The organism is Kitasatospora sp. NPDC058190 (assembly GCF_042883685.1).
Taxonomy (GTDB): domain Bacteria; phylum Actinomycetota; class Actinomycetes; order Streptomycetales; family Streptomycetaceae; genus Kitasatospora.
Map to the genome: position 1 here is coordinate 1 of NZ_JBHVVI010000020.1, position 48869 is coordinate 48869.

Below are 48869 nucleotides of genomic sequence, written 5' to 3' on the forward strand. Positions count from 1 at the left end.
ACGTCCGCCGGGCCCCGCCCTCTTCGTCCGCCCGCTTACTCCATCCCGGCCAGGACCAGCGGGAGGCGGCGGGCACCGTCGGCGACCAGCTTCACCGGCACACCCCAGTCCTGCTGGTGCACGTGGCAGGCCGGGAACTCGATCGCCGGGTCGTCGTCGCAGGAGGCCGCCATCGCCGAGACGTGCAGCACGCCCTCGGTGACCTGGTCGGAGAGCACCAGCTCGCGGGAGAGGGCGGAGTCCGCGCCGACGCCGGAGACCAGCAGCTCGGGCGGGGTCGAGCTGACCAGCAGCCGGGTGGACGGGCCGTAGCGCTCGTCCAGCTTCTGGCCGCTCGGCGCCTCGAAGACCACGTCCAGTCGGAAGGCGCCGGGCGCGACCTCGGTGGCCGCGCGCTGGGTGCGGTGCGCCACCGACTCGACCTGGACGGCCTCCTCGGGCAGCCGCAGCCGGGTCAGCCGGTGCCGGGCCGACTCGACCACCACGATGTCGCCGTCCACCAGCACCGCGCCGGAGGGCTCGCGCAGATCGGTGGCCAGGGTGCTGACCTCGCCGCTCGCCGGGTCGAAGCGGCGCAGCGCGTGGTTGTAGGTGTCGGCGACGGCCACCGAGCCGTCCGGCAGCACGGTCACGCCCAGCGGGTGCTGGAACAGGGCCTGGTCGGCGGCGCCGTCACGGTGGCCGAAGTCGAACAGGCCGGTGCCGACGGCGGTGTGGACCGTCATCGTTCCACGTGAAACGAAGCGCAGCGCGGAGGTCTCGGAGTCGGCGACCCAGAGCTTCTCGCCGTCCGCGGAGACGGCGAGGCCGGAGGGCTGGGCGAACCAGGCCTCGGCGGTCGGGCCGTCCACCAGGCCCTCGTTGGTGGTGCCGGCCGCGACGCCGACCGTGCCGTCCGCCGGGTCGTACGCCCACAGCTGGTGCACGCCGGCCATCGCGATCCACACCTTGCCGTCGAACCAGGCGACGTCCCAGGGCGAGGAGAGGTCCACCTCGCGGGCCGGGCCCTCGGTCGCCGAGCCCTGCCACCACTGGCGGCCGGTGCCGGCCAGGGTGGTGACGCTGCCGTCGGCGAGGCGCACGCCGCGCAGCGCGTGGTTCACGGTGTCGGCCACGACCACGTCGTAGCCGGCGCCCTCCGGCAGCAGCGCGAGGCCCTGCGGCTCGCTGAACCGGGGGCTGGCGCCGTCCACCAGGCCGCGCTGCCCGTCGCCGATCCGGCGCACCACGGTCTCGCCGTCCTCGGCCAGCTCGACCAGGCTGTGGTGGCCGGAGTCGGCGACCAGGAAGTGGCCGTTCGGCAGCCGGACCGCCTTACCGGGGAACTTGAGGTCCCCGGCGGTGGGCTCGGGCGCCACGTACGGGCCGTCGCCCCGGCGCAGCGTGCCCTTGGCGGCGTGCTCGGCCTCCAGCTCCTCGACCAGGCGGGCGATCGCGTGGGCGTGGCCCTCACCGGCGTGCTGGGCCACCACGTAGCCCTCGGGGTCGATCACGACGAGCGTCGGCCAGGCGCGGACGGCGTACTGCTTCCAGGTCGCGAGCGCCGGGTCGTCCAGCACCGGGTGGTGCACCTCGTACCGGGCGACGGCGTCGACGACGGCCTGGTGGTCGGCCTCGTGGACGAACTTGGGCGAGTGCACGCCGACGATCACCACGGTGTCGCGGTGCTTCTCCTCCAGCTCGCGGAGCTCGTCGAGGACGTGCAGACAGTTGATGCAGCAGAAGGTCCAGAAGTCCAGGACGGTGATCTTGCCCCGGAAGTCGGCGAGGGTGAGCTCCTTGCCGCCGGTGTTCAGCCAACCGCCTGCCCCGACCAGCTCGGGGGCGCGTACGCGTGCACGAGATGCCATGGCTGTATCCAACCCCATCGATGGTGGTGGGCATTCCGGGTGGGGCCGGGGCTCGGCGGTCACGGCTGCGAAAGGTCGGCCTGCCAGCGGGTTTCGCCGTCCTGGGTGTGCGGGGTGGGGCGCAGGCCCAGGGTGTGGGCGACGTGGGCGGAGGCGTGGTGGTCGGGGTGGATGTGGGCGACGGCCGTGGTGGTGCCGAGGGTGGTGAGGTGGGTGAGGAGGGCGCGGGCGGCTTCGGTGGCGAGACCGCGCCGTTGCCAGGGGGTGCCGACCACCCAGGCGAGTTCGGTGGCCCCGGGGCGGACGGTGGCCTGGACGTAGCCGGTCAGCGCGTCGTCGGCGCGCAGTCGCAGGACCCAGGTGCCCCAGGTCTCGGCCGGGTCGGGGGAGCCGGCGGCGAGCCGGGCGCAGCGGGCGCGCAGCTCCTCGGGGGTGGCCGGGCGGCCGCCGGTGAAGGTGTGCAGGGCCGGGTCGGCGAGGGCGGCGGCCAGTTCGTCGGCGTGCTCGGGGACGAGCGGCAGCAGGTCGAGGCGGTCGCTGCGCAGCGGGGTGCTGAGGTCGGGTCGCATGGCGGTATTGAACCGCTGGCACCCGGTCGCGGAGGAGCGCTGAGTCACCGGGGGTGCGGCGCTCCGCCCAGGACGTGCTCGCGCCCCCAGTGCCCCAGCGGCGCGAGCGCCGCGTTGAGGTGTCGCCCCGCCTCGGTCAGCGCGTACTCGACCCGGGGCGGCACCTCCTCGTACGCCTCCCGGTGCACGATGCCGTCCGCCTCCAGCTCGCGCAGGTGGGCGGCCAGCACCTTCTCGGTGATCCCCGGCACCAGGCGGCGCAGCTCGCCGAAGCGGCAGCACGGGCGCTCGCCCAGGGCCCACAGGATCAGCACCTTCCACTTGCCGCCGATCACGTCCATCGCGGCGTCGATCCCGCAGACGTACGCCCCCGGCCTCGGCACGGTCGCCATGCCCACCCCTTCCGGCCTCGATCCTCACCTCAGGGTAACCACCCACTTCGAAGTGCGTACTTGATCGTTTCCGGGGCCGGCGCGGAGGCTGATCGGCATGGCACAGAACACAGTTGAGGCATCCCGCCGGACCCCGCCCGCCCCGCCCGCCCCGCTCTCCCTGCTCGGCCTCGGCGCGATGGGCACCGCGCTGGCCGAGGCCTGGCTCGCCGCCGGGCACCCGCTGACCGTCTGGAACCGCACCGCCGCCCGCGCCGCCGCGCTCGCCGTACGCGGCGCCGCCGTCGCCGACAGCGCCGCCGAGGCCGTCGCGGCGAACCGGCTGGTCGTCGTCTGCCTGCTCGACGACGCCTCCGTGGACGACGCGCTGGCCGGCGTCGACCTGGCCGGCAAGGACCTGGTCAACCTGGTCACCAGCACCCCCGAGCAGGCCCGCGCCCGCGCCGCCTGGGCCGAGCGGCGCGGCGCCCGCCACCTGGACGGCGGGATCATGGCCGTCCCGCCGATGATCGGCGTCCCGGCGACCGGGCCGTACGTCTTCTACAGCGGCTCCGCCGGGCTGTTCGAGGAGCACCGGGCGACCCTCGCCGCCCCGGCCGACACCCGGTACGTGGGCGAGGACGCCGGGTACGCGGCGCTGCACGACGTGGCACTGCTCAGCGCCATGTACGGGATGTTCGCCGGGGTCGCGCACGCCTTCGCGCTGATCCGCGGCGAGGCCGTCGCGCCGGGCGAGCTCGCGCCGCTGCTCCGCGACTACCTCACCGCGATGTCCCGGACCGTCGCCACGACCGCGGAGCAGCTGGAGAGCGGCGACTACACCAAGGGCGTGGTGTCCAGCCTGGCGATGCAGGTCGCCGGCAAGGGCACGCTGCTGCGCACCGCCGAGGAGCAGGGGGTGAGTCCCGAACTGCTGGAGCCCTACTTCCGGCTGATGGAGCGTCGGTTGGAGCTCGGCGGCGGCGAGGAGGACCTGACCGGGGTCGTCGACCTGCTGCGACGGTGAGGGGCGGCCGGTAACGTACCGGCATGGCTGACCTTGAAGAACGCGCCAACGTCGTCGCGTCCGGATCTCGGCGGACCGGTCCGGGGGCGGGCGTCCGACGGCGCCGCGCCGCCGACCTCGCCGACTGCGTCCGGGTGCTGGCCGACGTCCACACCGTCGACGGTTACCCCGCCGACTGGCCCGAGCGGCCCGCCGCCTGGCTCACCCCGGACGGCCTGCTGGCCGCCTGGGTCGCCGAGGCGGCGGGCCGGATCACCGGGCACGTCGGACTCTCCCGCAGCGCCCCGGGCGATGCCGCCCCCGGGCTGTGGAGCCTGCGGACCGGCGGGCGGCCGGAACTGACCGCCGTGATCGGCCGCCTGTACGTCGCCCCGACGGCGCGCGGCCACGGCACCGGCGCGCACCTGCTGGCACGCGCCGTGGTGCACGCGCGGGCGCTCGGGCTGCACCCCGTGCTCGACGTGCTCGCCACCGACACCGCCGCCGTGGCCCTCTACCGCCGCCTCGGCTGGACCCTGCTCGGCAGCGGGGAGCAGCGGTGGGCCTCCGGCCGTACGGTCCTCGTCCACTGCTTCGCCGCGCCGAGGGGGTGATCCCCCGTCGAGCCGTTTCAAGTCCCGTCGAGCCCGCCGCGGGGCTAGCCGGCCGAGCGCTCGGCGGCCGGGCGGCGGCGCAGGCCCGGGGTGGTGAGGGCCGGCGGCTGCCAGGCGCCGTCGGCCTGGTAGAGGTCCGTGCCGGGCGGGACGATGGTGTCGATCCGGTCCAGGACGGCGTCGTCCAGGACCAGGTCGGCGCCCTTGAGGGCGGAGTCGAGCTGCTCCATGGTGCGCGGGCCGAGGATCACCGAGGTGACCGCGGGGTGCGCCAGCGGGAAGGCCACGGCCAGCTCGGGCAGGGTGCGGCCGAGCTCCCCGGCGAGCTCGGTGAAGGCCTCCACCGCGTCCAGCTTGGCGGCGGTGGCGGGCAGCGCCGGGTCGAAGCGGCCCGGGTTGATCGCGGCGCGGCCACGGGTGAGGTCGATCTCCTGCCCCTTGCGGTAGCGGCCGGTGAGGAAGCCGCCGGCCAGCGGGCCCCAGGTCAGGGCGCCCATCCCGAGCTGCTGCACCACCGGCAGCACGTCCCGCTCCACCCCGCGGGCGAGCAGTGAGTACGGCGGCTGCTCGGTGCGGAAGCGCGGCAGGGCGCGGCGCTCGGCCACGTGGTGGGCGTCCACGATCTGCTCGGCGGGGAAGGTCGAGCAGCCGAAGGCGCGGATCTTGCCGGCCCGGACCAGGTCGCCGAGGACGGAGAGGGTCTCCTCGATGTCCGTGGTGTGGTCCGGCCGGTGGATCTGGTATAGGTCGATCCAGTCGGTGCGCAGCCGGCGCAGGCTCTCCTCGACCTCGCGGACGATCCAGCGCCGCGAGTTGCCGCCCCGGTTGCGGCCCTCGCCCATCGGGAAGTGCGCCTTGGTGGCGAGCACGATGTCGTCGCGGTCGCCGCGGGCGGCCAGTGTCCGGCCGACGATCTCCTCGGACTCGCCGGCCGAGTAGATGTCGGCGGTGTCGACGAAGTTGATGCCCCGGTCGAGCGCGGCGTTGATGATCCGGGCGCAGTCGTCGTGGTCCGGGTTGCCGATCGCGCCGAACATCATCGTGCCGAGGCAGTAGGCGCTCACCTCGATGCCGGTGCCGCCGAGAACGCGGTAGCGCATGGTCGTGCTCCCCCTGATGGTGGGTCGGTGATGCGGTGGTGGCTCAGAGGCTAGGAGTTGGAGTGCGCTCCAAGGCAAGGGGTGTCCGGGGATCCCTCCGGCGGGGGAGCCGGATCGTCGTCCCGGCGGAGGCCGGGGTGCGGCGGCGCGGGTGACCCTGGGGCCATGGTGAAGCGCGGGTGGGTCAGGAGCGGTTGGGCGGTGGCCGGTTGGGGAGCCGGCTACGGCGGGTTCGGGTTGGGCTGTGCGCTGAGCGGGACCGCGCTGCTCGGCGGCGCCTGGCCGGGGTGGGTGGTCGCCGGGGTGGGCCTGGCGGCGGTCGCGGCCGGGTGCGCGGCGGTACGGCTGCGGTCGGCGCGATGGCTGACCGGGGTGTTGTGGGTGCTGTGCGGGCTGGCCGTGGTGGCGGCCTGGAGCCTGCTGATGGACGTGGTGACGCTGCTGTTCGGGCAGGCCGTGGACAGCGTCCCGGCCGCGGTGCACAAGGCACTGGCGGCGGCCGGGGCGCTGCTGCTGGCCGGGGCCGCCCGGGCCCGGCGGCCGGTCGCCCGGGCGACCGCTCCCCCCGCGGCCCCGTCTTCGGCCCCGGCCGTCGTCCAACTCGCTGCCTGGGCAGGGACGTTGGCCTTCGTTCCGTACGTCGTGATGAAGCTGATCTGGGCACTCGGCGGCAGTTTCGCGGGGATCAGCGGCGACGAGGTGTACGCGAGCTCCGTACACAACGGCGCGTCCGGGATCTGGCTCGCCCTGGAACGTCGGGGGCTGGACGGCACGGTGCTGCTGGCGGCGATCGGGGTGTTCCTGCTCTGGGGGCTGGTGCGGCCGTGGGGGCAGGTGTTCCCGCGTTGGACCCTGCCGCTGCGCGGCCGTCGCGTCCCGCGCTGGCTGCCGCTCACTCCGGCGCTGATCGGCGCGGCCACGCTGGTGCCGTACGGGCTGGCCGGGATCGGCTACCTGGCGCTGTGCGAGACCGGGGTGACCGAGATCCGGCTGGGCGAGTTCGCCACGGCCGGGCAGGCGTTGCAGATCGGCTGGGTCGGGATGTGCGCGTTCGCCGGGTACGGGGTGGCGCTGGCGGTGGCCACCCGCTCGTACTGGCGGCGGACCGGGGCGTGAGCGGCGGAGAGCGAGGGAGGTGTTTGCTGAGGTGGCAACAATGCTTGCCGACACGGGATGGTCGGTCGCAGCCTGGCGACGGAGGTGAGCGCCATGAGCGAGACGAGGACGACGGAGCGCCACGACGTGGTGGTGGTCGGCGCCGGAGCGGCGGGACTGAACGCCGCCCTGGTGCTGGGCCGGGCCCGACGGCGGGTCGTGGTGGTGGACGCGGGCGAGCCGCGCAACGCCCCCGCCGCCCACATGCACGGCTACCTGAGCCGGGACGGCATGTCCCCGGCGGCACTGCTGGCGGTCGGGCGGGAGGAGGTCGCCCGGTACGGGGTGGAGCTGATCGACGCACGGGTCGAGCACATCGAGGCCGAAGAAGCCGGGTTCGTGGTGCACCTCGCGGGCGGGCCGGTGCTGCACGCGCGCCGGGTGGTCGTCGCCACCGGCCTGCGCGACGGGCTGCCGGAGCTGCCGGGCCTGACCGAGCGCTGGGGCCTCGACGTGCTGCACTGCCCGTACTGCCACGGCTGGGAGGTCCGCGACCGCCCGCTCGGCGTGCTCGGCACCGGTCCGGGGGCGGTCAACCAGGCGTTGGTCCTGCGGCAGTGGTCAGCCGATGTGGTGCTGCTCGCGCACACCCTCGAACTGACCGACGCCGACCGCGAGCGGCTCGCCGCCCGGGGCGTCCGGGTGGTCGAGGGCAGGATCGTCCGGCTGGTCGCCGACGACGGGCGGCTGCGCGGCGTGGAACTCGCCGACGGACGGGTGGTGCCGCGCGAGGCGGTGTTCGTCTTTCCGCAGCCGGTGCCCCGGGACGCCCTGCTCTTCGGTCTCGACTGCGAACGGGACGACAACGGCTGGGTCACCACCGACCGGACCGGGCGCACCAGCCTGCCCGGCGTCTGGGCGGTCGGCAACGTCGCCGACCCGCGCGCCCAGGTGGTCACCGCCGCCGGGGCGGGTGCGGCGGCCTCCTTCGCGCTGGACCACGACCTCACGGCGGAGGAGGTCGGGCAGGCGGTCGACCGCTACCGCGCGTCCGGCGCCGCCGTGCCCGCCTGAGCGGGAAGCTTTCGTCGACCCGCTGACAACCCCACGACCTCACGACCCGGGAGGAGAGGCCATGTCCTCGCACCAGCACCAGCACCAGCACGGCCACCAGCACGGCCACGTTCCCGCCGCCGACCTCGATTGGGACGCCCTCGCGGCCCACCTGGAGCAGGAGGCCGACCTGCGCGCCGCGGCCGTCACCGAGGCCGCGCGCTGGCTGTCCGGCCTGTCCGGGGAGGGCGGGGTACGGAGGGTTCTGGACGTCGGCAGCGGTCCCGGGGTGATCGCCGGGCTGCTCGCCGAGGTCTTCCCGGCGGCCGAGGTGGTCGCCGTCGACCAGTCGGCCGCCCTGCTGGAGCGCGCCCGGGCCCGCTCCGGCGGCCGACTGGGCACCCAACAGGCCGACCTGCCCGCCGAGTTCGACAAGCTCGGCGAGGCCGACCTGATCTGGTCCGGCAACGCGATCCACCACCTGGGCGACCAGCAGGCCGCGCTCGCCGCCCTGGGCGCGCGGCTGCGCCCGGGCGGGCTGCTCGCCGTCGCCGAGAGCGGCCTGCCGCCGCGGTTCCTGCCCCGGGACTTCGGCCTCGGCCGGCCCGGCTTCCAGGCCCGGCTGGACGCGGCCCACGAGGACGGCTTCAGCGCCATGCGCGCCGAACTGCCCGACGCCGCCGAGGAGATCGAGGACTGGCCGGCCATGCTGCGGCGGGCCGGACTCGTCCCCAACGGCACCCGCACCTTCCTGGTCGACCACCCGGCGCCGCTCGCCCGGCCCGTCCGCGAGTACCTGTACGCCCAGCTCGGCCGCCGCCACGACCAGCTCGCCGAGGCGCTCGCCCCGGAGGACCGCGCCACCCTGGAGGCCCTCCTCGCCGAGGACGCGCCCACCGGCATCCTCAACCGCCCGGACGCCTTCTACCTCTCCGCCATGACCGTCCACACCGCGCGCCGGCCCTGAGGCCGGGCCCGCGGGCACCGGGCCGCCCCGTCGCCGCGCTTCCGAGGCCGCGGCGGCGGGGCTCCGGGCTCACCGCCGGGGGCTCCGGGCACCGCCGGTGCGACGGATGCCGCCGGTGCGACGGATACCGTCGGCGCATGACAGCGAACCAGCAGGGCTTCGTCGTGGTGACCACCACCCACGAGAGCGAGGAGCAGGCCCGGTCCCTGGCCGCCGCCGTGGTGCGGGAGCGCCTGGCGGCCTGCGCGCAGGTGTACCCCGTCCGGTCGGTGTACTGGTGGGAGGGCGAGGTGCAGGACGCCGAGGAGTGGCGGATCGACCTCAAGACCCGGGCCGAACTCGCCGACCGGCTGGCCGGGTTCGTCGTCGGGCGGCACTCGTACCGGACGCCCGAGGTGATCGCCGTGCCGGTGGTCTCCGGCAGCCCCGGCTACCTGGCCTGGGTCGCGGAGGAGACGGCCGGGTAGCTCAGGAAGCGCCCCACCGGGAGGACCGGCACCGCAGGGCCCGGGGAAGCCCCCGGGTCCCTGCCTTCGTGTCGCACCGACCCTCGACCGGCTCCGGACCAGCGCCGGACCGGCTCCCGACTAGCCCTCGGCGCCGCCGAAGCGCGCCGTCCAGGCCTCCAGGTCCTCGTCCGTGATCTTGGCGAACAGCACCGGCGGCACCGTGAACGCCGTCCCCGCCGGGATCAGGTCCAGCGCCTGCGCCTCCCGGGCGTCGACCCAGCTGCGGGTGGCCGGCGAGTCCTCGGGCAGGGCGAAGGCGCCGCGCATCGCCGCCGCCGCGGTCGGGATGAACGGCTCGGAGACCACCGCGTACAGGTGGATCAGGTTCATCGCCGTCCGCAGGGTCAGCGCCGCCGCCTGCGGGTCGGTCTTCACCTGCAGCCAGGGCGCCTTCTCGTCCAGGTAGGCGTTGCCCGCGCTCCACAGCGCGCGCAGACCCTGCGCCGCCTTGCGGAAGTTGAGCGCGTCCAGCTGGGCCTCGTACTCGGCCAGCAGGGCGGCGATCTGCTCGCCGAGGCGCTGCTCGGCCTCGCCCGGGGCGTGCCCGCCGGGGACGTCGTCGCCGAAGCGCTTGCGGCTGAAGGAGAGCACCCGGTTGACGAAGTTGCCGAGGGTGTCGGCGAGGTCCTTGTTGACCACCGAGGCGAAGAGGTCCCAGGTGAAGCTGGAGTCGTCCGACTCGGGCGCGTGCGCCATCAGGAAGTAGCGCCAGTAGTCGGCCGGCAGCAGTTCCAGCGCGACGTCGGTGAAGATGCCGCGCTTCTGGCTGGTGGAGAACTTCCCGCCGTAGTACGTCAGCCAGTTGAAGGCCTTGACGTAGTCGACCTTCTTCCACGGGCGGCGCGAGCCGAGGATCGTCGCAGGGAACATCACGGTGTGGAACGGGACGTTGTCCTTGGCCATGAACTCGGTGTAGCGGACGGTCTCGTCGGCCTCGTACCACCAGGACTTCCAGTCCCGCAGCTGTCCGGCCGGGGCCGCGTCCGCCCACTCCTTGGTGGCGCCGATGTACTCGATCGGGGCGTCGAACCAGACGTAGAACACCTTGCCCTCGGCTGCCAGTTCGGGCCACACGTCGGCCGGCACCGGGACTCCCCACTCCAGGTCACGGGTGATCGAGCGGTCCTGCAGGCCCTCGGTCAGCCACTTGCGGGCGATCGAGGAGGCCAGCACCGGCCAGTCGTCGCCGTTGGCGGCGATCCACTGCTCGACCTCCTCGGTCAGCTTCGACTGGAGCAGGAACAGGTGCCGGGTCTCCCGGACCTCCAGGTCGGAGCTGCCGCTGATCGCCGAGCGCGGCTCCAGCAGGTCGGTCGGGTCCAGCACCCGGGTGCAGTTCTCGCACTGGTCGCCGCGCGCCTTGTCGTAGCCGCAGTGCGGGCAGGTGCCGACGATGTAGCGGTCCGGCAGGAAGCGCCCGTCTGCGTTGGAGTACACCTGGCGGATCGAGCGCTCCTCGATGAAGCCGTTGCGCTGCAGCTCGCGGGCGATCTCCTGGGTGATCTCCCGGTTCTGCGGCGAGGAGCTGCGGCCGAAGTGGTCGAAGGAGAGCCCGAAGCCGTCGTACACGGCCTTCTGGGCGTCGTGCGCCCGGGCGCAGAACTCGGCGACCGGCAGCCCGGCCTCCTGGGCGGCCAGCTCGGCGGGTGTGCCGTGCTCGTCGGTGGCGCAGATGTAGAGCACCTCGTGGCCGCGCTGGCGCAGGTAGCGGGAGTAGACGTCCGCCGGGAGCATGGACCCGACCATGTTGCCCAGGTGCTTGATCCCGTTGATGTACGGAAGGGCGCTGGTGATCAGGTGCCGAGCCATCCTCGGATGCTCCGATTTCTCCCGCACGCGCACCCCACCCGGAGTGCTGTGCCAGGCGCAGGGTCCACTGTGGGCTGCCAAGCCTACCGCCGCCGGGCCCCGCGCACGGGCCGCGGCGTACGGGCGTCGGCGTACGGGCGTCGGCGTACGGGCGTCGGCGTACGGGCGTCGGCCTCACGGCCGGGTGAAGTCGGCGTACCGGTCGAACTCCCCGGCCTTCACCCCGCGGACGAACGCCGCCCACTTGCGCGGTGTCGTCCGCACGACCGCCTCGGGCCAGTCCGACTCGCGGATCTCCACCAGCCCGCCGGTGGCTCTGACCTCGACGCAGTCGGTGCTCTCACCGCTGGCCGACGACTTGCGCCACACGCTCAGCCACACGTTCATGAGAAGTCTTTCAGTAAGGCCCGGATGAAGTCCCGGGACTCGGCCGTCCCGAGCGCGATGGCCGCGGTCTTCTCCTTGATCCGGCGGTAGGAGGCCAATTCGGCTTCGGTGTGCACGAACTTCGGCCCGTGGGAGAGGTCGATCTGGACGGTGTCCAGCTCCGGGACCGGCCCGCGGGCGAGATACAGGCTTTCCCCGCACCCGGTGTAGGTGGGGACGCTGAACGGGATCACCCGGATTTCCAGCCCGGGCCGTTCGGAATTCTCCAGCAGGCTCCGCAACTGGTCGCGCAGCACTTCCGGACCGCCGAACTGCATCCGCAGCGCGGACTCGTGCAGGATCGCGCTGTACGGCTTCGGATGGTCGACGAAGATCCGCTGGCGCCGAATCCGGAATGCCATCCGGGCCTCGGCCTCCTGCCGGACGTGCGCGGGGAGCCGCTCGAACACGGCGGCCGCGTACGCCGGGGTCTGCAGCAGACCGGGAACGAAGGTGCTGTTGAGGATGGACAGCGAGGCCGCGTGGTGCTCCATCTCCGCGATGTCGACGATCCCGCTCGGCATCCGGCCCCGAAAGCCGTCCCACCAGTACTTCCGCCGGTCCTGCGTCATCGCGAGCAGGGCGTCCAGGTACGCGCCTTCGGCGCAGCCGCAGGCGCGCGCCCAGATCCGCAGCCGTTCGGCGCTGATGCCCGACTTCCCGTTCTCCATCTGGGAGATCTTGGGCAGGTCGGTGCCGATTGTGGCGGCCAGGCTTTTGGGCGTCACGCCCACGCGTTCGCGCATCTTGCGCAGCTCGATCCCAAGGCGCTGCTGGCGCACGGTCGGCGACAAGCGGGGTGGCATGACTCTCTTCTCCGGATCGCGGCTTCGGTCGATGCTTCCGGTGAAGTGTGCCGTGGCGACCCGGCCCTAGCTAGCGAAATGGGGGATACCCCACGATGGAGTGAACGTCCACCCCCTCGGTAGCAACTCTGGCACCTTGACTCTATGGTCGTCCGTGTCACTCGCTGACTTGTTGTCGCCTAAACAGTCGCCAAGTCGCCTATCAGCCCTGCCAGTCAGCCGTCATTGCACACCAGATGCATGGTAAGGGCGTTCGGCATCACCGACCGGAGACAGCCGTGCCCCTTCCCTCGCCTCTCCGCCTTCCACACCCCCTTCCCCACCGCATTTCCGCAACCCGATGAACGCCCTCCTGGTCGCCGGATTGTCCGCCCTCCTCCTCGCCGTCCTTTTCGTCGGCTGGCTGGTCTGGCTGGTCAACATGCAACCCCGGCTACCCCGCGCCGCGAAACGCGAGTTCGCCCCCCGCCATTCCGCCCGCGGCGAGCGGAAATAGCTCCCGGCCCTGGCCCGGGGACCCGCCCCGCTCCCGCGGGCCCTCCGCTGTCATACGATCACCGACGATGCCGACAGGGGCGTTCGTCGGGGTAGCCGGGGGATCAGATGGAGCCGCTGCACAGCACTGACCCGGAGGCGATCGGCCCGTACCGGTTGATCGCCCGGCTCGGGGCCGGCGGCATGGGGCAGGTCTACCTCGCCCGGTCGGCCGGCGGACGCACCGTGGCGGTCAAGGTGGTCCGGCCCGAACTGGCCCAGGACCGCGAGTTCCGGGTCCGCTTCCGTCGCGAGGTGGCCGCCGCCCGGGCCGTCGACGGCGCCTACACCGCACCCGTCACCGACGCCGACCCGGACGGGCCCACCCCCTGGCTCGCCACCGCCTACGTACTCGGCCCCTCGCTGACCGACGCCGTCCACGAGCACGGGCCGCTGCCGGAACCCTCGGTCCGGGCGCTCGGCGCCCGGCTGGCCGAGGCCCTGGAGGCGATCCACGGCGCCGGGCTGGTCCACCGCGACCTCAAGCCCTCCAACGTGCTGCTCGCCGCCGACGGCCCCCGGGTGATCGACTTCGGCATCGCCCGCGCGATGGACGGCGACAGCATGACCCAGACCGGCACCGTCGTCGGCTCACCCGGCTTCATGTCCCCCGAACAGGCCTCCGGCCGCCCCACCGACGCCCCCGGCGACGTCTTCTCGCTCGCCTCCGTCCTGGTCTTCGCCTCGACCGGCCACGGCCCCTTCGACAGCGCCTCCGGCGTCGCCGCCCAGCTCTACAAGGTGGTGCACGAGGAGCCCGACCTCACCGACGTCCCACCCGCCCTGCGCGCCATCCTGGAGCACTGCCTCCGCAAGGACCCGGCCCTGCGCCCGCCCCCGGCCCACCTGCGCGCCTGGCTCGCCACCGGCGCCGCCGCCACCGAGTGGCTCCCCACCCCGGTCGCCGCCGCCCTGGCCCGCCACGCGGCCGCCGTGATGAATCTGGAGGCCCCGCTCCGCACCCCGGTGCCCCAGCCCGTCCCGCACGTCCCCTACGGCCAGCCGCCCACGTACGTCCCCACCCAGCTGACCACCCCGACCCCGCGCCCGGCCGCCTTGTCCCGCCGCCGCTTCTTCCTGGCCGGCGGTGCCCTCGCCGCCACCGCCGCCGTCGGCGGCACGACGTGGGCCCTCACCCGCCCGGACAAGCCGGGCGGCGGCACCCCGGGCGGCAGCTCCCCGGGCGGGAGTTCCTCGGTCGGCCCGAGCCTCCCGGCGGCGCCGAAGCCGGCCTGGACCCTGGCCACCGAGGGCAAGTACTCGGGACTGCGTCCGCCGCTGGTAGTGGACGACCGGGTCGTTCTCCGGGCCGACGACACCTTCGGCGTGGACGCCAACCTTGGTGTCACGGCCTGGCAGCACACTTCGAGCGCCTGTTACCTGGTGGGCGGGGGCGACCTGTACGAGGCGAGTGCCAAGCTTGAGCGGATCGCGCCGGAGGACGGTTCGGCGACCTATGCCGCGTCCACCGACCTCGGCGGGGGCAGGACGGTCGAGATCAACACCCTCCTCGCCGCGACCGATCAGGCGGTCTTCGCCATGGTGAGGACCGGCAGCGGGGGAGCCGCCACCGACACCCCGGGACTGGTGGCCTTCAAACACGATCTCTCCAGTCGGCTCTGGTACCAGGAGGACCGGGAAGTCGGGGGCGACCCGTATGCCGCGCTCCAGGACCACCTCGGCTTGGTCAGCGGCACCACCCTGCTGCACCTGGACAACAAGTTCGCGGTGGTCGCCCGCAGCACCGTCGACGGCAAGCGCCTGTGGCGGGTGGAGACCGGGAGCAAGGCCTCGTGGCCGATGTGGTCCGACGACCAGCGCGCCTACTGCGCCGTGGACGGCTACCACCTCCAGGCGGTCAACCTGGCCGATGGCAAGCAGGTGTGGCGCCTCGACAGCGAGCACGGGCGGATCGGCAAGCTCCTGGTGGCCGGCGGCACGGTGTACCTGAACGACGGCTCCCAGAGCATCACCGCCTGTGACGCGGCCACCGGAAAGCCCCGTTGGACCTGCGCGACCCCCGGGTACCCCGACTGGAACGCCGACATGGTCCTGGTCAAGAGCACCCTCTACGCCGCCGGGTCGACCGCCACCGGGCAGGCGGGCAAACCGTGCGTCTACGCCATCGACATCTCGACCGGCCGCCTCCGGTGGATCTTCACCGACCCGACCTACCAGCCGGGCACGGCGGACGAACGGATCCTGGAGAGCTGCCAACTGGCCGCCAACGGCACGTTCCTCTTCGTCTGGCTCAAGAAGACCCTGACCGCCCTCCCGGTGGCCTGACCTTCCCTCACCCCCGCGAAAGGCGCTCCGTCAGGCGGGACTTGGCCGCCGGCCACTCGTCGACGAGCATCGAGAAGTAGGCGCTGTCGCGCCAGGTGCCGGTGGGGCGGAGGCGGTGGCGGCGGAAGACGCCCTCGAACTGGGCGCCGAGGCGCTGGATCGCGTTGCGGGAGCGTTCGTTGAGGGCGTCGGTCTTCCAGAAGACGCGGCCCATGCCCAGGTCCTCGAAGGCGTGGGTGAGCAGCAGCAGTTTGGCCTCGGTGTTGACCGCCGTGCGCCAGACCGAGCGGGCGTAGAGGGTGCCGCCGATCTCCACGAACTCGTCCTTGGCGCTGAAGTCGTGGTAGCCGGTGATGCCGACGGCGGTGCCGCTCGCGAGGTCGACGGCGGCGAAGTGCACCGACTCCCCGGCGGCGGCCTCCGCGATGCGGGCGTCGAGGATCCTGCCGAGCTCCTCCTCCGTGGCGGGCGGGAGGTTCATGGTCCAGCGCCAGACCTCGGGCTCGGAGCCGACGGTGGCCCAGAGGTCGGCGAGGTGGCGGCGCTCCAGCGGCTCCAGGCGGATGTGGCGGCCGGTGAGGGTGACGGGCGTGGGCAGCTTCGCGGTCATGATCAGAACGTAGCGCGACTCTGCACTAGAGGCAATGTTGTTATGTACTAGTGCAAAATGGGACTTGCTGGGCAAAGCGAAGGGCCCCGCAGGACGGTGCGTCCCGCGGGGCCCTCGAAGCGCTCAGGCTCAGATGAACGAGTTGATCTCGATCGTCTCGTCCCGGCCCGGGCCGACGCCGATGGCGGAGATCGGCGCGCCGGACATCTCCTCCAGCGCCTTCACGTACGCCTGGGCGTTCTTCGGCAGCTCGGCGAAGGTCTTCGCCTTGCTGATGTCCTCGTTCCAGCCCGGCAGCGTCTCGTAGATCGGCTTGGCGTGGTGGAAGTCCGACTGGTTGTAGGGGAGTTCCTCGACCCGTCGGCCGTCGATCTCGTACGCGACGCAGACCGGGATCTGCTCCCAGCCGGTCAGCACGTCGAGCTTGGTGAGGAAGAAGTCGGTGAGGCCGTTGACCCGGGTCGCGTAGCGCGCGATGACGGCGTCGAACCAGCCGCAGCGGCGGTCACGGCCGGTGGTGACACCGCGCTCGCCGCCGATGCGGCGCAGCGCCTCGCCGTCCTCGTCGAACAGCTCGGTCGGGAACGGGCCGGAGCCGACGCGGGTGGTGTAGGCCTTGAGGATGCCGATGACCCGGTCGATCTTGGTGGGGCCGATGCCGGCGCCGGTGCAGGCGCCGCCCGCGGTCGGGTTCGACGAGGTCACGAAGGGGTACGTGCCGTGGTCGACGTCGAGCAGGGTGCCCTGGCCGCCCTCCAGCAGGACGACCTTGTTCGCCTTGAGCGCCTCGTCCAGGACGAGGGTGGTGTCGGCGAGGAAGGGCTTGATCTTCTCCGCGTAGCCCAGGTACTCCTCGACCACCAGGTCGGCCGGGATGGTGCGGCGGTTGTACAGCTTGACCAGGATCTGGTTCTTGTCGTGCAGCGCCGCCTCGATCTTCTGGCGCAGGATCGACTCGTCGAACAGGTCCTGGACCCGGATGCCGACGCGGTTGATCTTGTCCGCGTAGGTCGGGCCGATGCCGCGGCCGGTGGTGCCGATCCGGCGCTTGCCGAGGAAGCGCTCGGTGACCTTGTCCAGGGTGCGGTGGTACGGCGTGATCAGGTGGGCGTTGCCCGAGACCAGCAGCTTGGAGGTGTCGATGCCGCGCTCGTTCAGGCCGGCCAGCTCGGAGAGCAGCACGGCCGGGTCGATCACGACGCCGTTGCCGATCACCGGGGTGACGTTCGGGCTGAGGATGCCGGAGGGGAGCAGGTGCAGGGCGTACTTCTGGTCGCCGATGACCACCGTGTGACCGGCGTTGTTGCCGCCCTGGTAGCGGACGACGTAGTCGACGGAGCCGCCGAGGAGGTCGGTGGCCTTCCCCTTGCCCTCGTCTCCCCACTGAGCGCCAACGAGCACGAGTGCCGGCACAGGCGTACACCCCTTCCGGTTGGGGCATCCTGCGTAGGCCGCTGTCTGCCCCGAGATAGACGAAGCCCCTGGCGCAATGGCGCAAGGGGCTCTTGCACCGAGAGATTACCTGAGGAAGGACCGGTCGTGTCGTCCCTGTCCACGCCTGCAACCAGCGGCCCCGAGCCGATTCTGCTGCTCCTCGACCCGGTGGCCCGGCGGACCGACGGCGAGTCGGTGCGGATCGCGAAGGACGTGCTCTGCGGGGGTACGGACGTCAAGGTGGTCTATCCGGAGAGCGCGTCCGAACTCGACCGGGTGCTTTCGCACCGGGGTCGGCGGCGACCGGTGGTGATCGGTTCCGATCTCGCCCTGCAGAGGGTGCTGCAGGCCCTGCATCGCCACCGTGAGCTGGGCGCCGATCCGGTGGGCATGGTTCCGGTTGGGCGTGCGGAGGAGCTCGCGACGGCCCGGGCGCTCGGGGTTCCGGGGGAGCCGGTGCGGGCCGCGCGGGCGGTGCTCTCGGGCGCGCCGCGCACCTTCGACCTGCTGGTGGACGACGGTGGCGGGGTGGCGCTTGGCGGGGTGCGGATCACGGGCGGCGCCACCCGCCGCCTGGTGGGCCGCGCGGGTGGCTGGCGTTCGCTATGGGCGAAATTGGCTGCGGCCGAGCAGGCGAACGCGCTCGCCCCGGAGGCCGCCGACCACAGCCCCCGGGTCCGGGTCGAGGCGGACGGCCGGCTGCTCGCGGACGTGCACCGGCCGGTCCGGCTGGTCGAGCTGTCCCTGCCGGGCGGCGGGGACGGCGTGGTGGGCGGCACGGTGGGCGGCACGGGTGTGCTGGAGGTGGTGGTCCGCGCGTCCGGCGCCCTCGTGCGCGTCCGGGCGGCGAGCGTCTCGGTGGTCGGGCGCGGCTTCGGCTACGAGGCGGACGGCCACCCGGTCGGGCCGGTCCGCGCCCGGACCTGGACGGTGCACCCGGGCTCCTGGGGGCTGCTGCTGCCGGCCGCGTGAGGGCTCGCGTGACGGCTCACGCGAAGGCGCGCGTGGCGGCCCGCGCACAGGCTCGCGCACAGGCCCGAGCACAGGCTCGCGCGATGGCCTCCACCGAGTGAGCCCCCGCGTGAACCCCGGCTGAACCCCGGGTGAGCAGGCTCACGTTCACTCCCGCCCCGACAACCACCGCTCCGTGCACGGAACTGCGCGCCGAACTCCCCAACAGGCGCGAACCACAAGGCCAACCGCCACCCGCCGGAATTCCCCCCACCCGAAATCCCCATCCGGTAAGGGGTTTTGTCTACGCGCGTTACTCCGAGACCGCCGGACAAACCCCCAGTCCCGGGTTCCGGAAGCCTGCGCCAACTGCCCTAGACTCGAAGGCGTGCCACGTGGTGACGGAAGACTCAACCACGATCTTCTTCCCGGCGAGAAAGGCCCCCAGGACGCTTGCGGCGTCTTCGGTGTCTGGGCTCCCGGCGAGGAGGTCGCCAAGCTCACGTTCTTCGGCCTTTACGCCCTGCAGCACCGCGGTCAGGAATCCGCGGGCATCGCAGTGAGCAACGGCTCCCAGATTCTCGTCTTCAAGGACATGGGACTCGTCTCCCAGGTCTTCGACGAGGCCTCGCTGGGGTCGTTGCACGGGCATATCGCCGTCGGACACGCCCGCTACTCGACCACCGGTTCCTCGGTCTGGGAGAACGCCCAGCCGACCTTCCGGGCGACCGTGCACGGTTCGCTGGCCCTCGGGCACAACGGAAACCTGGTGAACACCGCCGAACTGGCGGCCATGGTCGCCGAACTGCCCGGCGAGGAGCACGTCTCCCGCTCCGGCCGGACCGCCGCGACCAACGACACCGACCTGGTGACCGCCCTGCTGGCCGGCCACCCGGACCTCTCCATCGAGGAGACGGCCAAGGTCGTGCTGCCCGAGGTCAAGGGCGCCTTCTCGCTCGTCTTCATGGACGAGCACACCCTCTACGCCGCCCGCGACCCGCAGGGCATCCGCCCGCTGGTGCTCGGCCGGCTGGAGCGCGGCTGGGTGGTCGCCTCCGAGACGGCGGCGCTGGACATCTGCGGCGCCTCCTTCATCCGCGAGGTCGAGCCCGGCGAGCTCATCGCCATCGACGAGAACGGCATGCGCAGCTCCCGCTTCGCCGAGGCGAAGCCCAAGGGCTGCGTGTTCGAGTACGTCTACCTGGCCCGCCCCGACACCTCCATCGCCGGCCGCAACGTGCACCTCTCCCGCGTGGAGATGGGCCGCCGCCTGGCGAAGGAGGCCCCCGTCGAGGCCGACCTGGTGATAGCGACCCCCGAGTCCGGCACCCCCGCCGCGATCGGCTACGCCGAGGCCAGCGGCATCCCGTACGGCTCCGGCCTGGTGAAGAACGCCTACGTGGGCCGCACCTTCATCCAGCCCAGCCAGACCATCCGTCAGCTCGGCATCCGGCTCAAGCTGAACCCGCTGCGCGAGGTCATCGCCGGCAAGCGCCTGGTGGTCGTGGACGACTCGATCGTGCGCGGCAACACCCAGCGCGCGCTGGTGCGGATGCTGCGCGAGGCGGGCGCCGCCGAGGTGCACATCCGGATCTCCTCGCCGCCGGTGAAGTGGCCCTGCTTCTTCGGCATCGACTTCGCCACCCGCGCGGAGCTGATCGCCAACGGGATGACGGTGGAGGAGATCGGCCGCACGCTCGGTGCCGACTCGCTCGCCTACATCTCGATCGACGGCATGATCGAGGCCACCAAGCAGCCCAAGGACAAGCTCTGCCGGGCCTGCTTCGACGGCGAGTACCCGATGGAGCTGCCGGACCCGGCGCTGCTCGGCAAGCTCCTGCTGGAGGCCGAGATCAAGGGCGGCCAGCAGCCGCCCGCCGTCCGCGGCAAGCCGACCAGCGGCAGCGACCTGGACGGCGTCCAGTCGCTGCTCGGCGGGGCGGGCGCGGCCGACGCGCTGCGCCGGCCGTAAGCGTTCCACGGTGGGGTCCCGCGAACCGGGGCCCCACCGCTGTTCCCGCCCCGGGGACGCGGTCGGGACGTCGTCCGCGGACGACGTGCCCCTCCGCTGCAACGAACCACCCCCACCAGACCCGAAAGGGCCGCACGCAGTGACCACCAACCAGAACGGCGCCACCTACGCCGCCGCCGGTGTCGACATCGAGGCGGGCGACCGCGCCGTCGAGCTCATGAAGCAGTGGGTGAAGAAGGCCAACCGCCCCGAGGTGGTCGGCGGTCTCGGCGGCTTCGCCGGCCTCTTCGACGTCTCCGCCTTCAAGAACTACGAGCGGCCGCTGCTGGCCTCGGCCACCGACGGCGTGGGGACCAAGGTGGCCATCGCGGCCGCCATGGACAAGCACGACACCATCGGCCACGACCTGGTCGGCATGGTCGTGGACGACATCGTGGTGTGCGGCGCCGAGCCGCTGTTCATGACCGACTACATCTGCGTCGGCAAGGTCGTCCCGGAGCGGGTCGCCTCGATCGTCAAGGGCATCGCCGAGGGCTGCGCGCTCGCAGGCTGCGCCCTGGTGGGCGGCGAGACCGCCGAGCACCCGGGCCTGCTCGGCCCGGACGAGTACGACGTCGCGGGCGCCGGCACCGGCGTGGTCGAGGCCGACGCGCTGCTGGGCGCCGAGCGCGTCCGGGCCGGCGACGTGGTGATCGCGATGGCCGCCTCCGGCCTGCACTCCAACGGCTACTCGCTGGTCCGCCACGTGCTGCTGAACGAGGCCGGCTGGAAGCTGGACCGCAAGGTCGAGGAGTTCGGCCGCACCCTCGGCGAGGAGCTGCTGGAGCCGACCCGGATCTACTCGCTGGACTGCCTGGCGCTGATCCGCGCCACCGAGGTGCACGCCTTCTCGCACGTCACCGGCGGCGGCCTGGCGGCCAACCTGGCCCGGGTCATCCCGGACGGCCTGCACGCCCGCCTGGACCGCGGCACCTGGACCCCGCTGCCGGTCTTCCGGACCGTCGCCGAGGTCGGCAAGGTGGCCACCCTGGAGATCGAGAAGACGCTCAACATGGGCGTCGGCATGGTCGCCGTCGTCCCGCCGCACTCGGTGGACGTGGTGCTGTCGCTGCTGGAGGACCGCGGCGTCGAGGCCTGGCTGCTCGGTGACATCGTCGAGCGCACCGACGAGCACGAGGGCGGCGCGGCCCTCTACAACGCCTACGAGGGCTTCACGGCGGGCTGAGCGGGCTGATCCGCCCGCGACCGTGGGAGGGCCCCTCCGGTGCGCCGGAGGGGCCCTCTTGCCTCCCCGGACGGGGGACGGTACGGACGGTGTTCGGGAACGCCGAAGACCGGCCCGGCGCCCAGGGCGCCCGGACCGGTCCGGTGAAGCTGTGGATTACGAGCGGCGGGAGGCCTGCGACGGCCCGGTGCCCGGCTCGTTGTCGTCCTCGTCGTCGACGGCGTAGCGGGCGGCGTACTCCGCGTACGGGTCGTCGTCCTCTTCCTCGATCGGCTCCGGCTCGATCGAAGGCGTGGACGGCGATACGCCCAGCTCGTTGGACAGACGGTTAGCGTCGAACCCGCCGCTGTTGTACTTCAGCTCGCGGGCGACCTTCGTCTGCTTGGCCTTGGCCCGGCCGCGCCCCATGGGTCGACCCCCTCAACGATGGGGCTCACGGCCCCGAGTCTGACACGTGTTCATGATCAGGACCGGCCTGCCCGAATGGGAGGACCGTCCCTTGGAGCATTAACGGTACCTGTTTCCGCCGCTGGACGGTACGTCGTCGGTGTGACGTGGCGCGCACCGACTGCACCCGAGACCAGGTCTTCCCAGGTCAGGGGAGGTTTTGCGGCGATTTGCGCGCTGTCCGGAGGTGTCTGAGGTCCGTCGTTCCAAGAATGATTATCCCCCCTAGGGGGACCTCGGATCACCCGTTCGGGCGGAGAAGTGAGAATCCGGTTCCACATCGTGATGCGCGGGGGGTCATCGGGTGGAACCCCCCGCGCATCCGATCACCGCGCCGGGTCCGATCAGGCGCGGCGGGCGTGCGGCAGCAGGACCGTGCGCAGCGCGCTGATCTCGCGCATCCGCTTCTCGGCCAGGCGGTCGGCGGCGACCGCCGGCGGGATGCCGTCGGAGGCGGCCCGGGTGAAGATCTCCAGGGTGGTGTCGAAGATCTTGGTGGCCTTGTTCTTGGCCCGCTCGAAGTTGAAGCCGTCGATCTCGTCGGCGACCTGGATCACGCCGCCGGAGTTCACCAGGTAGTCGGGGGCGTACAGGATGCCGCGGTCGGCCAGGTCCTTCTCGACGCCCGGGTGGGCCAGCTGGTTGTTGGCCGCGCCGCAGACGACGGAGGTGCCGAACTCGCCGAGCGCGGCGACCGTGGCGTCGGTCAGCGCACCGCCGAGGGCGCAGGGGGCGTAGACGTCCAGCTTGGCCTGGAGCAGGGCGGTGGTGTCGGCGACCACCTCCACCTCCGGGTGGGCGGCGCGCACGCGGTTGACGGCGGCCTCGAAGGGGTCGGTGACGACGACGGTGGCGCCGTCCGCGACCAGGTGGCCGACCAGGTAGTGGCCGACCTTGCCGACGCCCGCGACGCCGACCCGCTTGCCGCGCAGGGTCGGCTGGCCCCAGCGGGCCTGGGCGGAGGCCCGCATGCCCTGGAAGACGCCGAAGGCGGTCAGGATGGACGAGTCGCCGGCGCCGCCGTGCTCGGGCGAGCGGCCGGTCACGAACTCGGTCTCGCGCGCGATGACGTCCATGTCCTGCACGTAGGTGCCCACGTCGCAGGCGGTGATGTAACGGCCGCGCAGGGACTCCACGAAGCGGCCGTAGGCCCGGAGCATCGCCTCGTTCTTGTCCTTGTTCGGGTCGCCGATGATGACGGCCTTGCCGCCGCCGAGGTCCAGCCCGGCGAGCGCGTTCTTGTAGGACATCCCGCGGGACAGGTTCAGCGCGTCCTCCAGGGCCGCCTCCTCGGAGGCGTACGGGAAGAAGCGGGTGCCGCCGAGGGCCGGGCCCAGCGCGGTGGAGTGGATGGCGATGATCGCCTTGAGTCCGGAGCTGCGGTCGTGGCAGAGGACGACCTGCTCGTGGCCGTCGCCGGGGGCGCCGTCCTGCTCGGTACGGAAGATCCTGCTGAGCACGCCGGGTGCGGGGTGCGTGGCGGGGGTCTGTACGTCGGTCACTGTGGTGACTCCAGTATCGAAGGCCCGCTGCTGTGGTGCGGGCGCCTAGGGCGAAGAGTAGTCGCGCGTGGGCCTTCGATCCGCCCTCTTGTCCGAGCTTGTGCCGGTTGTCCGAGGGGTGAGATGGCGGAGGGTGCGCGGTGCGGGCGCGAACGGTTCCGGGGCGCGCCCTCCCGGGGCCGGGCGGCGCGTGCGACCATGCAGGACGTGACCGTCGTACGCACTTCCGTACAGCCGCCCTACGCCGCCCACCTGCGGGTCTACGAGCCGCTGGCCGCGTACCCGGAGCCCGAGCGGGCGCATTGGCAGGCGTACGCGGCGGAGCACGGACCGGACGCCGTGGCGGCGGCGCAGCCGGTGGCCGGGGCGGTGCTGGAGGAGCAGCGGGCGGCGCTCGCGGAGCTGGCCGCCCGGACGCCCAGGGCGCTGCCGGAGCGGGAGAGCGGGCGGGCGTACCTGCGGGTGGTGGACGGCGTACTGTACGTCTGCCCGTGGGCGACCAGGCTGCGCAGCTGGCAGGCCCTGGAGGAGCTGCTGGCGGGGGCTCCGGTGGCCCTGCTGGACACCGCGGTGCCGCCGGTGGCCCGGGCTGCCGCCGAGGCGGACCGGGAGCGCTGGCGGGCCGAGCACCCGGACGCCCGGCCGTGGATCCTGACCAGCCGGTGGGAGGTGCCGGTGCGCTGGTTCCTGCCGTTCGGGGACGAGGACCGGTGCTTCGTGCCGGGCGGCGTGGGCGTGGAAGGGGTGGAGGGGGAGCGGGGCCGGCCGGCGGCGCTGTTCTACCTGGTGCCGATGGCCCAGGCGCGGCGGCGGGTGGCGCGGGCCTTCCGGGCGCTGCGCGAGGGGGTGCCGGACGGGGAGTTGGTGCGGGGGGCGGAACAGGTCGGGCGGTGGCTGGAGGAGTTCCACCCGCGCTCGCTGGTGGAGTTGGACTACGGGGGGCTGGTGCATCTGCTGGGGCCGGAGCGGCTGTTGGCGGACCGTTCGGCGGGGGAGCTGGAGGAGGGGCTGCGCGCGCTGCGGGCGGGGGAGACCGCGGAGGCCTTGCGCGTGTACGGGGAGCTGACGGTGCGGTGGCGCCGGGTGCAGGCGCTGCGGTACGCGAACTGACGTCCGACCGCCCGTGTATGACTGTGAGGGGTCTTTGGTCCGCGACGCCGATGACCAAGGTCCTGGTTCGGGTCAATAGCTGTCGAACGTGACACTACTCACCGTTGACGCGAACTTACCCCTATGTGCAAAAATGGGACAACCAGCCCAACTTCACGTAAGCGTGCCCACTTTTGGGTGGTTCTGGAGTCGATGCGCGCTTTGCGGGGAAACGAAGGGTCTGGTCCCCTCGTAACCGGACGTCACTGCCGTGTGACTGTCCGTTATGGGGTGGTCCATCGCCATCCGTCGGCCTTGAGCCCGTGAGGGGTCAATTTTGGCGGTTTGGTCGATAGGGCTGGACGGATGGTGTAGTTGTAGACACCAGGACAAGCCGTTCGTCCTATAACCGACTCGGCCCGTCTATGCCATTTCGGGCATCGCGGGCCAAGGTGCAGAATTTGAAGGATAGAACCGCCCTGGTTCGGTTCTCCCGAGGAGGCCGCTCATGACCGCTCGTACCCCTGATGCTGAGCCGCTGCTGACGCCGGCAGAGGTTGCCACCATGTTCCGCGTGGACCCGAAGACGGTCACCCGCTGGGCCAAGGCCGGCAAGCTGACGTCGATTCGCACGCTCGGTGGTCACCGCCGTTACCGTGAGGCGGAGGTGCGCGCTCTGCTGGCCGGGATTCCCGCTCAGCGCACTGAGGCCTGATAGGCCAAAGGCTCTTTAAAGGGGCCGCCAACCGGACTCCGCCGGGTCCGGTTGGCGGCCCCTTTGTCGTGCCCGGGGGTCGGCGTCCGGGCGCCTTCCGGATCCCTTCCGGACCCTCTTCCGGCCTGTCGGAATGTTGAACTCCACATAACGATTTGATGCGCATGGGGCGGGGGGGATTTACAGTGAATAACAGTGCAATTTTACATATTAAATTAGTGGTGTCTTCGGGGGGTCGTTCCAGGGTCGATCTCCGGAGGGGGCGGGTGACGACGGTCACACGGTCAGTCGCTTGTGGTCTGGACCTGGTCCGGGGTGCGAGCGGGACGACAAAAAGCGAGAGGCCCGCACCCGCCGGGTTCCGGGCCTCTCGCACTGCGGCGATCCCGACGGGACTTGAACCCGCGACCTCCACCTTGACAGGGTGGCGAGCTAACCAACTGCTCCACGGGACCAGAGTTTTCTGATCTCGTTCACTCGCTTGCCGCGCTGCGAACAAGACAGATCGTAGCCCATGGTGGGCCTCCAGGTCGAACTGGCTCCTGAAGGCCCACCCGCAGCTCAGAGCGCGGCCCGCGCGGCGTCCATCGCCTTCATGATCCGCTTCTCCGAGACCGGACTCGGCGTGCCCAACGACTGGGCGAAGAAGCTGACCCGCAACTCCTCGATCATCCAGCGGATCGCCCGCACCTCCTCGGACGGCTGCCGCCCGGCCGGTACCGCCGCCAGCAGTTCCCCGTACGCCTGCTGTACCTGCTGGACCTTCAGCAGCTGCTGGGCGTCCCGCTGGGGGTGGTTGGGCAGCGCCTCCAGCCGGCGGTCCACCGCCAGCAGGTAGCGCTTGAGGTCGGGCAGCCGCTGCCAGCCGGTGGCCGTCACGAAGCCCGGGTGCACCAGCGAGGCCAGGTGCAGCCGGATGTCGTTCACCGCGTTCAGCAGCACCGGGCTGCTCACCGACTTCAGCCGGGTCGAGGCCTTGTGGAAGGCGATCAGCGCGGTGGCCGTCTTCAGCGTGGTGTCCGCGGACAGGTCGTACAGGTCCGCGCGCACCTTGTCGTGCAGCTTGCCGAAGGCCGCCTCGTCCCAGGCCGGGCCGCCGGCCAGGGTCATCAGCCGGTCGGTCGCGGCCGACACCACGTCCTCGAACAGCACGGTGATCGACCCGTGCGGGCTGTGCGAGAGCGCCAGCTTCGCCTGGTTGCCCAGCCGCCCCTGGATCGACTTGGCCGGGGAGTTGACGGTCAGCATCAGCAGCCGGCGGGTGCCCTCCCACATGGCCTGCGCCTGCGCCTGCGGGGTGTCGAACAGCTTGACGCCCACCGACGCGCCCTCGTCCACCAGCGCCGGGTAGGCGCGCAGCGAGTGGCCGCGGGAGCGCTGCTCGAAGGTGCGCTGGAGCACCGGCAGCCCGGCCGGCCAGGCGGTCAGCCCGCCCTGCTCGATGCCCTGGCCGGAGGCCGCCGAGGAGAGCGTCTCCTTGAGCTTCGGCTTGAGCTTCAGCCGCAGCTCCTCCAGGTCCTTGGACTCGGCGAGCTTGCGACGGCCGTCCACCACCCGGAAGGTCACCTTGAGGTGCTCCGGCACCCGCTCGTCGTCCCAGGCCTCCGGCGGCACGGTGACCGCCGTCAGCCGCTTCAGGATGTGCTCCAGGGACGGCAGCAACGGCTCCTGGCGGTCCTTCACCTGGCGCAGTGCCGCCTTGGCGAAGTCCGGTGCCGGGACGAAGTTGCGCCGGATCGCCTTCGGCAGCGACTTGATGTACGCGGTGACCAGCTCCTCCCGCAGACCGGGGATCTGCCAGTCGAAGCCCTCCGCGGTGACCTGGTTGAGCACCGGCAGCGGGATGTGGACGGTCACGCCGTCCGCGTCGCTGCCCGGCTCGAACTGGTAGGTCAGCTTGAAGCGCAGCTTGCCCTGCTGCCAGTAGTCCGGGTAGTCGGCCTCGGTGACGCCGTCCGCGGCGTCGTTGATCAGCATCGACTTCTCGAAGTTCAGCAGGTCCGGCTGCTCGTGCCGGGCCTTCTTCCACCAGGAGTCGAAGTGCCGGGTGGAGACGACGTCGTCGGGCAGCCGGGCGTCGTAGAAGTCGAACAGGGTCTGGTCGTCCACCAGGATGTCCCGGCGGCGGGCCCGGTTCTCCAGCTCCTCGACCTCGCCGAGCAGCTTGCGGTTCTCGGCGAAGAACCTGTGGTGGGTCTCCCAGTCGCCCTCGACCAGGGCGTTGCGGATGAACAGCTCCCGGCAGAGCTCCGGGTCGATCCGCCCGTAGTTGACCTTGCGCTGGGCGACGACCGGCATCCCGTAGAGGGTGACCTTCTCGTACGCCAGGACGGCGCCGGCCTTCTTCTCCCAGTGCGGCTCGCTGTAGCTGCGCTTGATCAGGTGGCCGGCCAGCGGCTCGACCCACTCCGGCTCGATCTTGGCGTTGATCCGCGCCCACAGCCGGGAGGTCTCCACCAGCTCGGCCGACATCACCCAGCGCGGCGGCTTCTTGAACAGGCCGGAGCCCGGGAAGACCGCGAAGCGGGCGCCGCGCGCACCGCCGTACTCGCGCTTCTCCACGTCGAACAGGCCGATGTGGGAGAGCAGGCCGGCCAGCAGCGACTGGTGGATCCGGTCCGCGTCCGGCTCCGCGTCGGGGTGGGGCTCCTCGATCGTGACACCCAACTGCTTCGCGACGGTGCGCAGTTGGGTGTAGACGTCCTGCCACTCCCGTATCCGCAGGTAGTTGAGGAACTCGGCCTTGCACATCCGGCGGAAGGCCGAGGAGGAGAGCTCCTTCTGCTGCTCCCGGACGTAGCGCCACATCGCCAGGTAGGAGAGGAAGTCCGAGGTCTCCGAGTTGAACCGGCGGTGCCGGTCGTCGGCGGCCTGGCGCTTCTCGGCGGGGCGCTCGCGCGGGTCCTGGATGGAGAGCGCGGCGGCGATCACCATGACGTCGCGCACGCAGCCGTTGCGGTCCGCCTCCAGCACCATGCGGGCCATCCGCGGGTCCACCGGCAGCTGGGCGAGCTTGCGGCCGAGCTGGGTCAGGCGCTTGCGCGGGTCCTTCTCCTCCGGGTCCAGCGCGCCCAGCTCGTGCAGCAGGTGCACGCCGTCCTTGATGTTGCGGGAGTCCGGCGGGTCCAGGAAGGGGAAGGCGGCGATGTCGCCGAGACCCGCCGCCGTCATCTGCAGGATCACCGAGGCCAGGTTGGTGCGCAGGATCTCGGCGTCGGTGAACTCGGGGCGGGAGAGGAAGTCCTCCTCCGAGTACAGCCGGATGCAGATGCCGTCCGAGGTGCGGCCGCAGCGGCCCTTGCGCTGGTTGGCGCTGGCCTGGCTGATCGCCTCGATCGGCAGCCGCTGCACCTTGGTGCGGTGGCTGTAGCGGGAGATCCGGGCGGTGCCCGGGTCGATCACGTACTTGATGCCGGGGACGGTCAGCGAGGTCTCGGCCACGTTGGTGGCCAGCACGATCCGGCGGCTGCGCGAGCGCTGGAAGACCTTGTGCTGCTCGGCCGAGCTGAGCCGGGCGTACAGCGGCAGGATCTCGGTGTTCTTCAGCTTCAGCTTGGTGAGGGCGTCGGCGGTGTCGCGGATCTCGCGCTCGCCGGAGAGGAAGACCAGGATGTCGCCCGGGCCCTCGTCCTGCAGTTCCTGGGCGGCGTCGCAGATCGCCTGGACCTGGTCCCGGTCGCGGTCGGCCTCGTCGCCGTCCTCGTCCTCCTCCAGGACGGGCCGGTACCGGACCTCGACGGGGTACGTACGGCCGGAGACCTCGACGATCGGGGCGTCGCCGAAGTGCCGGGCGAAGCGCTCCGGGTCGATGGTCGCGGAGGTGATCACGACCTTGAGGTCAGGACGGCGCGGGAGCAGCTGCTTGAGGTAGCCGAGCAGGAAGTCGATGTTGAGGCTGCGCTCGTGGGCCTCGTCGATGATCAGCGTGTCGTACTGGCGCAGATCGCGGTCGGTCTGGATCTCCGCCAGCAGGATGCCGTCCGTCATCAGCTTGACCAGGGTGTCCTGGCCGACCTGGTCGGTGAACCGGACCTTCCAGCCGACCGCCTCGCCGAGCGGGCTGTTCAGCTCCTCCGCGACGCGCTCGGCCACCGTACGGGCGGCGATCCGGCGCGGCTGGGTGTGGCCGACCAGTCCGCGCACGCCGCGGCCCAGCTCCAGGCAGATCTTCGGGATCTGGGTGGTCTTGCCGGAACCGGTCTCACCCGCGACGATCACCACTTGGTGGTCCCGGATCGCCGCCAGGATCTCGTCCTTCTTCTGGCTGACCGGCAGCTCGGCGGGATAGCCGATCTCCGGGACGGCGTTCCGGCGCTGCTCGACCAGCAGCTCGGCACGGTCGATGTCGGCGGCGATCTCGGCGGCGATCTTCTGTCGGGCCTCGGGCTTCCGGACCCGACGGGCCCCCTCCAGCCGACGCCCGAGCCGCACCTCGTCGCGCAGGGTCAGCTCGGGCAGGCGGGCGGCCAGCTCACCGATTCCGGGACCCTCGGCGGGTGCGGGGGCGGACTGGACTGCGGGAGAACTCACTGCGGGCATCCCTCTAGGTTCGCAAGGAGGCACGGCGGAGCGCACCTCGGTTTTCGAGCCCCTCCAGTGTCACAGCCGCCGGCGCGGAATCGCGAACGGCGGGCAACGGTCGGCGGGGGTTCCGGGCTCCGGGGGGGTCGAGGAGGCGCTCATGGGAGCCCAGAAGACCGCACGGGACGAGGAGTTCCGGGCGTTCACCGGCGGTGCGTGGTCGCGGTTGCTGCGGACGGCGTATCTGCTCGCGGGGGACCGGTACGGCGCCGAGGACCTGGTCCAGCAGGCGCTGGAGCGGGCCTGCGTCGCCTGGGGCAGAGTGCGCGCGGCGGACGACCCGAACGTCCACGTGCGCCGGATCCTGGTCAACGAGCACGCCCGGCGGTTCCGGCGCGGACCGACCGGGCACCTGGTCGACGCCCTCCCGAACGGCCCGCGCCGATCGGGCCCGGCCCGGACGACCGGGCCGGGCTGCTCGCCGTGTTCGCCGCTCTGCCGCCGCGCCACCGCCGCTTCCCTCCCCCCGATTGTCGGTGTCGTGCGCCACAGTGGACGCCGGTGGGTGGCATGGCGTCGACGACGGATGGGGCGGTGGCCGATGAGCGGTCCGACGGGGTTGTCCGAGGACCGGCTGGGCCGGCTGCGCGGGGTCCTGTCCCGGCACGTCGAACAGGGCCAGGTGCCCGGCCTGGTGGCCGCCGTGGCCCGCGACGCCGACCTCCACGTCGAGGTGCTCGGCAGCCTGGACACGGTCGGCAGCGCCCCGATGCGGCGGGACACCCTCTTCCGGATCGCCTCGATGACCAAACCGGTCACCGCGGTGGCCGCCCTCACCCTGGTCGAGGAGTGCCGGCTGCGGCTGGACGACCCGGTCGACGACCTGCTGCCCGAGCTGGCCGACCGCCGGGTGCTGCGCCGGCCGGACGGCGAGCTCGACGACACCGAGCCCGCCCTGCGGCCGATCACCCTGCGCGACCTGCTCACCTTCGGGCTCGGCTACGGCTTCGCGATGCTCCCGCCGTCCGCGCCGATCGCCCGGGCGACGGCCGAACGCGGCGTCGACGTCCGGCCGCCCCGGACGGACTACCCCGAGCCCGACGAATTCCTGCGCCGCCTCGGCGAGTTGCCGCTGCTGCACCAGCCCGGGGCGGGCTGGCGCTACCACACCGGCTCGACCGTCCTCGGCATCCTGCTCGCCCGCGCCTGCGGCAAGCCGCTCGGCGAGGTGCTGCGCGAGCGCGTCCTCGACCCCCTCGGCATGCGGGACACCGGCTTCACCGTCCCCGCCGACCAGCTGCACCGGCTCCCGGTCGAGTACGTGCGCGACCGGGCGAGCGGCCGGCTCGTCCCGTACGACGACCCGGCCGACAGCGCGTGGGCCCGGCAGGCGCGCCTCGACGACGGCGGCGGCGACCTGGTCTCGACGCTGGACGACTACCTCGCCTTCGCCCGCATGCTGCTGGCCGGCGGCGAGGGCGCCGGAGGCGTCCGGATCCTCTCCCGGCCGGCCGTCGAGCTGATGACCACCAACCACCTCAGTGCAGTCCAACTCGCCGACTCGGCGCCGCTGTTGGGGCGCGACGAGCTCACCGGCTGGGGCTTCGGCGTCTCCGTCGCCACCAGCCGCACCGGCCTCGCCGCCCCCGGCCGCTACGGCTGGGACGGCGGGCTCGGCACGGTGTGGTTCAACGACCCGGCCGAACGGCTGACCGGCGTCCTGCTCACCCAGCGGATGTTCGAGAACCCCGCCCCACCGGCGGTGGCGCGGGACTTCGAGGTGCTCGCGTACCAGGCCCTGGCGGGGTGAGCGCGGCCTCGTCGGCGTCCGGGAGCCAGTCGCGGGCCGGGTCGTACTCCAGCCACCGGCTGCGGGCCGCCTCCGTCGTGAACGCCTCCAGCAGCTGCTCCAGCCGGGGGTGCGGGTCGGTGCCCGCGTCGGCCCGCCAGAGCAGCGACCAGGCGTAGAGCGGGGTCGGACCGGCCAGCGGGACGGTACGGACGCCCGGGCGGTCGGGGAGCGGGCCGTCGGCGGGGACGAGCGAGAAACAGGTCGGATCGGCCCGGACCTGGTCGACGAAGTGCTCCAGACCCAGATTGGTCGAGCCGACCCGGTCGGTGATGCCGAAACGGGCGGCGAAGCGGGTCAGGAAGTCCAGCCGGTCCACCGCCGCCGGATAGCGCAGCACACTGCCCCGCAGCTCCGCCGGGCTCAGGGTGTCGCGGCCGGCCAGCGGATGGTCGGCGGACAGCAGGGCGTCCACCGGTTCCAGGCGGACCAGTCGGTGCGTCAGCCCGGCGTCGGCGCCGTCCGGCAGGGCGTGCACCCGGCCGAACCCGGCGTCCGACTCCCCGCGCAGCAAAGCCGCCGCCACCGACGGCAGATCCCGCCCCGGCACCGGCTCCACCTCCAGCCCCGGCGCCGCGTCCACCGCCCGCGCCAGCGTCCGCATCGGCGCGTACAGGTGCCCCCACACATCCACCCGCAGCGGCCGCCCGGCTCCCCGCACGGACGCCACCGCCCGCTCCCCCTGCGCCAGCACCCGCCGCGCGGGCTCCAGGAACCGCCGCCCCGCCCCGGTCAGCCCCACCCCCCGGGCGTCCCGCTCCAACAACCGCACCCCGAGCGCCGCCTCCAACCGGGCCACCCGCTTCGACAGCCCCTGCTGACTGATCCCCAACCGCCCGGCCGCCCGCCCGAAGTGCAACTCCTCGGCGGCGACCACGAACGCCCGCACCTGCGCCAGATCCAGATCCACCCGGGCACCTTAGGCGGTGGGCCGGGGGCGCCCGCCGGGGGCGGGTGCCGAGTGGGAAGCGCCGTGGGTGGCGCGTTAGCGGTGTTCGGCGGCCTTCGGCCGCGCGTCGCACCCCCTTGCTCCTTGCCTGACAACCGTCGGTTGTCGTCGCCCGCCGCCGGTTGTTGGACCGGCCGGTGGCGGGCGCGGTGAGCTGGGGGTCCGATCGAGCGGAGGGAGTGCGGGGATGAAGGCGCTGGTGGCGGCGGGCGGGGCGGTGCGGTTCGCGGAGGTGGAGCAGCCGCGGCCGGGGCCCGGGGAGGCGCTGGTGAAGGTGGAGGCCTTCTCGGTGAACCGGGGGGAGACCTTCCAGCTGGAGGCGCCCAGGCCCGGGTGGCGGCCGGGGAAGGACGTCGCCGGGCTGGTCGTCCAGGCCGCCGCCGACGGGTCGGGGCCCGGGGTGTGCCGACGGGTGGTCGGCCATCCGCCGGCAGGGGGGTGGGCCGAGTACGTGTGCGTGCCGACCTCCTCGCTCGCCGAGCTGCCCGACAGCCTGGACGCCGTCCGGGCCGCCGCGCTGCCGCTGGCCGGCCTCACCGCGCTGCGGCTGCTGCGGGCCGCCGGGGCGCTGGCCGGGCGGCGGGTGCTGCTGACCGGGGCCTCCGGCGGGGTCGGACACTACTTCACCGAGCTGGCCGCCGCGGCCGGGGCCGAGCTGACCGTCGTCACCGCCTCCCCGGAACGCGGTCGGCGGCTGGCCGAGCTGGGGGCGGCCGAGGTGTTGCACGAGCTCGGTGCGGCGCGCGGCCCGTACGACCTGGTGCTGGAGTCCACCGGCGGCGCCGCGCTGCCGCTCGCGCTGGCCCGGCTGGCCCGGCGCGGCACCCTGATCTGGTTCGGCCAGGCCTCCCGGACGCCCGCCACGCTCGACTTCTTCGACTTCTTCAAGGGCCCCGAGGCGGCCACCCTGCGGCACTTCCACTACGCCGACTCCGACGTGCCCGACGGCGAGGACCTGGCCACCCTGGTGCGTCTGGCGGAGCAGGGCCGGCTGACCCCGGAGCTCGGCCGGATCGCGCCCTGGGAGCAGACCGCCACCGTGCTCACCGACCTGCGCGAGCGCCGGATCCGCGGCAAGGCCGTACTGACCGTCGCCTGAACCCCCTTCCCTCCGGAAAGGAACTCCCCCCATGTCCTTCGTCGACGACGCCGACCAGCTGCCCGCCTTCGTCGAGGCGAACCGCCCCCGCGCCCACGGCGCCGGCCTCGACCTGTTCGAATACGACCGGGTGACCGCCCCGCTGACCTCCCTCCACGACTGGCCGGCCGCCTTCGCCGCCGCCGGGCGCCGGTACGCCTCCCTGGCCGATCACGCCGCCGCCGAGGGCCGTACCGTCACCGCCGGCACCGCCTACCGCGACGCCGCCCGCTGGTTCCACGTCGCGGGGCTGCTGCCGCACCCCGACCGGGCCGCCGCCGCCCGGCTCGCCGCCGAGGCCGACGCGGCGATGCGGCGGGCGCTGGAACTGCTGGAGCCGACCGCGGAGCGGGTGGAGGGCGAGGGCTTCGCGGGCTGGCTGCGCCGCCCGGCCCTGGCGGGGGAGGCCGCCCCGGCGGGGGAGGCCCCGGTGGTGGTGGTCGTGCCGGGCATGGACTCCGGCAAGGAGGAGTTCCAGGCGGTCGCCGAGGCCCTGCTGGCCCGGGGTGTCGCGGTGCTCGCGATCGACGGGCCCGGCCAGGGCGTCCTGGCCGCCACCAGCGCGCCGGAGCCGGACTACCAGCGGGTGGTCGGCCGCGCCCTGGACGCGATCGCCCACCACGACGGCCTGGACCCCGCCCGCGCCGCCGTGATCGGCCTCAGCCTGGGCGGCTACTACGCCGCGGCGGCCGCCGCCCGTGAGCCGCGGCTGCGCGCCGCGGTGACGGTCAGCGGCCCGTACCGGCTGGACTGGGAGCACCTGGTGCCGTTCGTCACCGAGACCCTCGCCCAGCGCTGCGGCGGCCCCGAGGCGGCCCGCGCCTTCGCGGCCCGGGTCGACCTGACCGCCCTCGCCCCGGTGATCACCCTCCCGCTCCTGGTGGTCGAGGGCGGCGAGGACCGCATCCCGGGCGTCACCAACGCCACCGCCCTCGCCTCGGAGGCCCCGAACGCCGAGCTGCTCCTCGTCCCCCACGGGAACCACCTCCTCGGCACCGCCCTCCCCGACTGGCTCCCCGCCACCGCCGACTGGCTCGCCGCCCGGCTCGTCTGACGGGGCCACGGGAGCAAAGGAGCGAAGCCCCCGTAGCGAATTCGCTACGGGTGCCTCCCGGTTGTGGCCGGCGCCGGGGTCGAACCGGCGACCTTCCGCTTTTCAGTTTTCAGGCCGGACCAGGGCTCCGAGATGCCCCGGTTCGAGCGCTTCTGCCGTCCGTGGAAGGCTGCTGGCGGGAACGCCACCGTGAGCGCTCGCCAACGCCGGAATGCCGCCCAGGAGGGTTGAGCGTCGGCATTGTTACGCCGCTACTCCACGACGTCGAGTGGCGGGAGGGCGTCGACGATCTTCATCGTCTCCATGCTGACCGTGACGATGCGCCTGAGCAGATCGATGATGTAGCGGGGGTCGTCGGACCAGTCGTTGGGGTCGTTGATGATGCCGCTGGCCTTGTCGGCCTTGAGCTGGTAGCGGTCGATGATCCACTCGACTGCCGAACGCGAACCGAGCTGGTAGCGGTAAGCCTCCACCGGGACGTTGATGAGGGTCACGCGCCTGTTGTAGACGATCGTCGACCGGTCGGACTCGCCCTTCACCTTCGGGATCTTCATCTTCTCGACCCGGTACAGCTCACGCGGATCGGTGTCCGAAGGCCCCGAAACCGTCTCCACGATACCCGCGTACGGCTTCGCCTTCTCGTAGCCGAGGTGCAGCTCCGCAAGCTTGCGGCCGGCCTCGGCGAAACCTCGGAAGTCGCTCACCTTCGGAATGCGGGGAAGCGACTTCTTGAGGTCGGCAGCAAACTGCTCGCGGTACTTCGGTGAGTGGAGCAGGCCATAGGTGTAGTAGAAGATGTCGCCCTTGCTGATCCCGGTGTCGCCATAGGTCTTCCGGTAGTCGCGCAAGGCCGTGTCGGTGATGTTCTCGACGCGCTCGTAGCCCGCACCCTCGTTGAGGTGCGCGAAGAGGTCGTCGCGCTGGCCGAGTTCGCTGTAGGTGTAGCGCGGGAAGAATGTCCCGCCGCTACCGGCGCCAGTGACGTGGTAGTTCGGGATGCTGTTGAGCATGAGAACCGAAAACGGCACGGCGGAACCGTTTCCGACGCAATAGAATCCCTCGTTCTCCTGCGCTGCTGTCGGGAAGATCTTCGGCAGTTGATACGTCGTGTTGTTGAGCTGCGGATCGAAGTACAACTTCTGCTTGGCGAAGGGGCGGTAGGTCGACGTCACCACGCGCTCCTTGTCGAACGCGTACTTGTCCCCCTTGAGCAGCCGAGTCTTGTCCGCTCGATTCCAGCTGATCTTCGTCGGGTCGGTGTCGATCCACTGCTCGACGCTTTTGGCGGAGGGGTCCGCAACGCCGTTTCCCTGGCAGGCGGTCGCAAATCCGTCGACCTGCGAGTTGTAGAACTCGATCATTGACTCCATGTTCCGGTACACCTCCCCCTCGGAGAAGTTGTAGACCCAGGAGTCGCGGGACGAGTCGAGGCCATTCGAGTAGATGGCGAACACTGCCTTGTCTCGCAGAATCCTGTCCTTGTCTCCGATCGCCTGGAAGGTCGCATACCGATCGTCGCGCTGGTTGATCCAGTCCCCTTCGGCGTTCGGGACGATTCGCTCCCACGGGACGGTGTCGAGGCTCTGCGAGCCGATGATGCGAAGCTTCTCGTCCCGGCCGAGATAGTCACCGATGTCCCGGTAGTACAAGGAGCATTCGGCGGTCCTGTCGAGATCCCTGCCCCCCTTGACCAGGATCAGGACGGCGACGGTGTTCCGACTGCCCGAGAGAAAGACGTTGCCCGCTTCCTTCTGGCGCTGCTCACCGGCAGTACGCGCGTTGCCTCGCAGGTTGTAGCAGTAGATCGCGTCGAACTCGGCCGTCAGGGACTTGCGGAGACCGTCCGCCACATTGCTGTCGATGTAGCCGCCGTTGGACACGTAGGCGACCACGCCCTCGTCCTCGATGCGGTCAGAGGCCCAGCGAATGGCTCGAATATACGAGTCGTAGAGCCTGCTCTTGTTTCCGGCCGCTGACCGAGCGGCGTAGGTCTCGGCGATCCGCTCGTCCAGTACCTCGTACTTCAGGTTCTGGTTGTTGTCGTTCATGCTGTCCTGCCCCACCGAGTACGGCGGGTTGCCCACGACAACCGTGATGTGCTGCTTCTGCTGCTTCTTCGCCCGCTCGCTGTTTCCCGAGAGTACGTCCATCCCGTCCAACTTCGCCGTTCCCTCGGCGAGCTGGAAGGTGTCCGTGAGGACGATGCCATCGAACGGTCGGTAGTCGCCCCCGGTGACGTCGTGGAACGCCGCCTCGATGTTGACGGCCGCGATGTAGTACGCGAGAAGCACGATCTCGTTGGCGTGGAGCTCGCTGGTGTACTTGCGCAGCAGGTCTTCCGGCTTGATCAGCCCGGACTGGAGGAGCCGAACCGGGAAAGTCCCGGTGCCGGCGAACGGGTCGACGATCTGCACGCCCTCATTCGACAGGGACGTGCCGAAGTGCTTGGCGAGGGCTTCTTCGGTCGAGCGCAGGATGAAGTCGACGACCTCGACCGGCGTGTAGACGATGCCGAGCGCATCAGCGGCCATCGGAAGGGCGGTCTTGAAGAACTTTTCGTACAGCTCGACGATGACGTGCTGGCGGCCCTCGTGGTTGTCGATGTCCGCAACCCGCAGCTTCACCGACTCGTAGAAGCCTTCCAGCGCCTTGGCCTCGGCGTCCATGCCCTGGTCGTCGAGGATGTCGAGGATCCGCTGCATGGCCTTGGAGACCGGGTTGTTTTCGGCGAAGCCGTAGTCTTTGAACAGGGCGTCGAAGACCGGCTTGGTCACCATGTGCTGGGAGAGCATGTCGATGGCGGCGGACTCGGTGACGCCAGGGTTTATGTTCTGCTGGAGTTCACCGAGGAACTCCTCGAAGGCGGCCCGCTTCTCAGGCAGTTCCAGCGCGACCCTGATCCGGGTGATGTGTCGCGCCGCGATCTCGGCGACGTCCTTGGCCCACTGCTCCAGATACCGGCGCTCGCCGACCTTCTCCACGATGCGTGCGTAGATGGCCTCGCGCCAGTCGCTGACGGAGAACAGGGCGTCCTGGAGGTGCTGGGCGCTCCGGGCCTCCTTGCCCTTCACATCCGTGGTGCCGTCACCGTCCTGGCCGCCGATCGACTCGTCCTCCGGGCCGATCCAGCCGATGCCGATCTTGTTGTCCGGCTTCGTCTTGTTCAGGTCGATCTTGTTGACCATCGCGTTGAAGCGGTCGTCGTGGGCGCGCAGGGCCTGCAGCACCTGCCAGACCACCTTGAAGCGGTCGTTGCCGGAGAGGGCCTTCTCCGGCGAGGTGCCTGCCGGGACGGCCACCGGCAGGATGATGTACCCGTAGTTCTTGCCCTCTGCCCGGCGCATCACGCGACCAACGGACTGCACCACGTCCACCACCGAGTTGCGGGGGTGCAGGAACAGCACGGCGTCCAGGCTGGGGACGTCCACGCCCTCGGAGAGGCAGCGGGCGTTGGACAGGATGCGGGCATTGTTGGGGCCCGGGTCCTGCTTGAGCCAGTCCAGCTTCTGGTTGCGCTTGAGGGTGTTGAAGGTGCCGTCGACATGGTCGACCTCGCAGCTCAGCACCTCGTCGTCGGCGCCGTCGTACGCCTCGACGACCTCGTTGAAGCGGTCCTTGATCGTCTTCGAGTCCGCGATGGAGCGGGCGAAGGCCACGGCTCGCTTCATCGGCGACTCACCCTCGGTGAAGCCTGTACCGTCTGCGAAAGTCCCGGCACGCTTGGCCAACGCGTTCCAGCAGCCGATGATCTTGGCGGCGTCGTCGATACCCAGCTCGGAGGAGCCTCCGGCGAGACCGTCCTGGATGGTCCTGGCGACCATGGTCTCGTCCACGGCGAGGATGAGGACCTTGTAATCCGTGAGCAAGCCCTGCTGCACGGCCTGCCCGAATCCAAGGCGATGGAACTCCGGGCCGAACTTCGACTCATCGTCCATCGAAGTCAGGACGGCATCCGCGTTCTTGGCGTCGGCCTTGGTGTCTTCGTTGTAGATGCGCGGCGTGGCCGTCATGTAGAGGCGGCGATCGGCACGGATGTACTCGGCGTCGTGGACCTTGACGAAGTTCGACTCGTTGGCGCCCGCCAGCTGCACGCCCGTCGTGCGGTGGGCCTCATCGCACAGCACCAGGTCGAAGCGGGGCAGGCCGGCGTTCTGCGCCTGGTTGATCGTGGGGATCGACTGGTACGTGGAGAAGACGACGGTGAGACGGGCCTCACCCTTCGCGCCGGCCATCTGCTTGATGAGCGTGGGGGCGTCGGTGGTCGCGGGCAGGGCCAGGTCATGCGGTGCCATGTCCTGGTTGTCACCGTGGAGGCCCTGATTCTGTTTCGCAGCGGCCTGCTGCTTGCCGACCTTCACGTCGGAACAGACGGCAAAGGCCCTCATCGGCGTCTCGGTCTCGGCGCTCCACTCCCGCAGGGTCTGTGACAGCAGGGCGATGGACGGCACCAGGAAGAGGACGGTGGTGTGTTCGCCCTCACCCCGCCCGGCGCGCTCCGCGGCCAGCCGCTCCACGGTCTTCAGACCGGTGAAGGTCTTCCCGGTGCCGCAGGCCATGATCAGCTTGCCGCGCTCGTGCGACGCGAAGCCCTCGAAGACCGCGTCGATGGCCTCCCGCTGGTGCGGGCGCGGGGTCTTCTTGCGGCGAAGGCTCGTCGTAACCCGTTCCCCGGAGACCGCCGGCAGGTGCCACTCGACCGGGCTGGCCGCGATGTCGGCCAGCCCTATCCGGGTCACGGGAATCTGCTGGTCGCCCAGGGCCTCCTCGGCATGCGGGCCCCACTTGTCCGTGGTGGAAATGATCATTCGACGAGTGAAGCCGCCCTTGCCGGAGGCGGTGAAGAACGAGTCGATGTCGGCCTTCTGGACCGTGTGGTCCGGCTCGTAGAACTTGCACTGGATGGCGCAGTACCCGCCGGTCTCACGATCCTGGGCCACCAGGTCGATGCCCACGTCACGCTTGTCGTCCGCCGCCCCCGGCCAGTCCGACCACATCCACACCTGGGTGAACTGCTCGTTCCACTGAGGGTCCGTGCTCAGGTACTCGACCATGAGCTCCTCGAATCGGGTGCCGCGGTCGCGGTTGCCGTCGGAGGTCTCGCGGATCATCTTGAGGACGTCGTGCACCGTCGTGGTCGTGCCCACAGGACTTCGCTTCCCATCGCAGCCAGTGGCGCGCAGGCCGCGCCGAGAACTCCCGTACCAGAACCTTCAGAGCTTACTGGTTCGCACAGGCAGCACACCGAGGCTCCGCAAGATCACCGCATTTGCCGCCTCGGCTCATGCCGGGGTCACGTCCGTGAATCTCGCGCTCGACAGCGGACTCGACCTCTGGCCGAGGCGCAACCAGCCGCGAGGTGGGGTTCCCTCGCGCCCACCGGAGCGCCGACTCCCAGCGGCGCGGGGTCCTCTGGGCACTGGCAACGGAGGACAACATCCGGAAGAACGCGTACGACTCCGAGACGTTCGACATCACGGGAGGCCCAGGAGCGGGAAACCCGGGCCCGAACGGGCGTCACGTCGAGGAACGGCTGGGAGACGGAGGAGGTCACGGACGGCCGCGGCAACATCTGCACCCGCCCCGTTCCCGGCACACCGCTGGAGGTTCAGGTGCAGCGTCACACCGGCTCGATCTCCGGGCGAGTCGACCGGGCTGCCCAGGTGCGCCGCGGTTCGGAGCCGTTGGCGTACCGGTTGGCGTACGGGACATGAAAACGGCCCCGGAGAGTGATCTCTCCGGGGCCGTTTCGCCTTTTCAGGCGGTTGTGGCCAGGGCCGGGGTCGAACCGGCGACCTTCCGCTTTTCAGGCCAAGCCGGGGCGTTGGAGTGTCCTGATTTGAGCGCTTCCGCCGTCCGCAGAAGTGCGGCTTCGGACGTCATCGTGCACGGCGGTTGGCGTCAGCGTTGGCGTCACCCGGAGTCTCGGGATCAGACTGTGCTCGGCAGTCGAGGGTGCGCAGTTGCTGGTTGATCTCGTGCAGGTCGAAGTGGGCCGGGTCGAAGTCGGCTGCTGTCTTGAGACCGAGCCAGCGAAGCAGGCCCTCGTGCTCCGGGTCGGTGGAGTCCAGGAGGGTTCGCTTGAGGTCCTCGTACCCGCCCGGGCCTCCGCAGTCCTCAGGTGGGCAGGCTCCGGCGCCGTCCACGCAGGCGGGATAGTGGTGGTCGGCCTCGGCTGTCATCCGGCGTTCGACGGTGATGCGGTGCTCCCACGAGTCGCCGAAGTCGTAGTCGTAATCGAGGTGTCCACCTTCCTTGACCAGGATGTCCAGGACAGCGGTGGTCTCGTCCGCGAAGTCCAGTTCACCGGAGCGGCGTCCGTACTGGACGCCGTTCGCGCTGAACGCGTGCAGGTGACAGTTCTGCCAGCCCATGGCGGCCTGGATGACCTGGTGCAGCCTGTCGAGGCGGATGCCTGCCGGTACCTGGACGAGACGCCAGACCGAAGGCCGATTCACGTCGGAGAGCTGGACGCGGAGTTCGTAGACCGGGTCACCAGCGCGTAGCTCCCCGCGGAGCCGGGCCATGGCTTGACGGCCGGCCGAGGTGAGAGTGACGGACTTGCCAGTCTGCTGGGCGGCCCCGAGGCCCCTGAGCGCAGCGAGGAGGCGGTCCACGTCGCGGTCGTTGCTCTGACGCAGGAGGCGAAGACGGTCCTCGGGAAGATCGTCGAGGACGAAAAACCCGGACAGTGTCTCCCACACCGCAGTCCGCAGCTTCTGCTCCGGCACCGGGAGGTCGGCGGCGTAGAGGCTCGTCAGTACCGCCCGCAGCCCGGCCGGGTACTCCTCCGCGAACATCGAGCCGAGCCACCCGGAGGGCAGCACCGCCTCGCCGATGCGCGGCAGGGCCTCGAACAGCGCGTCGAGGACGCGCTCGGGGTCCTCCAGTAGGCGCGCGTTCTTCTTGACGGGCACCAGGCGGCCGCTCGCGACCCGCAGCAGCCGGGCCGCCTTGGCCCATTCCACCAGCAGGTTCAGGTGATGCAGCTCCTGGCTGGACTTGGTCTTGAAGGTCCTGTCGCCGATGGCCGGGTCGATGGTGTCGCCGGTCTCCAGGAGAGTGACCAGGGCCCGCGCATCCGCGAGGGTGACCTTGCCCGTCTGGGTGAGCTTGCGTCCCGGGTCGATCCAGCTGACGAGACCTCGGATCTGCTCGACGGTGCGTGGCTGCTCGGGTTCCATCAGCGCTTCCTGTCTGCCTCGGGCTTGGCGGATTTCATCATCAGGGGTCGGGGGTCCCGCTAGGGTCGCAGCGATGAGCGAGTACCAGTACTACGAGTTCCTGGCGATCGACCGGCCGCTGACCAGCGACGAGCAGGAGCAACTGCGGGCGCTGTCCACCCGAGCCCGGATCACCGCGACCAGCTTCACCAACGAATATCAGTGGGGCAACTTCCGCGGTGATCCGAGGCGGATGGTGGAGCGGCACTACGACGCTCACCTCTACCTGACCAACTGGGGCACCCATCAGGTGATCCTGCGCGTGCCCAAGGGGCAGCTCACGCTGCGGGCGCTGGAGCCGTACTGCTTCGACGAGTGCGTCGAGGCATGGACGACCAAGACCCACCTCGTCCTGGACCTGCGCAGCGAGGACGAGGGTGGGGACTGGGAGGAGGGCGCCGAGGACTCGCTCGGTGCCATCGCCGGGGTACGGGCCGAGCTGGGCTCCGGGGATCACCGCGCCCTGTACCTCGCGTGGCTGTCCGCCATCGGCGCCTGGGCGCTGCAGGACGACGACGAGGAGGCTTACCAGGAAGTAGTCGAGCCCCCGGTCCCGGCTGGGCTCGACCGGCTCACCGCACCGCAGCGAGCGCTCGCGGACTTCCTGCGTGTCGACGCCGACCTGCTCGCGGTCGCCGCCCAAGCCAGCCCGCCCGCCCCAGAGCCTCGGAGGAGGCCCGGAAAGAAGGAGCTGGCACCACTGATCGCCGCGCTTCCTGAGAAGGAGAAGGACGGCCTCCTACTGCGTCTCGCGCTGGGGGGTGAGCCTCAGCTGGGAGCCGAACTCTTGCGCCGCCTGCGCGGCGAGCCGCCCGTCGCGACCGTGCCGGGGCAGCGCTCAGCCGCCGAGTTGCTGGACGCTGCGCACACGCTGGCTACCGAGCGCCAGCAGGGTGCCGAGCGGGTTCGATTCGAGGCCCGGGCCAAGAAGCTGACCGCCCTGGCTACCAACGAGGAAGCGATCTGGCGCGAGGTCGAGAACCATGTCGCGCGTAAGCAGACGGCCCGCTACGACGTCGCCGTGGCCCTCCTGGTCGAGCTCCGAGACGCCTGTGACCACGTCGGACGCGGCCTTGAGTTCCGGCAGCGGCTGGCCGCGCTCCGTGAGGAGCACCAGCACCTGCCCGGCCTGCTGCGCAGACTCGACGATCGGGTGCTGCGCGGCTGACGCCACCCGCACGCACGGGACGCTTGAAACGAACCGACGGCCCATACCATCTGCGTGATATACAGTGGTTGGTATGGGCGAGCGCTACTCCATCGAGCTGGAACCGGAGGTGCGTCTCTGGCTTGCGAGTCTCACTCCGCAGCACTATCGGCAGGTCGAGGAGAAGGCTGATCTCCTTGCCGAGTACCCGACCACGCTCGACGAACCGCACTCGCGGAACCTGGGTGATGGGGTGCGGGAACTGCGCCTCGGCCTGAGCGGGAACGCGGTGCGGATCAGCTACTGGCTGGCGCCTGGACGCCGCATCGTTCTGCTCACCGTCTTTCGCAAGACCCGGATGCGCGAGGAGGCGGAGGTCAAACGAGCCAAGGCCGCCAAGCTGGCGTGCGAGACGGGGCACCCGGAAGCTCACGAGATCTACAGTCGCAACACAGCGGAGGAGGAACGGTGAACCACGCACGCTGGCAGCTGGCTCGGGACAAGCGCGCGCTTCGCAGGGAGTTCGAGCCCCCTGCGATCATCGCCGAGCGAGAGCAGATTCGTCTGGCCATGGCACTCGGCCAGCTCGTCTACGACCGGCGTACCCAGCTGGGACTGAGCGAGGACGATCTGGCGGTTCGCCTCGGTAGCACCGCTGACGAGGTAGAACACATCGAGGTTGGTGGAGTCCTCCCGGTCACGTCCGACCTGCTTCTCCGGATTGCCGCGGCTCTGGAGGTGTCCGTGGACGTCCATCTGGCGACCTCGGGCACAGCAGTCAGCTTCGCCGCTCGCGCCGCATAGCCAGGAGGAAGCCGTGGACTACGGGCAGCAGTTGTCGGCCGCTCTACGGGACAGGCGAAGGCAACTGGGGATCTCCCAGACCGAACTCGCCCGGCGGGCCGGCATGACGCAGCCTGGCATCTCCCGCGTAGAACTGGGGGACACGACCCCGACCCTTCCCCTGCTGGCGCGGCTCGCCGAGGCGTTGGAGGCAGACCTCGACATCCGGCTGGCCCCCCTGGACGGAAGGACGACGATGCGCTTCGTGCCCCACCGTCACGCCGACGCGGCGTGACGGCAGGGGCGGTGGAGTTGCGGCAAAGACGCGGAGGTCCTGACCGTCCGCTGTGCCGTTGGCGTCAAACGACACGAAAATGCCCCCGAAGCTATCTGCTTCGAGGGCATCGTGCCTGGTCATACGTTGTGGCCAGGGCCGGGGTCGAACCGGCGACCTTCCGCTTTTCAGGCGGACGCTCGTACCAACTGAGCTACCTGGCCGTACTGCACCGTCTCTTGCGAGACGAGCGATCCCGACGGGACTTGAACCCGCGACCTCCACCTTGACAGGGTGGCGAGCTAACCAACTGCTCCACGGGACCTTGTAGTGGCGAACCACTAAGGTCTTGCGGCACTGCACTTTACTACGGTACTGCGTGCCCCCAACGGGATTCGAACCCGTGCTACCGCCTTGAAAGGGCGGCGTCCTGGGCCACTAGACGATGAGGGCTTGCGGCCTGTCCCGCTGTTTCCAGCGCTCGGGGACGTCGAGAAGCATATGGGATGCGGGGCGGATCGCCAAAACGGGTTTGGGCCGGGTGGGGGGCCGGGCCTGGGCGGGGGTCAGGACCAGCCGAGTTCGTCCAGCTCGTGGTCGTCGAAGCCGAAGTGGTGGGCGACCTCGTGGATGACGGTGGTGCGGACCTCCTCGACCACCTGTTCGCGGGTCTCGCAGTGGCGCAGGGTGGGGCCGCGGTAGATCAGGATGCGGTCGGGCAGGACCCCGGCGTACCACTCGCCGCGCTCGGTCAGCGGGGTGCCCTCGTAGAGGCCGAGGAGTTCGGGGTCGTCGGGGTCGGGTTCGTCCTCGACGAAGACCGCGACGTTGTCCATCATGGCGGCGAGCTGCGGGGGAATCTGGTCCAGGGCGTCGCTGACCAGTGTTTCGAACTCATCCCGGGTCATCTCCACCGGATCATTGTCGGGTCTCGGATGACGGTGTGCCAGACAGCGGACGCCGGTGTTTGATGGGGCCGTGACGACTTCGGAGGACGCCTTGGACGACACCGCGGAGGGCCCGGTACGGACCGGGTCGCCGGCCTCGGCGGCGGTGCGGAGCCGGCCGCCGGTGCTGCGCGGGCAGGGGTCGGCCGTGGCGGTGGTCGCGGTGGGCGGTGCGATCGGGGCGGTGGCCCGGTACGCGGCCGGGCTGGGCTGGGAGACCGGGCCGACGGCGTTCCCGTGGACGACGCTGCTGATCAACGTGGTCGGCTGCGCGGTGATCGGGGTGTTCCTGGTGGCGATCACCGAGGGGCGTCCGGCGCATCCGCTGCTGCGGCCGTTCTTCGGCACCGGGGTGCTGGGCGGGTTCACCACCTTCTCGACCTACTCGGTGGACATCCGCCGGCTGCTGGAGGCGGGGCGGCCGGGGCCCGGGCTGGCGTACCTGGGGCTGACCCTGCTGGGCGCGCTCGGCGCGGTGTGGGCGGCGGCGGTGTTGACCCGGCGTCTGATCCGCCGCCCGGTCCGCGACGGGGGTGCCCGGTGAGCCGGCTGAGCGGGCCGGCGCTGCGGCTGACCGTGCTGGTGGGCGAGAGCGACATGTGGCACCACCGCCCGGTGTACAGCGAGGTCGTGCACCGGGCGCGGGCGACCGGGCTGGCCGGGGCGAGCGTGTTCCGGGGCATCGAGGGGTTCGGCGCCTCGTCGCTGGTGCACACGGCGCGGTTGCTGTCGCTGAGCGAGGACCTGCCGGTGGCGGTGGTGATCGTGGACGAGGAGGAGCGGGTGCGGGCGTTCCTGCCGCAGCTGGAGGAACTGGTGGCCGAGGGGCTGGTGATGCTGGACCACTGCGAGGTCGTCCGGTACGCGGGCCGTGCGGCCGATCGTGGCGCGGGCGGGGGAGCGCGGTGAACTGGCTGCTGGTGGTGGCCGGCGCCGTGGTCGGCGCGCCGCTGCGGTACCTGACCGACCGGGCGGTGCAGTCCCGGCACGACTCGGTGTTCCCGTGGGGCACCTTCACGGTGAACGTGTTCGGCTGCCTGGTGCTCGGCCTGCTGGCCGGGGCGGTGGCGGCCGGCGCGGCCTCCTCGCACGTCCAACTGCTGGTCGGGACGGGCTTCTGCGGGGCGCTGACCACCTACTCGACCTTCTCGTACGAGACGCTGCGACTGGCCGAGTCCGGCGCCGTGCGGTACGCGGTGGCGAACGTGGCCGGCAGCCTGGCGGCCGGCCTGGCCGCGGTCTACGCGGGGGCGGAGCTGGCCTCGGCGCTCTGGGGCTGAGCGGGCCCGGCTGGGAGCCGCCGCGAGCCGCCGGGAGCGGCCGGGAGCGGGCAGCCCGAGAACTGCCGTGCCGCCCGTGTCCCGCCGCGCCCGGCGCGCGTTGGGCACCGAAAGCGGCCGCGCGCCAGTGGGCGGCCCGGGTGGGGCGGTGGAGAGGAAGCTCGGTGGCTTCGGTGCGGGCGGTGCGGGCGGTTCGGGTGCGGGTGGCCGCGCCGGTGCGGGAGACGGCGCTGCGGGAGACGGCGCTGCGGCGGTCACGCGCGGTACGGGCGGCGGCGGTGCTGGCGGTGGCCGGGCTGGGACTGACCGGTTGCATGTCGGTCGGTCCGGCGGCGGAGGAGAAGCACGGCGGGGTCGCCCCGGTCGGGCAGGCCGGTCCGGCGGGCAAGCCGGGGGCGACGGTCGGTCCCCCGGCCTCGCCGGGCGCCGGGCGCCCGGGGGGCGTCTCGGGGCGCCCGGAGCGCCCCGGGGGCTTGCAGGCGGAGAACGCGCCCGCCGGGGTCACGCCCACCGTGGCGGGTGAGGTCGCGCCGGGTGCGAACGGCGTGGTCGCCGGCGTGGTCCCGGTGCCGGGGGCGGGCGCTCCCGAGAGTGCGCCGGGCGGCGGTTCGACGAGCGGTGGGCCGAGCCCCGCGCCCCACCCGGGCGGCACCTCGGCCGGTACCGAAGGCACCACGGGTCCCGGCGGCACGGGCGGGGCGGGCGGCACCGGCGAGGGCCGCTCCGGCGGTGGTTCGGCCGGGACCCCGTCGGCCACCCCGAGCGGCCGTCCGTCCAGCTCTCCCGAGCCGGAGCACACCACGCCCGCCGCGACCGTCCCGCCGGCCCCGCAGCCCTCCTCGGGAAGCTCCGGGTCCTCGGCCCCGAGCCCTCACGCGGGTGGACAGTAGGTGGCTGGCCAGGGCATTTGCCTCCGATCCCGAGGGTCCTCTATGGTGGTAGATCGTTCGTTTGATTCATTTGACTGGCGCCCCATTCCCATCGGCGCCCTTGGCGCGTTCCGGCGATCCGTGGCTGACCGCATAGAGGCGGTTGTGAAACAGAACCCCGGACTTTGGCGCGTGCCACTTCCGGAAGGTTTTGCATGTCTCTCGTTGACGACGCCCGCTTCGCCATGCCCGCGAGCGAGTCCGCCGCCGATGTCACCGACACCACCACTCCCACCACTGACGCCGCCGACGTCGAGCTGAACACCGACGCCGTCGAGGCCGAGGAGATCGTCGAGGCCGCCGAGCCCACCATCACCTTCGGCGACCTGGGCCTGCACGACGACGTCGTGCGCGCCCTCGCCAAGCGCGGCGTCACCACCCCGTTCCCGATCCAGGCCGCGACCATCCCGGACGCCCTGGCCGGTAAGGACGTGCTGGGCCGTGGCCGTACCGGCTCCGGCAAGACCCTCAGCTTCGGCCTGCCGCTGCTGACCCGCCTCGCCGACGGCGAGCGCACCAAGCCCAAGCACCCGCGCGGCCTGATCCTCGTCCCGACCCGTGAGCTGGCCATGCAGGTGGCCGACGCCCTGGAGCCGTTCGGCTCGGTGCTCGGGCTCAAGCTCAAGGTCGTCTGTGGCGGCACGTCGATGTCGAACCAGATCTACGCTCTGGAGCGCGGCGTCGACATCCTGGTCGCCACCCCCGGCCGTCTGCGCGACCTGCTGAACCGCGGCAGCGCCAAGCTGGCCGACGTCCAGACCGTCGTGCTCGACGAGGCCGACCAGATGGCCGACATGGGCTTCCTGCCCGAGGTCACCGAGATCCTCGACCAGGTGCCGGCCGGTGGCCAGCGCCTGCTGTTCTCCGCCACCCTGGAGAACGAGATCGACACCCTGGTCAAGCGCTACCTGAAGAGCCCGGTCACCCACGAGGTCGACCCGTCGGCCGGCGCCGTCACCACCATGACCCACCACATCCTCGTGGTGAAGCCCAAGGACAAGGCGCCGATCACCAACGCGATCGCCGCCCGCAAGGGCCGCACGATCATCTTCGTCCGCACCCAGATGGGTGCCGACCGCGTCGCCGAGCAGCTCATCGAGGCCGGCGTGAAGGCCGACGCGCTGCACGGCGGCATGACCCAGGGCGCCCGTACCCGCGTCCTCGGCGACTTCAAGGACGGTTACGTCAACGTCGTCGTCGCCACCGACGTCGCCGCCCGCGGCATCCACGTCGACGGCATCGACCTGGTTCTCAACGTGGACCCGGCCGGCGACCACAAGGACTACCTGCACCGCTCCGGTCGCACCGCGCGGGCCGGGCGCTCCGGCGCCGTCGTCACCCTGGTGCTGCCGCACCAGCGCCGCGGCGTCTTCCGCCTGATGGAGGATGCGGGCGTCGACGCCTCGCGTCACATCCTCGACCACGCCTTCGACGCCGAGGTCGCCAAGATCACCGGCGCCCGCTCGCTCACCGAGGTGCAGGCCGAGAGCGCCGCGAACATCGCCGGTGCCGCCGAGCGCGAGCTCGCCGACATGGCCCGCCAGCTGGAGCGCGCCCAGCGCCGCGCCACCGAGCTGCGCGAGGAGGCCGACCGCCTGGCCGCCCGTGCGGCGCGCGAGCGGGCCGAGCTGGGCATCGAGGACGAGGCCCCGGCCGCCGAGGAGGCGGGCGAGCAGGCCGCGACCGAGGCTCCGGCCGCCGCCGAGGCCCCCGCTGCCGCGGCCGCGCCGCAGGCGGAGGAGCGCACCCCGTCGTACCGCGAGGCGCGCACCGAGCGTCCGGCCTTCGCGCGTGACCGCGACCGTGACCGGGACCGTGACGACCGCCGTTCGGGCGGC

General features: G+C 71.6%; 41 protein-coding genes and 4 tRNA genes. 25 read left to right on the forward strand and 20 right to left on the reverse strand.

Going from position 1 to position 48869, the window contains the following annotated elements; all coding sequences use genetic code 11:
• Positions 1-35: 35 nt before the first annotated feature.
• The 3 genes from ACFVWU_RS12235 to ACFVWU_RS12245 are packed head-to-tail and all read right to left on the reverse strand — an operon-like array spanning position 36 to position 2811.
• Positions 36-1850 carry an NHL domain-containing thioredoxin family protein gene (locus ACFVWU_RS12235; protein ID WP_387618633.1) on the reverse strand — a complete coding sequence of 605 codons (1815 nt, stop codon included), beginning with the start codon at positions 1848-1850 and terminating at the stop codon, positions 36-38.
• 59 nt (positions 1851-1909) lie between these two features.
• Positions 1910-2419, reverse strand: a complete 510-nt coding sequence (locus ACFVWU_RS12240) for a GNAT family N-acetyltransferase (RefSeq protein WP_387618636.1) — start codon at positions 2417-2419, stop codon at positions 1910-1912.
• Positions 2420-2463: 44 nt separating this feature from the next.
• The gene (locus ACFVWU_RS12245) at positions 2464-2811 is read right to left on the reverse strand and encodes a winged helix-turn-helix transcriptional regulator (protein ID WP_387618639.1); all 348 of its coding nucleotides are present in this window, start codon (positions 2809-2811) and stop codon (positions 2464-2466) included.
• Positions 2812-2908: 97 nt separating this feature from the next.
• Between ACFVWU_RS12245 and ACFVWU_RS12250 the strand changes: the two genes are divergently transcribed.
• Complete coding sequence (locus ACFVWU_RS12250) at positions 2909-3817, forward strand: NAD(P)-binding domain-containing protein (RefSeq protein WP_387618641.1); 909 nt, start codon at positions 2909-2911, stop codon at positions 3815-3817.
• A gap of 23 nt (positions 3818-3840) precedes the next feature.
• On the forward strand, positions 3841-4410 hold the full coding sequence (locus ACFVWU_RS12255; protein WP_387618644.1) for a GNAT family N-acetyltransferase: 570 nt from the start codon (positions 3841-3843) through the stop codon (positions 4408-4410).
• A 44-nt stretch (positions 4411-4454) separates the two neighbouring features.
• Here ACFVWU_RS12255 and ACFVWU_RS12260 read toward each other — a convergent pair whose 3' ends face one another.
• Entirely contained in the window at positions 4455-5510 is a 1056-nt protein-coding gene (locus tag ACFVWU_RS12260; protein WP_387618647.1) for an aldo/keto reductase, read from the reverse strand.
• A 165-nt stretch (positions 5511-5675) separates the two neighbouring features.
• On the opposite strand from ACFVWU_RS12260, the gene ACFVWU_RS12265 reads away from it, so the two are divergent.
• From ACFVWU_RS12265 to cutA, 4 genes are all read left to right on the forward strand, one after another.
• The gene (locus ACFVWU_RS12265; protein ID WP_387618650.1) at positions 5676-6626 is read left to right on the forward strand and encodes a hypothetical protein; all 951 of its coding nucleotides are present in this window, start codon (positions 5676-5678) and stop codon (positions 6624-6626) included.
• Positions 6627-6719: 93 nt separating this feature from the next.
• The gene (locus ACFVWU_RS12270) at positions 6720-7679 is read left to right on the forward strand and encodes an NAD(P)/FAD-dependent oxidoreductase (RefSeq protein WP_387618653.1); all 960 of its coding nucleotides are present in this window, start codon (positions 6720-6722) and stop codon (positions 7677-7679) included.
• A gap of 61 nt (positions 7680-7740) precedes the next feature.
• A complete protein-coding gene (locus tag ACFVWU_RS12275) occupies positions 7741-8625 on the forward strand; it encodes a class I SAM-dependent methyltransferase (protein WP_387618656.1) in 885 nt (294 codons plus the stop codon).
• A gap of 137 nt (positions 8626-8762) precedes the next feature.
• Positions 8763-9092, forward strand: coding sequence for a divalent-cation tolerance protein CutA (gene cutA / locus ACFVWU_RS12280; RefSeq protein ID WP_387618659.1), 330 nt, complete (start codon positions 8763-8765; stop codon positions 9090-9092).
• 120 nt (positions 9093-9212) lie between these two features.
• Here the strand turns inward: cutA and metG are convergent, their stop codons facing one another.
• The 3 genes from metG to ACFVWU_RS12295 all read right to left on the reverse strand — a co-directional run bounded on the left by metG (position 9213) and on the right by ACFVWU_RS12295 (position 12175).
• Positions 9213-10943, reverse strand: a complete 1731-nt coding sequence (gene metG / locus ACFVWU_RS12285; RefSeq protein WP_387618662.1) for a methionine--tRNA ligase — start codon at positions 10941-10943, stop codon at positions 9213-9215.
• A 174-nt stretch (positions 10944-11117) separates the two neighbouring features.
• Positions 11118-11330: a DUF397 domain-containing protein gene (locus ACFVWU_RS12290; protein WP_387618665.1), complete on the reverse strand. Its 213-nt coding sequence runs from the start codon at positions 11328-11330 to the stop codon at positions 11118-11120.
• Complete coding sequence (locus ACFVWU_RS12295; protein WP_387618668.1) at positions 11327-12175, reverse strand: helix-turn-helix domain-containing protein; 849 nt, start codon at positions 12173-12175, stop codon at positions 11327-11329. The genes ACFVWU_RS12290 and ACFVWU_RS12295 overlap by 4 nt, the downstream gene beginning before the upstream one ends.
• A 340-nt stretch (positions 12176-12515) precedes the next feature.
• Between ACFVWU_RS12295 and ACFVWU_RS12300 the strand changes: the two genes are divergently transcribed.
• Both ACFVWU_RS12300 and ACFVWU_RS12305 read left to right on the forward strand, forming a co-directional pair.
• Entirely contained in the window at positions 12516-12671 is a 156-nt protein-coding gene (locus ACFVWU_RS12300; protein ID WP_387618671.1) for a hypothetical protein, read from the forward strand.
• Between the two features lie 107 nt (positions 12672-12778).
• Positions 12779-14995, forward strand: a complete 2217-nt coding sequence (locus ACFVWU_RS12305; protein ID WP_387618673.1) for a protein kinase — start codon at positions 12779-12781, stop codon at positions 14993-14995.
• 7 nt (positions 14996-15002) lie between these two features.
• Here the strand turns inward: ACFVWU_RS12305 and ACFVWU_RS12310 are convergent, their stop codons facing one another.
• Positions 15003-15605 (reverse strand): GNAT family N-acetyltransferase, encoded by a 603-nt coding sequence (locus tag ACFVWU_RS12310; RefSeq protein WP_387618675.1) that lies wholly within the window; start codon positions 15603-15605, stop codon positions 15003-15005.
• 129 nt (positions 15606-15734) lie between these two features.
• Entirely contained in the window at positions 15735-17018 is a 1284-nt protein-coding gene (locus ACFVWU_RS12315; protein ID WP_387618678.1) for an adenylosuccinate synthase, read from the reverse strand.
• A 126-nt stretch (positions 17019-17144) separates the two neighbouring features.
• Between ACFVWU_RS12315 and ACFVWU_RS12320 the strand changes: the two genes are divergently transcribed.
• The 3 genes from ACFVWU_RS12320 to purM all read left to right on the forward strand — a co-directional run bounded on the left by ACFVWU_RS12320 (position 17145) and on the right by purM (position 21187).
• Positions 17145-18011 (forward strand): diacylglycerol kinase family protein, encoded by an 867-nt coding sequence (locus tag ACFVWU_RS12320; protein ID WP_387618680.1) that lies wholly within the window; start codon positions 17145-17147, stop codon positions 18009-18011.
• A gap of 367 nt (positions 18012-18378) precedes the next feature.
• Positions 18379-19962, forward strand: a complete 1584-nt coding sequence (purF, locus tag ACFVWU_RS12325) for an amidophosphoribosyltransferase (RefSeq protein WP_387618683.1) — start codon at positions 18379-18381, stop codon at positions 19960-19962.
• A 139-nt stretch (positions 19963-20101) separates the two neighbouring features.
• A complete protein-coding gene (gene purM, locus ACFVWU_RS12330) occupies positions 20102-21187 on the forward strand; it encodes a phosphoribosylformylglycinamidine cyclo-ligase (protein ID WP_387618686.1) in 1086 nt (361 codons plus the stop codon).
• Between the two features lie 156 nt (positions 21188-21343).
• On the opposite strand, the gene ACFVWU_RS12335 is transcribed toward purM, so the two are convergent.
• Together ACFVWU_RS12335 and ACFVWU_RS12340 are read right to left on the reverse strand one after the other, a co-directional pair.
• Positions 21344-21595 (reverse strand): DUF3073 domain-containing protein, encoded by a 252-nt coding sequence (locus tag ACFVWU_RS12335; protein WP_380609035.1) that lies wholly within the window; start codon positions 21593-21595, stop codon positions 21344-21346.
• Positions 21596-21978: 383 nt separating this feature from the next.
• On the reverse strand, positions 21979-23136 hold the full coding sequence (locus ACFVWU_RS12340; RefSeq protein ID WP_387618689.1) for a Glu/Leu/Phe/Val dehydrogenase dimerization domain-containing protein: 1158 nt from the start codon (positions 23134-23136) through the stop codon (positions 21979-21981).
• A gap of 198 nt (positions 23137-23334) precedes the next feature.
• Between ACFVWU_RS12340 and ACFVWU_RS12345 the strand changes: the two genes are divergently transcribed.
• Together ACFVWU_RS12345 and bldC are read left to right on the forward strand one after the other, a co-directional pair.
• The gene (locus tag ACFVWU_RS12345) at positions 23335-24246 is read left to right on the forward strand and encodes a hypothetical protein (protein ID WP_387618692.1); all 912 of its coding nucleotides are present in this window, start codon (positions 23335-23337) and stop codon (positions 24244-24246) included.
• A 487-nt stretch (positions 24247-24733) separates the two neighbouring features.
• Positions 24734-24940, forward strand: coding sequence for a developmental transcriptional regulator BldC (gene bldC, locus ACFVWU_RS12350; RefSeq protein ID WP_014137253.1), 207 nt, complete (start codon positions 24734-24736; stop codon positions 24938-24940).
• A gap of 381 nt (positions 24941-25321) precedes the next feature.
• Here bldC and ACFVWU_RS12355 read toward each other — a convergent pair.
• Positions 25322-25395 (reverse strand) — tRNA-Asp (locus ACFVWU_RS12355).
• A 106-nt stretch (positions 25396-25501) separates the two neighbouring features.
• Complete coding sequence (hrpA, locus tag ACFVWU_RS12360; RefSeq protein ID WP_387618695.1) at positions 25502-29479, reverse strand: ATP-dependent RNA helicase HrpA; 3978 nt, start codon at positions 29477-29479, stop codon at positions 25502-25504.
• A 142-nt stretch (positions 29480-29621) separates the two neighbouring features.
• On the opposite strand from hrpA, the gene ACFVWU_RS12365 reads away from it, so the two are divergent.
• Positions 29622-31271: a serine hydrolase gene (locus tag ACFVWU_RS12365; protein WP_387618698.1), complete on the forward strand. Its 1650-nt coding sequence runs from the start codon at positions 29622-29624 to the stop codon at positions 31269-31271.
• Here the strand turns inward: ACFVWU_RS12365 and ACFVWU_RS12370 are convergent.
• A complete protein-coding gene (locus tag ACFVWU_RS12370) occupies positions 31186-32220 on the reverse strand; it encodes a LysR family transcriptional regulator (protein ID WP_387618701.1) in 1035 nt (344 codons plus the stop codon). The two genes, ACFVWU_RS12365 and ACFVWU_RS12370, sit on opposite strands and share 86 nt — an antisense overlap.
• A 226-nt stretch (positions 32221-32446) precedes the next feature.
• Between ACFVWU_RS12370 and ACFVWU_RS12375 the strand changes: the two genes are divergently transcribed.
• Entirely contained in the window at positions 32447-33358 is a 912-nt protein-coding gene (locus tag ACFVWU_RS12375) for a zinc-binding dehydrogenase (RefSeq protein ID WP_387618703.1), read from the forward strand.
• 31 nt (positions 33359-33389) lie between these two features.
• Positions 33390-34451: an alpha/beta hydrolase family protein gene (locus ACFVWU_RS12380; RefSeq protein ID WP_387618705.1), complete on the forward strand. Its 1062-nt coding sequence runs from the start codon at positions 33390-33392 to the stop codon at positions 34449-34451.
• 251 nt (positions 34452-34702) lie between these two features.
• Here ACFVWU_RS12380 and ACFVWU_RS12385 read toward each other — a convergent pair whose 3' ends face one another.
• Together ACFVWU_RS12385 and ACFVWU_RS12390 are read right to left on the reverse strand one after the other, a co-directional pair.
• Positions 34703-39577 carry a DEAD/DEAH box helicase gene (locus tag ACFVWU_RS12385; protein WP_387618707.1) on the reverse strand — a complete coding sequence of 1625 codons (4875 nt, stop codon included), beginning with the start codon at positions 39575-39577 and terminating at the stop codon, positions 34703-34705.
• A 750-nt stretch (positions 39578-40327) separates the two neighbouring features.
• A complete protein-coding gene (locus ACFVWU_RS12390) occupies positions 40328-41632 on the reverse strand; it encodes a plasmid pRiA4b ORF-3 family protein (protein WP_387618710.1) in 1305 nt (434 codons plus the stop codon).
• 73 nt (positions 41633-41705) lie between these two features.
• On the opposite strand from ACFVWU_RS12390, the gene ACFVWU_RS12395 reads away from it, so the two are divergent.
• The 4 genes from ACFVWU_RS12395 (at position 41706) to ACFVWU_RS12410 (ending at position 43896) form a co-directional block, all read left to right on the forward strand.
• Entirely contained in the window at positions 41706-42839 is a 1134-nt protein-coding gene (locus tag ACFVWU_RS12395) for a hypothetical protein (protein ID WP_387618713.1), read from the forward strand.
• A 73-nt stretch (positions 42840-42912) separates the two neighbouring features.
• Positions 42913-43290 carry a type II toxin-antitoxin system RelE/ParE family toxin gene (locus ACFVWU_RS12400; RefSeq protein WP_387618716.1) on the forward strand — a complete coding sequence of 126 codons (378 nt, stop codon included), beginning with the start codon at positions 42913-42915 and terminating at the stop codon, positions 43288-43290.
• Positions 43287-43622 (forward strand): helix-turn-helix domain-containing protein, encoded by a 336-nt coding sequence (locus ACFVWU_RS12405; protein ID WP_380609049.1) that lies wholly within the window; start codon positions 43287-43289, stop codon positions 43620-43622. Before ACFVWU_RS12400 ends, ACFVWU_RS12405 begins: the two co-directional genes overlap by 4 nt.
• Positions 43623-43635: 13 nt before the next feature.
• Complete coding sequence (locus ACFVWU_RS12410; RefSeq protein WP_327068229.1) at positions 43636-43896, forward strand: helix-turn-helix domain-containing protein; 261 nt, start codon at positions 43636-43638, stop codon at positions 43894-43896.
• Between the two features lie 129 nt (positions 43897-44025).
• Here the strand turns inward: ACFVWU_RS12410 and ACFVWU_RS12415 are convergent.
• From ACFVWU_RS12415 to ACFVWU_RS12430, 4 genes are all read right to left on the reverse strand, one after another.
• A tRNA-Phe gene (locus ACFVWU_RS12415) sits at positions 44026-44099 on the reverse strand.
• 27 nt (positions 44100-44126) lie between these two features.
• Positions 44127-44200: transfer RNA gene (locus ACFVWU_RS12420), tRNA-Asp, on the reverse strand.
• A gap of 55 nt (positions 44201-44255) precedes the next feature.
• Positions 44256-44328, reverse strand: a tRNA-Glu gene (locus ACFVWU_RS12425).
• A 113-nt stretch (positions 44329-44441) separates the two neighbouring features.
• Entirely contained in the window at positions 44442-44783 is a 342-nt protein-coding gene (locus ACFVWU_RS12430; protein ID WP_387618873.1) for a metallopeptidase family protein, read from the reverse strand.
• 70 nt (positions 44784-44853) lie between these two features.
• On the opposite strand from ACFVWU_RS12430, the gene crcB (ACFVWU_RS12435) reads away from it, so the two are divergent.
• The 5 genes from crcB (ACFVWU_RS12435) to ACFVWU_RS12455 form a co-directional block, all read left to right on the forward strand.
• On the forward strand, positions 44854-45366 hold the full coding sequence (gene crcB / locus ACFVWU_RS12435) for a fluoride efflux transporter CrcB (RefSeq protein ID WP_387618719.1): 513 nt from the start codon (positions 44854-44856) through the stop codon (positions 45364-45366).
• Entirely contained in the window at positions 45363-45731 is a 369-nt protein-coding gene (locus tag ACFVWU_RS12440; RefSeq protein ID WP_387618722.1) for a DUF190 domain-containing protein, read from the forward strand. The genes crcB (ACFVWU_RS12435) and ACFVWU_RS12440 overlap by 4 nt, the downstream gene beginning before the upstream one ends.
• Positions 45728-46102, forward strand: a complete 375-nt coding sequence (gene crcB / locus ACFVWU_RS12445) for a fluoride efflux transporter CrcB (RefSeq protein ID WP_387618725.1) — start codon at positions 45728-45730, stop codon at positions 46100-46102. Before ACFVWU_RS12440 ends, crcB (ACFVWU_RS12445) begins: the two co-directional genes overlap by 4 nt.
• A 164-nt stretch (positions 46103-46266) precedes the next feature.
• On the forward strand, positions 46267-46992 hold the full coding sequence (locus ACFVWU_RS12450) for a hypothetical protein (protein WP_387618727.1): 726 nt from the start codon (positions 46267-46269) through the stop codon (positions 46990-46992).
• A 194-nt stretch (positions 46993-47186) separates the two neighbouring features.
• The coding region (locus ACFVWU_RS12455) for a DEAD/DEAH box helicase (RefSeq protein ID WP_387618729.1) at positions 47187-48869 on the forward strand (1683 nt) is incomplete at its 3' end.

Bases quoted from the DNA above. Each gene is read 5' to 3' on its own strand.
- ACFVWU_RS12270 (WP_387618653.1), top strand. From the start codon at position 6,720: ATGAGCGAGACGAGGACGACGGAGCGCCACGACGTGGTGGTGGTCGGC.
- ACFVWU_RS12430 (WP_387618873.1), bottom strand. From the start codon at position 44,783: ATGACCCGGGATGAGTTCGAAACACTGGTCAGCGACGCCCTGGACCAG.
- ACFVWU_RS12310 (WP_387618675.1), bottom strand. From the start codon at position 15,605: ATGACCGCGAAGCTGCCCACGCCCGTCACCCTCACCGGCCGCCACATC.
- ACFVWU_RS12265 (WP_387618650.1), top strand. From the start codon at position 5,676: ATGGTGAAGCGCGGGTGGGTCAGGAGCGGTTGGGCGGTGGCCGGTTGG.
- ACFVWU_RS12380 (WP_387618705.1), top strand. From the start codon at position 33,390: ATGTCCTTCGTCGACGACGCCGACCAGCTGCCCGCCTTCGTCGAGGCG.
- ACFVWU_RS12260 (WP_387618647.1), bottom strand. From the start codon at position 5,510: ATGCGCTACCGCGTTCTCGGCGGCACCGGCATCGAGGTGAGCGCCTAC.
- ACFVWU_RS12290 (WP_387618665.1), bottom strand. From the start codon at position 11,330: ATGAACGTGTGGCTGAGCGTGTGGCGCAAGTCGTCGGCCAGCGGTGAG.
- ACFVWU_RS12245 (WP_387618639.1), bottom strand. From the start codon at position 2,811: ATGGCGACCGTGCCGAGGCCGGGGGCGTACGTCTGCGGGATCGACGCC.
- ACFVWU_RS12250 (WP_387618641.1), top strand. From the start codon at position 2,909: ATGGCACAGAACACAGTTGAGGCATCCCGCCGGACCCCGCCCGCCCCG.
- cutA (WP_387618659.1), top strand. From the start codon at position 8,763: ATGACAGCGAACCAGCAGGGCTTCGTCGTGGTGACCACCACCCACGAG.
- ACFVWU_RS12305 (WP_387618673.1), top strand. From the start codon at position 12,779: ATGGAGCCGCTGCACAGCACTGACCCGGAGGCGATCGGCCCGTACCGG.
- ACFVWU_RS12300 (WP_387618671.1), top strand. From the start codon at position 12,516: ATGAACGCCCTCCTGGTCGCCGGATTGTCCGCCCTCCTCCTCGCCGTC.
- ACFVWU_RS12295 (WP_387618668.1), bottom strand. From the start codon at position 12,175: ATGCCACCCCGCTTGTCGCCGACCGTGCGCCAGCAGCGCCTTGGGATC.
- metG (WP_387618662.1), bottom strand. From the start codon at position 10,943: ATGGCTCGGCACCTGATCACCAGCGCCCTTCCGTACATCAACGGGATC.
- ACFVWU_RS12395 (WP_387618713.1), top strand. From the start codon at position 41,706: ATGAGCGAGTACCAGTACTACGAGTTCCTGGCGATCGACCGGCCGCTG.
- ACFVWU_RS12335 (WP_380609035.1), bottom strand. From the start codon at position 21,595: ATGGGGCGCGGCCGGGCCAAGGCCAAGCAGACGAAGGTCGCCCGCGAG.
- hrpA (WP_387618695.1), bottom strand. From the start codon at position 29,479: ATGCCCGCAGTGAGTTCTCCCGCAGTCCAGTCCGCCCCCGCACCCGCC.
- ACFVWU_RS12375 (WP_387618703.1), top strand. From the start codon at position 32,447: ATGAAGGCGCTGGTGGCGGCGGGCGGGGCGGTGCGGTTCGCGGAGGTG.
- ACFVWU_RS12240 (WP_387618636.1), bottom strand. From the start codon at position 2,419: ATGCGACCCGACCTCAGCACCCCGCTGCGCAGCGACCGCCTCGACCTG.
- ACFVWU_RS12345 (WP_387618692.1), top strand. From the start codon at position 23,335: ATGCAGGACGTGACCGTCGTACGCACTTCCGTACAGCCGCCCTACGCC.
- bldC (WP_014137253.1), top strand. From the start codon at position 24,734: ATGACCGCTCGTACCCCTGATGCTGAGCCGCTGCTGACGCCGGCAGAG.
- ACFVWU_RS12400 (WP_387618716.1), top strand. From the start codon at position 42,913: ATGGGCGAGCGCTACTCCATCGAGCTGGAACCGGAGGTGCGTCTCTGG.
- ACFVWU_RS12235 (WP_387618633.1), bottom strand. From the start codon at position 1,850: ATGGCATCTCGTGCACGCGTACGCGCCCCCGAGCTGGTCGGGGCAGGC.
- ACFVWU_RS12365 (WP_387618698.1), top strand. From the start codon at position 29,622: ATGGGAGCCCAGAAGACCGCACGGGACGAGGAGTTCCGGGCGTTCACC.
- ACFVWU_RS12275 (WP_387618656.1), top strand. From the start codon at position 7,741: ATGTCCTCGCACCAGCACCAGCACCAGCACGGCCACCAGCACGGCCAC.
- ACFVWU_RS12255 (WP_387618644.1), top strand. From the start codon at position 3,841: ATGGCTGACCTTGAAGAACGCGCCAACGTCGTCGCGTCCGGATCTCGG.
- ACFVWU_RS12390 (WP_387618710.1), bottom strand. From the start codon at position 41,632: ATGGAACCCGAGCAGCCACGCACCGTCGAGCAGATCCGAGGTCTCGTC.